The organism is Nocardia shimofusensis NBRC 100134 (genome assembly GCF_001613125.1).
Taxonomy (GTDB): Bacteria; Actinomycetota; Actinomycetes; order Mycobacteriales; family Mycobacteriaceae; genus Nocardia; species Nocardia shimofusensis.
The window spans coordinates 170,987-225,613 of sequence record NZ_BDBT01000002.1 but is presented as its reverse complement, the minus strand read 5'-3'; the positions used below and the strand labels follow the sequence as shown (position 1 = coordinate 225,613).

Here is a 54,627-nt window from a genome sequence, read left to right as displayed (position 1 = left end):
GCGGCGGAGGCGGTGGGGTGAACTGCTGCTGCTGTTGCGGGGCGGCGGCCGGAGCGGGCTCGTCGACCGAGATGCCGAAATCGGTGGCCAGGCCGGCCAATCCGGAGTCGTAGCCCTGGCCCACGGCGCGGAACTTCCAGGCGCCCTGGCGGCGGTAGAGCTCACCGAGCACGAACGCCGTCTCGCTGGTCGCGCCGGTGCTGTCGAAGCGGGCCACCTCGGCGCCGCTCGCCGCGTCGAGCACGCGCACGTAGAGCCCCTGGAACTGACCGAAGGTGCCGCCGTCGGTGGACGCCGCGATCACGATCGTCTCGACCTGCGGTTCGACGGTGGACAACTGCACCGAGAGCACGTCCAGGACCGTCGGCCCCTGCTGCTTGCCCTCGTGCTTCACCGCCCCGGAGGGATGCGTGGGCTGGTTGTAGAACACGAAGTCGTTGTCGGAGCGGACCTTACCGCTCACCAGCAACAACGCGGACGCGTCGGCGTCCGGCACACCCGGACCCGATTGCCACCCCAGCTCGATGCGGACCGCGGACATCGGCACCGCCACATTGGCGCCCTTCATCATCGACACGCGAACCAACGTATACGAGTCGGCACCGGCCCGTCACGCGGAACGCCGCGCGCGGTGGCCGGTGCCCGCGCGCCCGCCGCACCGTCTCAGCGTGTCGGCGGCGCGATCTTCCAGTGTTCGCTCAGGGCCCCCGCGATCTCCGGCAACACCGTCACCGCAATCCGTTTGCGCCGCAAGAATTCTCGGATCTCGTTCACCTGCTCACGCTTGCGCAGGTCGTAGGCGCCCGAGACCGGCTGCCGAACCGGCGGAATCGACAACAGCACCAGCTCCCCGTGCTCCTCGTCGCCACCGGTGAGATCCAGCGCCAGCGACCACCGGGCCTGCTCGTCGAGTGCGAACCTGGCACCGACCACCCGATCCCACGGCACAACCTCATGCGTCAAAGGCGTGCGCAACTCGATGGCGTCCTCGGTCAGCACCACCGCGTCGCGCTTGTACAACGCCACCAGCGCCGCCACCCCCGCGACGAGCCCGGCCGACAAGCCGGTGAACACCCGGCCCCACCCGAACCCGGCCACCACCGCCAGCGTCACCCCGACCACCAGCGCGAACGCGATCCCGCCGTAGATCGCCGTGCGCCGTCCCGGCACCACACCGGCCCGAACCATCGCCATCCGAATCAGCCTCCCGCGTTCTCCGAGCGCCACGCTACCGCGCACCGGAATCGAGTCATATGCTAGCATTGCTGTCACCGACAGCAATGGGGGTATCCATGGCCACATTGACCATCCGCGGATTCGATGACGAGCTGCATCTGCGGCTGCGGTTGCAGGCGGCTCGGCACGGGCGTTCGATGGAAGCCGAGGTGCGGGCGATTCTGGCCGATCAGCTCGAGTCCTCGCCTCCTGCCCGGCTGGGTAGCCGCATTCGCGCGCGGTTTGCCCAGCTGGGTGGCGCGGAGCTCGATCTGCCCGCACGTGATCAGGCACCGCGCCCTGCGGAGTTCGAGTGATCATCCTCGATACGAACGTGCTCTCCGAGGTCGTGAAGCAGGCGCCTGAGCAGCGGGTGATCGACTGGCTGGATGCACAGCCTGCCGTAGGGATCGCAACTACCGCCGTCACGGCCGCCGAGCTCTGGTATGGCGTTCGTCGGCTACCCGATGGGCGCCGTAAGGCAGGGCTGGTCGCGGGCATCGACGCCGTGCTCTACGAAGATCTGCAGGGTCGAATCGAGAGGTTCGACACCGCTGCAGCGAGTAGATACGCCGATCTCGTGATAGCGAGAGAGTGTGTGGGACAGCCCATCTCGATGGCCGATGCCCAAATCGCGGCGATCTGCGTGAGCCGGGGAGCGGTGTTGGCCACTCGCAACGTCCGGGACTTCGCGGGCACCGGTATCGAGATCGTCGACCCGTGGGCGTACTGACCTGCCGTCGCGCTCAGCGGCGCAGGGCGACGGCGGCTTCGGCGGTGTAGACGCGGAACTGCAGGGTCTGCTGGAAGTAGAGCTCGACGGTGTCGGCGTCGTGGGAGAGGTAGCCGATGGACAGATCCTGGCCGAGGGTGAGTTCGAAGTCGCCGCCGCGGGTGGTGACGACGAAGGCGCCCTCGATGGCGGGGGCCCAGATGATCTCGCCGTCGGGGAACATGCGCTCGATGTGGACGCGGATGGGGTAGCCGTGGTCGGAGGTCTCGCTGACCTCGGTGTAGAGCTCCGCGCTGAGCAGCACCGAGTACGGGCCGTCGACGCCTGCCAGGCGCAGTTCGGTCAGTGCCTGGGCGATGGCCTCGGGAACCATGCGTGACTCGGTGGGCAGGGTGAGGGGTGCGTTGGAGGCGGCGGCCCGGATGCCGGTGATGCCCGCGGCGGCGTAGCCCTCGAAGATCGCGCGGTCCTCGGCGAAGGCGATGCGGCGGGCCGCCTCCTTCACCGGGTCCAGGTCGGCGTCTTCGGCGCCGCGCTCGACATTGTCGAGTTCCTCGCGCGAGAGCGTGAACGGCACCCGCAGTTCGACCAGCGGGGCGACCAGGCGCTGACGGGCCTGCACGCCTTCGTCGGGCGCATCGATGGAGGTGGTGCGGCCCAGGCCGACCGCGGAGTAGTCCACGCCGTGCGGACCGGACACGTCGACCACGCGGCGGCCGGCGATGTGGCGCTTGAAGGTGCGGGTCGCCTCTTCCTCGACGGCCGCCCACGCCGCGCCGGTGATCGGCGCGAGTTCGCGATGCAGGTTGTTCACGGGGTGCTCCTTTGCAGTGTGCCGATACCGAGTGAGCCGTCGGAGTTGGCGCCGAGCGGTCGCGCCTGCGTATCGGCCGGCTCGGTCGCGGCGGCGCCGGGCGGGTCGGGCAGGTTGTCGAAGAAGTCCAGCGGCGGGGTGAAGAACAGGGTGCCGGTGATCGCGGTGGAGAAATCGAGGATGCGGTCGTAGGGGGCGTCCTCGGTGCCCTCGAACATGCGCGACAGCATGGTCTCGGTGACCGTCGGGGTGGCGGCGTAGGCGATGTAGTAGGTGCCGAACTCGCCCTCGCGCACGCTGCCGAAGGGCATGTTGGCGCGGGTGATCTTGCGTTCGGCGCCGTTCTCGTCGACCACGGTGTTCACCGCCACGTGCGAATCGGCCGGTTTCACCTCGTCGGGCAGTTCGAAATCATCGAGCTTGGTGCGCCCGATGACCCGTTCCTGCTCTTCGACGGACAGCGCCCGCCACTCGCGCATCGGGTGCAGGTATTTCTGCACGATCACATAGCTGCCGCCGGCGAAATCGGGATCGTCGGCTTCGGTGATCAGCGTGTGCTCGACGGCTTCGCGCCCTTCGGGGTTCTCGGTGCCGTCGACGAAGCCGAGCAGGTCGCGCTGTTCGAAGTACCGGAAGCCGACGGTCTCGTCGACGATGGTCGCCGCGCCCGCCAGCCGGTCGGCGATGGTCATCGCCAGCTCGAAGCAGGCGTCCTGGACCTCGGCGCGGATGTGGAAGAGCAGATCACCCGGGGTGGAGGGCGCGCGATGGACCTTGCCGGCGAATTCGCGCAGCACGTGCAACTCGGCCGGGCGGGGACCGGCGAACAGCCGGTCCCAGGCCCGCGAGCCGATCGAGGCGACACAGCTGAGATTCGCCCCGGGCAACCGGAACCCGACCGAGCGGCGTAGGCCCGGCAGATCCTCGAGCAGGTCGCGCGCGGTCGCCTCGCCGCCTTCGTCGATGGTGGCGACGAGGAAGATGGCGGCGGGCGTGAGCGGTTCGAGGATCGGCTGCGGCTCACCCATGCCCGACAGCCTAGGGCTAGATCGCCACCGTCAGCAGGAACGCGACGTCGTCGTCGGCCTTCACGCTGTGCCTGGCCTTGGGCACCACGATCAGGTCACCCGCCGAGCCTTTCCATTCGTCGACGCCGCTGATCAGCGTCAACGTGCCGGTCAGGACGTGGATGGTGGCGTCGCCGCCGTTGTCGTGCTCGGCCAGGCTCTGCCCCGCTGTGAGGGCGACCACAGTCTGGCGCAGCGAGTGGGTGTGCCCGCCGTAGACGGTCTGCGAACTGCGTCCGCTCGACGCGGTGGCGGCCAGCTTGAGCTGCTGGCGAGCCAGGGCGGTCAGCGACTTCTTGTCCATGGGAATGCCTTTCGCGAGATGCGTTCGCGTCGAGATCGGCCGACGACGGGGCGCTCGCCGCCGGTGTCCTTGGAGTATGCCGGACCGCTCGGGCGGGCGTGTCCGCTTTGCCGACCCGCCCGCGGTCGCTCGTGCGTCGGCCCCGCTCAGGTGCGGGTTCGACGCACGTAACGATCGATACGAAAGCGCAGGCCGGTGGCGGAGACGCGCTCGGGCTCGGATTCCAGCAGCCGCCATTCCGGGCCGATGTCCGGTGCGTGCGCGTCGCCCTGCACACTGACCTGCACCTCGGTGACCAGCAGTTCGGTCGCGAAATCCATTGCCGTGGCATAGATTTCCGCACCACCGGCCACCCACACCGATTCCGGTTCGGTCATCGCCAGCGCCTCGGTCAGCGAGCTCGCGCGCTCGGCGCCCGGGGCGGACCAGTTCGGCTGCCGGGTGAGCACGATATTGCGGCGTCCGGCCAGCGGGCGGAACTTCGGCGGCAGCGAATCCCAGGTCTTGCGGCCCATGATCACCGGGTGCCCCCAGGTGACGGTGCGGAAGTTGGCCATGTCCTCGGGCACGCGCCAGGGGATGGTGTTCTCGAACCCGACGACGCCCTCGGGGCTCTGCGCCCAGATCAGGCCGATGGTGCGGGTGGACACGATGGTGCTCACACCGCCACCGGAGCCTTGATCGGCGGGTGATGCCGGTAGCCGGTCACGGAGATGTCCTCGTAGGCGTAGTCGAACAGCGAGGGCGCCGGGCGCAGCTCCAGCCGCGGGAACGGATAGGGCTCGCGGGAGATCTGCTCGGTGACCTGGTCGATGTGGTTGTCGTAGATATGACAGTCGCCGCCGGTCCAGATGAACTCGCCGGGCTCGAGCTCGACCTGCTGAGCGACCAGGTGGGTGAGCAGCGCGTAGCCGGCGATGTTGAACGGCACGCCGAGGAACAGGTCGGCGCTGCGCTGGTAGAGCTGGCAGGACAGCTTGCCGTCGGCGACGTGGAACTGGAACAGCGCATGGCAGGGCGCCAGCGCCATCTTGTCCAGTTCGGCGACATTCCAGGCCGAGACGATCATGCGCCGGGAGTCGGGATCGGTGCGCAAGGTGTGCAGCACCTGGGAGATCTGGTCGATGTGATTGCCGTCGGGGGTCGGCCAGGACCGCCACTGCACGCCGTAGACCGGGCCGAGCTCACCGTCGGGCGCGGCCCATTCGTCCCAGATCGTCACCCCGTGCTCGCGCAGCCAGCTCACGTTGGAGTCGCCGCGCAGGAACCACAGCAACTCGTAGACGATCGACTTCAGGTGCACCTTCTTGGTGGTGACCAGCGGAAAGCCGGCCGACAGGTCATAGCGCAGCTGATGGCCGAACACGCTGCGGGTGCCGGTGCCGGTGCGGTCGCCCTTCGGTGTGCCGGTCTCGAGCACGAGCCGCAGGAGGTCCTCGTACTGGCGATCCGGTGGAACTTCCGTGTCCGTCTCCACGCCGGAAAGCTTAGTCGGGCTCCTCACGGTGACGGACGGTCGGGCTCGAGGCCGGCAGGCCCGATCGGGCCGGGCCGGGCATGCACCGGCGATCCTGGCATGCTCGGCGGATGCGCAAGCTCTACGTGATCGGTATCGGCGCGGGCGACCCGCGGCAGGTGACGATGCAGGCCGTCGAGGCCATCCGGCAGGTCGAGGTGTTCTTCGTGATCGGCAAAGGCGAGGCCAAACGCGAGCTGGTCGAGGTGCGCACCGAGATCCTGCGCGCCCACCTGGACTCCGCACCCCGGATCGTGGAGATCGCCGACCCGCCGCGCGAGCGCACCCCCGGCAGCGCCCCCGCCTACCGGGGCGTGGTCGAAGACTGGCACGAGCGCCGCGCGGAACTGCTGGAACAGTCCTTCGCCGAGGTCGACGGGGTCGGCGGCATCCTGGTCTGGGGCGATCCCTCGCTCTACGACAGCACCCTGCGGATGATCGAGCGGGTGCTGCGCCGCGGCACGCTCGACTTCGACTACGAGGTGATCCCCGGCGTGACGAGCGCCCAGGCCTTGGCCGCGCGCCATCGCATCGTGCTGCACGAGATCGGCGAACCCGTGCACATCACCACCGGGCGCAGGGTGCGCGACGAGGGGCTGGGACCGGGCTCGACGCTGGTCATGCTCGACGGCGACTGCGCCTTCACCGAGGTCCCCGGCGACGTGCACATCTGGTGGGGCGCCTATCTGGGCATGCCCGACGAGACCCTGATCGCCGGGCAACTGCGCGACGTGCGCGAGCGCATCGTCGAGGTGCGCTCCCGGCTGCGCGCCGAAAAAGGCTGGATCATGGACATCTACCTGCTGCGTCGCGCGCCGGGAAGTGTCGGGGCCGCCGGGTAGCCTCGGGCGTGAACCCGAAACCAGCTGAACCGAACCAGCTGAACCGAACCAGCGGAGGTACTCCGTGCCCGAACTGCCGGAAGTGGAGGCGCTGGCGCAGTTCCTGCGGGAACACGCGGTCGGCGCGGTGGTCGGCCGGGTCGATGTCGCCGCGCTGAGCGCGGTCAAGACTTTCGACCCGCCGGTGACGTCGCTGTCCGGTCGCGATGTGACCGGTGCGGCGCGCTGGGGCAAATTCCTGGGCCTGGACTGCTCGGGGCGCTGGCTGATCACCCATCTGTCGCGAGCGGGCTGGCTGCGCTGGGTCGACGAACCCAGCCCGAATCCGCCCAGGCCCGGCGGTAAGAGCCCGCTGGCGCTGCGCGTGCACTTCTTCACCCCCGAGGGCGCGACCCCGGCGATCGACCTCACCGAGGCCGGGACGAAGAAACGGCTCGCGGTCTACGTCGTCGACGATCCGGCGCAGGTGCCCGGCATCGCGCGGCTCGGGCCGGACGCGCTGGCGGTGAGCGAGCCGCAGTTCGACGAGATCCTGCGCGGGGCCTCGGGCCGGGTGAAGACGGTGCTGGTGGACCAGACCCTGCTCGCGGGCATCGGCAACGCCTACTCCGACGAGATCCTGCACACCGCCATGCTCTCGCCCTTCGCGAACACCAAGACGCTGCCCGCGCAGAAGGTCGCCGAGTTGTACGCGGCGATGCGCACGGTGCTCACCGACGCGGTCGCCCGGTCTGTGGGGCAGGACGCCGCCCGGCTCAAGGGCGAGAAACGCTCCGGGCTGCGGGTGCACGCCAGGACGGGGCAACCGTGCCCGGTCTGCGGGGACACCGTGCGAGAGGTCTCCTACGCCGAACGGTCCTTCCAGTACTGCGCCACCTGCCAGACCGGCGGAAAGGTGCTCGCCGACCGCAGGATGTCGCGGCTGCTCAAGTGAGAGGCGGTCGTCCAGGTAGGTGGTGCCCGGCCGTGACAGCGCCTGCGGGGAGCACCCACGTCTCTGCGGCAGCCTGGTCACACGCCGACCCCTGGTGCTCCCTGGCATACAGGGGCCCTCGCGCACTGAGGCGGAGGCCGCCCACGCCGCCCCCGCAGGACACGCTCAGGTCAGGCTCGGCGCCCGCACGCCGGCCCACGCCAGCCGTCGCTGCCGGTCCGGGTCCGGCAGTACGCGGACCGGGTCGTCGATGATGAGGGTGAGCCGGTCGGTCTCGGTGTAGGCCGGCCACGACGGCAGCGGCGCACCGGTGCGCGCGAACGCCAGCCAGTTGTCCTGGAACTGTCTGGTCACGACCTGCATGCTGCGCGCGCCGCCCGCCGCCGTCAGCGCCCGCCCGATCGGGCCGTCGCCCACGCCGAAGACCGGGAACAGGTCGGTGGCGTGGGTGGCTCCGATGCCCGCCAGCTTCAGCGCGCGCGGGGCGTAGTCGAAGCGGTAGGCATAGGTGGGGGCGTGCCTGCTGTGGCCCTCCATCACCGCCACGGACGGACGCCAGAAGACATAGTCGCCGCCCATCCGCACCGCTGTCCGCGTCTCCGGGTACCGCGGGTAGGCCGCGCGCACGCGCTTCTCGACCTCCGGACCGGCGGCGCTCAGCAGGATTCGCAGCCGTTCGGGATTCGTGGGCAGGTAGTCGGCGAACCGGGCGAACAATTCGCCTTCGTCGCGGCAGGTGCCGATGATCAACGGCACGTCGGCCGCGTTGCCGTCGCGGATCGCGTCGACCGGGGCCTGCGGCAGATACTCGCCGTCGGCGACCGGGCAGATCGGGAAGAAACCGGGGCGCAGACGCCCGGTGGCGGCAATCGTGCGGTCGGCCGCCTTCCGGATGTCGTTGGCGGGCAGCTCCTGCAGTGCCTTCGCGGCGTCGGCGGGATCGACGCCGAGCTTGCCGACCAGCAAGCGGGCGAACTCGGCGGCATCCTCGGCCGACAGACCCCAGTCGGCGGGTGGGCTCTGGGCGATCGCGCGGTGGAACAGTCCGTGCGCGGCCGGGACCGCCATCAGCGACAGCACGGCGTGCGCGCCCGCGGATTCACCGAAGATGGTGACATTGCCCGGGTCGCCGCCGAACGCGGCGATATTGCGCTGCACCCACTCCAGCGCGGCGACCTGGTCGCGCAGGCCGAGGTTGTGGTCGAACGGCCGGGAGGGGGTGGCGAACTGACTGAAATCGACGTAACCGAACGCGCCGAGGCGGTAGTTCAGCGTGACCACGACCGCGCCGCGCTGCGCCAGCCGCGCCCCCGAGTACAGGTTCAGCGCCGAGGTGCCCATCACGTAACCGCCGCCGTGGATGAACACCATCACCGGGCGCGGGGTGATCGACGGTGTGACGGGGACGGTGACATTCAGTGTCAGCGAGTCCTCGCTGGTCGGCTGGTAGACCCGCGCGCCGATCCTGGCGCCGCCGCGATGCTGGAAGGAGGCCGCGGCGAACTCGGTCGCGTCGCGCACACCCGACCACGGCTGCACCGGCTGCGGCGCGCGGAATCGCAGCTCACCGATCGGGGGCGCGGCGTAGGGAAGGCCGCGCCAGCGCAGCACCCGCTTGCCCCGTCGACCCCGGACTACACCGTCGTCGGTCGTGATGTCGATCGTTGCCACCATCGAACGATCGTAACCAGCGGCGCCGGTCCGGCGCGAGGGTCACGGAGGCGGCTTCGAGCGCGTGCCCGGCGCCTCGGCACGCGGTGCCATTCCCGCTACTGCAGGTAGCCCTCGACCTGGCGTGGGGAGTTGAGCTGCGCCTCCTCCGGCGACCCGCCCGAATCCTGCCTGGCCCGCCGCTGACGCAGCAGATCCCAGCACTGATCGAGCATCACCTCGATCTCGGCCAGGCGTTTGCGCTCGTCGACCGGATCGACCTCACCCGCAACCGCTTTCGCGCGCAGCCGGTGTTCGTCGTCGACGAGCTTCTTGATGCGTGCCAGGAGATCCTGATCGCTCATGCCCCCATGCTACGGACCCGGCCGGGTGGCAGCGGGTGTTCGTCGCGGGCGCGTGCGAGGCAGTCCGCTGCCAGCTTCGCCGCGATTCGCAGCTGTGGCAGGCCTGGCGCGGTATAGCCGAGCGGGATGCCGTAGCTGCGCGGGGCAGTCTCGGGATGCGGGAAGGGCTCGGGATGCTGGAAGGGCTCGATGTGCGGTTCACCGCGAGGATGGCGGTTGCGGAGCGAATCGAGTCCACGGTCGCGGCGCTCGCGGTGCGGATCAGCCTCCGGACGCGGATCAGCCCGCCGGTGCCGATCGCGCTGTCGGACGTGCTCATGGTGCCGCACGGGCCCGCCGAGCGCGGTGGTGGCGAGGTGGTGGCGGCCCAGCGAGTCGAGGTCGAGGCCGGCGGCTCGGCCCAGTCGCACCGCCGCCCGCTCGGCTGCCTCGCCGGGCAGCGGGACCACGACGTGGGAGCCCGCGTCGTCGCCGAGCACTTCGAGCCCGCGCTCGCGCAGCGCGGTGACCATGAGTTCGCGCCGGGGCGCCACGATGCGGCGCAAGCGGCGCAGGTGCCGGGCCAGGTCGCCGTGCCTGGCGAGCTCGGCGAGCACCATTTGCCCGGCCGGGGCCGGTGCCGTACCGGTGTACTCGCGGTGGGCGAGCACCGCGTCCGTGATCTCCGGCGTCGCGACCAGCCAGCCGACGCCCAGCGCGGGGGACAGGATCTTGCTCGTCGTGCCCAGGTGCACCACCACGTCGGGGGCGAGCGCGGCCAGCAGCGGCAGCGGTGCGGTGTCGTAGCGCAGCTCGCCGTCGTAGTCGTCCTCGATGACGAGCAGGCCGTGTCGCCTGGCGTGTTCGATCAGTTGCACCCGGCGTGTGGCGGGCATGCGAGCGCCCAGCGGAAACTGGTGCGCCGGTGTGCAATACACCGCGCGCACGTCCGGTGGGATCAGATCCACCCGCAGCCCGGCGGCGTCCACCGGCACCGGCCGCACCAGGATTCCCGCGGCCAGGAACGCGCCCACCGCCCGCTGGTAGCCGGGGTTCTCGACGGCCACCGCGTCACCGGGGTGCAGCAGTGCGGCCGCGAGTTCACCGACCGCGGCGCTGGTTCCCGAGGTCGCCAGGACGATCGTGTCGCCACCCGCACGCAGGCCGCGATGGCGCAGCAGATGCTCGGCGACCGCCGCCACATACGTGGGGTCCCCGCCGCGATCCTTGCGCACGATCGGTGGACGGTCCGCCGCCGCGCGCCATGCTCGTCGCCACGCCGCCCGGTCGATGGCCTCCACGCACGGCGCTCCGGGGCCGAGATCGTGTAGTGCCGAATGCGCGCCGTCGCCGGTCCCGGCGGGATGGTGTTCGGGTGCGGTGGCGGGGGCCGCCGTCAGGTAGGTGCCCGAGCCGCGCCTGCCCGCGATCCAGCCCTCGGCGTGCAATTGGTCGTACGCGGCCGCGATCACGCTGCGGCTCACCCCGAGCCGTTCGGCCAGCGCCCTGGTGGAGGGCAGCCGGTCGCCGCCGCGCAGCACCCCGCCGGCGGCGGCGTTGCGCAGAGCCTCGGCCACCTGCACCGCGAGCGGCTCCGCGGCGGTGCGGTCGAGGACGACCGGCAATTCGTCGAGCACGATCTCTCCCGAAGTGGACTGTCGAATCCTTATAGAATTGGACCTTCGATCATGCCACTGCTGGACCGCATGCTGAATCCATGCCAGCAGATCTCACCGCTCCCACCCGACCGCCGCTGTCCCCGACCCCGCGCAGCACGCCGACTCGAGAGAGGGACCGGGCCCGCACGGATCGCGCCGAGCTCGACGCGGTGCTCGCCGCCGGGCTCGTCTGCCACCTCGGCGTGCAGCTCGACGGCAGCCCCGTCGTGCTGCCCACCGCCTACGGTCACGACGGCCGATTCCTCTACCTGCACGGCTCGACCGGCGCGGGCAATATGCGCGCCGCGCTCGGCGCGGAGATCTCGGTGGCCGTCACCCATGTCGACGGCGTCGTCTACGCCCGTTCGGCCATGCACTTCTCGATGAACTACCGCTCGGCCGTCATCCGCGGTCGCGCGGTGGAGATCACCGATTCCGGCGAGCGGATGGAGGCCCTGCGCATCATCGTCGAACACGCGGCCCCCGGCGCGTGGGAGCGGGTGCGCCCGCCGAACCGCAAGGAGATGGCGGCGACCCTGGTCCTGGCGGTCGATCTCACCGAGGCCTCGGTCAAGGTGCGCACCGGCGACCCCCGCGACGATCCCGAGGACATCGCGGCGGGCGGCGTCTGGGCGGGCGTGCTGCCGATGCGCCAGGTCTTCGACCCACCCGTCGACTCCGCCGACCTGGAACCCGCTGTGGCGGTGCCCGATTCGGTCCTCACCCGCGTGACTCAGGGCGAGCTCGTCTGACACCCCGCTCGCCCGCCGCGTTCGCGCACGCCCGCCGCCCACGTAGTCGCCGCTGCGGGCGGAGTGTGCCGCAGGCGGCGCCGATCCGGCCGATCTCCGATGCGTGATCTACGCGACCGCGGCGCCGTCTCACCAGAACGACAGCGAGAGCCCGAGTGTGGAGGCGACCCGGGCGGCCGCCTCGGCCAGCGCATCCGGTGAGTCGATGCCGGGCGGGTCGAGGGCCACCAGGCACAGCGTGTAGTCCGCGCCGATGCGGCAGAGGTAGCCCGAGAGCCGGGTCCTCGGCCGGGTGCCGACGGTCAGCCCGGGGTGGATCGCCCTGGCCGCCACGCCGAGGCATCGATGCGGGCCGAAGCTGCTCAGCTGCTCGGGCAGGTCGCCGATGTTCGAGCACAGGATGTCGCGTTCACCCGCGCCCGCGGCCATCCGATGCGCGAGCCGGTCTCCGACGACTTGGAGGATCTCCTCCGGCACGCCGGCCGGACCGGACATCCGGTGTTCGTAGGCGGCGCGTGCCTTCGCCCGCAGAGTGGCCGGAGTATCGAGGGGATCGACGACCACCGAGGTCACCGCGATGTCGTTGGACACCCGTGGTTCGTCACGGGTGTCCACCGGCAGACTTGCCTCGATCCCGGCCCATGTGAAGCCGTGCGCGGCGCCGGCTGTCCGCAGTGTCTCGGCGACCAGCTGGATGAACAGGCTGTTGGCGGTGCCGTCGTGCTCGGCCGCGACCCGGTCCCAGATAGCCGCCTCGCACTGGGCTGCCACGCTGTGCACCGGCAGCGGATCGTCGGCGCCTGCCGCACGCGCGTGCCCATCGCGATCCGGTGCCGCGTCACGAACCGCTCGCACCGGATGAGCGCCCAGACCGCGCACCGCGCGCAGCGTCCCGCCGACCACGATCGACCACTGCCGCACCGCGTCCCGCCATTCCGACTCGGCACGGGCTGGAGTCGAAGGACTGTCACCGGGGGCGTTCGTACCATCCGCCTCGAGCCGAGCCAGCGCACGGCTCGCCGCGAGGACAAGTCCGCGAGCGTCGGCGATGACGTGCGAACAGGTCAGGGCGATGATGGTGCCCCCGTCGTCCAGTGGCGTGGCCGACAACCGCCAGCCGGGCCCGAACTCGGGATCGAGGTCGGCGCCCTGACCATCGGCCCAGGTCAGCGCCTGTGCGACGGTCAGCGGTGCGCTCGCCAGCACGAGCGGATGGGCGCGCTGGTTCGGACGCCACGCGGGCCGGGCTCCGGGGACGCGCGAGCGGACCACCCGCCTGCCCAGATCGCCGGTGCGCAGGACCGCGTGCAGCCTGCGCAGCAGATCCGGCTCGACGCGATCGGCGGTGCGCCAGAGACCTTGCAGGACATTCGGAGTGCCGAGCCCCTTGTGCCCGCGCAGGAAGATCTCGTCGACGACGCCGAGCCGAGGCGTCCGCACCCCACCCGTCACGCTCACTCGGCCGCGCCGTGCCTACCCGCGCCTGCCGCGAACCGTTGCGCCCCGTCGAGCGCTCCGGCGCTCAGCGAGGCGAATCCGTGCCGGAACTCGTTGGCCAGCGCGGTCGGCTCGTCCATGCCCTCCTGCTCGAGCAGCGACATGCGGTCCGAGCGCAGGCACGCCTGGGGGAGCCCGGCGAGTTGGGCCGCGAGTTCCTCGGCGGCGGCCCGCGCCTGCCCGGCGGGCACCACACGATCCACCAGCCCGATCCGCAGCGCCTCCTGCGCGTCCACCGGACGCCCGGTGAGCACCAGATCCATCGCCCGCCCCGCCCCGATCAACCGGGGCAGGCGCACCGTGCCGCCGTCGATGAGCGGCACACCCCAGCGCCGGCAGAAGACACCGAGCGTGGCGTCCTCCTCGGCGACACGCAGATCGCACCACAGCGCCAGCTCCAGTCCGCCCGCGACGGCGTACCCGCTGATCGCCGCGATCACCGGCTTGCTCAGCACCATCCGGCTCGGCCCCATCGGCCCGTCGCCGTCGGGCTCCACGCGATTGCTCCGCTCGGTGCCCAGTCCCTTGAGATCTGCTCCCGCGCAGAAGGTTCCGCCGTCTCCCCAGAACACCGCGACCGAGGCGTCCGGGTCGGCGTCGAACTCGCGGAAGGCGTCGGCCAGGGCCGCGGCGGTCGGTCCATCGACGGCATTTCGGGCCTGGGGACGATGCAGGATCACTGTCGTGACCGGACCGTCGCGTTCGACCCGCACGGCGGGGCCGGTGGCCTCCGAGGCGCTGAGACTCATTGCTCGAACATAGACCCGTAAGCGCTGGTGGGCGACCCTTGTGCAAAGAAGTGAATACGTGGTTCACTTTTTGCATGGTGTATCGCCGAAGCCCCGCCATGCAGGCCAGGCTGGACGCGCAGGCGCGACTGATCGTGCAGGCCGCGACGACGGTGTTGTCCCAGCAGGGCTTCGCCGGGCTGTCGATGGCCTCGGTCGCGGCGACCGCGGGCGTGGCCACCGGCACCGTCTACAAGCACTTCGAGAGCAAGGCCGAACTGGTGACCGCCGTGTTCCGCGCGGTGGTCGGCCGGGAGGTCGACGCCGTCGCGGCGGCCGGGTCGTCGTCGGGCAGCGCCACCGAGCGGGTGGTCGCCGCCGTGCAGACCTTCGCCGGCCGCGCGCTACGCAACCCGAAACTCGCCTACGTGCTGCTGGTCGAACCGGTGGACGCCGTCGTCGACATCGAACGCCTGCGCTTCCGCCGCGCCTTCACCGACACCTTCGTCGCGGCCGTCGCCGAGGGCGTGGCGACCGGCGAACTGCCCGCCCAGAATCCCTACACGACCGGCGCGGCCCTGGTCGGCGCGATCGGCGAGGTACTCGTCGGGCCGCTGGCCACCAATCCGCACAACGCCACCGTTGTCCCCGACCTCGTCGCCTTCGCCCTGCGAGCGCTCGGCGCCCGCATCGGCGAGGCCACCACCACACCTATACCGGGAGCGCCCGATGCCCACTCATGAGGTCTTCAACCAGGCCCCTGACATCACCCCCTTCGACTTCTCGCGCAATCCGGCGCTCCTGGAAGGCCTGCACCGCGAGGGCGCGGGCTGGGCAGAAGCCGAAGTGCGCGAACTCGGCGTGCTCGCGGGCAGCTCGCGCGCCCAGGAATGGGGCAGGCTCGCCAACGAGTGCCCGCCCGTCCTGCGCACCCACGACCGCTACGGCCACCGCGTCGACGAAGTCGAATTCCACCCGTACTGGCACGAACTCATGACCGTCGCCGTCGAGCACGGCCTGCACGGCGCGCCCTGGCTCGACGACCGCCCCGGCGTCCACGTCGCCCGCGCCGCCAAGTTCTCCACCTGGGGCTTCGCCGACGCCGGACACATGTGCCCGATCTCCATGACCTACGCCGTGGTCCCCGCCCTGCGCCACAACGCCGAACTCGCCGCCGCCTACGAGCCGCTGCTCGGCTCCCGCAGCTACGATTTCGGCCTGCGCGAGCCGTCGACCAAGTCCGGGCTCATCGCGGGCATGTCCATGACCGAGAAGCAGGGCGGCTCCGACGTCCGGGCCAACACCACCACCGCCACCCCGCAACCGGACGGCAGCTACCGCATCATCGGCCACAAGTGGTTCACCTCCGCGCCGATGTCGGACATGTTCCTCACCCTGGCCCAGGCCCCCGGCGGCCTGTCCTGCTTCCTGCTGCCCAGGGTGCTGCCCGACGGCTCCCGCAACCCGATCCGCATCCAGCGGCTCAAGGACAAGCTGGGCAACAAGTCCAACGCGTCCTCGGAGATCGAGTACGAGAACGCCACCGGTTGGCTGGTCGGCGGCGAGGGACAGGGCGTCAAGACCATCATCGAGATGGTCAACATGACCCGTTTGGACTGCGTGATCGGCTCGGCCACGAACATGCGCGCGGCCACCGTGCTCGCCGTCCATCATGCCCGCCACCGGGAAGCCTTCGGCGCCAGACTGATCGACCAGCCCGCTATGCGCAATGTGCTCGCCGACCTGGTCATCGAGTCCGACGCCGCCACCACGGTGATGATGCGGCTGGCGGGCGCCACCGACCGCGCGGGCAGCGACCCCGCTGAAGCCGCCCTGCGCCGCATCGCCCTCGCGATCACCAAGTACTGGGTGTGCAAGCGCGCCCCCATGCACACCGCCGAGGCCCTGGAATGCCTGGGCGGCAACGGGTATGCCGAGGAATCCGGTATGCCCCGGCTCTACCGCGAGTCGCCGCTCATGTCGATCTGGGAGGGCTCGGGCAATGTGGCGGCGTTGGACGCCTTGCGCGCGATGGGCCGTCAGCCCGAGACCGTGCAGGCCTACGTCGACGAGGTGAACAAGTCGCGCGGCGCGAACCCGCGCCTGGACGACGCCATCGACCGCGTCGGCAAGGAACTGTCCGACCTGTCCGACATCGAGTACCGCGCCCGGCGGGTGGTCGAGCTCATGGCGCTGGTTCTGCAAGGCGCGCAGTTGGTCCGGCACGGCCACCCCGCCATCGCCGACGCCTTCTGCGCCACCCGGCTCGGTGACGACTGGGGCATCGCCTTCGGCACGCTCCCGGTCGGGGTGAGTACCGAGGCGATCATCGAGCGGGCGTTCGTGGACTGACCCGTCCGGGGCCGCCGTCGGCCTCGAAAATATTTTCGCCGGATGTGTCGATCTCGGCCCGTGTGGTTCGACGCCATGATGAGAGGGTCGAATCACGGCCCCCGGACCGAAGGAGCAGACCGATGAAGTACATGCTGATCATGCGCGCCACCGACGAGGCGATCGAGGCGTCCAAGGAGATCCCGTTCGAGAAGATCATCGAGGACATGGGCCGCTTCAACGAGTCCCTCATGAAGGCGGGCGTCCTGCTCGGCGGCGAGGGTCTGCGCGGCCCCGAGGAAGGGTTCGTCGTCGATTTCTCCTCGACGCCGCCGCTGGTCACCGACGGCCCCTACGGCGAGACCAAGGAACTGTTCGGCGGTTTCTGGCTCATCGACGTCGCGAGCACCGAGGAAGCGATCGAATGGGCCAAGCGGGTGCCGCTGGGGCCGGGCTCCAAGATCGAACTGCGGCGGGTCACCGAAGCCGAGGACTTCCCGCAGGACAACGAGTGGATGCAGAAGGAAGCGGGCTGGCGCGAGGAACTGGAGTCGCGCCAGGGCTGAGCCGCGAGGCTCGAGTTCGAAACGGATGACCCGATGAACGAATTCGGCCGCGCGGACGGCATCGAGTCCGCGCGGCGCTCGGTCGCTGCGGTGTGGCGGATCGAGGCGGCGCGCATCGTCGCCGCCTTGACCCGCGTCGTCGGCGACTTCTCGCTCGCGGAGGACCTGGCCCAGGAAGCGCTGGCCGACGCGCTGGCGCAATGGCCGGAAACCGGCGTGCCCGCCAACCCCGGGGCATGGCTGACCACGGTCGCCAAACGCAAGGCGATCGACGGCTGGCGCCGACAGCAACGCTACGACGACCGTCTGGCCGCGCTCGCGCGGGAGGTGGCCGCCGAGGAAGCCGAAGCGGTCGGCGCGGGCACGGCGCTACCCTTCGACCCCGACCACATCGACGACGACATGCTCCGCCTGTTGTTCATCTCCTGCCACCCGGTGCTCGCCCGAGAGGCGCAGGTGGCGTTGACATTGCGCGTGGTCGGCGGATTGACCAGCGAGGAGATCGCCCGCGCCTTCCTGCAGCCGACCGCCACCGTGCAGCAGCGCATCGTGCGCGCGAAGAAGACCCTGGCGGCGGCGAAAGTGCCGTTCGCGGTGCCCGCCCGCGCGGAGTTCGGCGACCGGCTGGCCGGCGTGCTCGGCGTGCTGTACCTGGTGTTCAACGAGGGACATGCCGCCGGCGCGGGCCCGGATTGGATGCGCCCCGACCTCGCCAGGGAGGCTCTGCGCCTGGGGCGCGTCCTGGCGAGCACAGTGCCCGGCGAACCGGAGGTGCACGGCCTGGTCGCGCTGATGGAATTGACCGCCGCGCGTTTCCCGGCCCGCCTCGACGCCGACGGACAGCCGGTCCTGCTCGCCGGCCAGGACCGATCGCGCTGGGATCGCGGCCGCATCCTGCGCGGTAGAGCGGCCTTGGCCCGCGCCGACGCACTCGGCCGTGGCCGCGGCGCCTACGGACTGCAGGCCGCCATCGCCGAGACGCACGCGCTGGCCGCCTCCGTCGAGGACACCGACTGGGAACGCATCGCGGTGCTCTACGAGGCGCTGGGCCGGCTCGCGCCATCCCCGGTAGTCGAACTCAACCGAGCCGTGGCGGTGTCCAAGGCCAACGGCCCGGCCGCCGCGTTGCGGATCGTGGACGATCTGGTCGAGCAGGGGAAACTCGCTCGCTATCACTACCTGCCCGCCGCCAGGGCCGAACTGCTCGCCCAGCTCGGCCGTCTCGGGGAGGCTCGTGCCGAATACGACAACGCGATCACATTGGCGGCCAACGAGGGTGAACGCGCGCTGCTGCGCCGCAAACGCGACGCGGCAGTCGACCGGCGGTGACGCGAGCCGGCTGGGTAGGGGCCGCGACGCAATCCCGGTCGGCTCACCCATCGCGCGTCACGATCTAACGCTGGAAGTTGCTCAACGACAGCAACGTGGGTGCTAGCGAAGGGCGCCGCATCCGCTCTGCTTCTCGCGTGAGGAATCCATACATGACAAAGCTATTGTCTCGCAACTTCGTTCGCGCCTCCCTCCGCGCCGTCGCGGTCGGTGTGGCCCTGGTGGCCGGCGGTGCAGGCGCTTCGGCGGCTCCGCCGACCCTCGACTTCGCGCCTGCCCCCGCCGCAACCGCACCGATCGCCACCGAAGGTACCGGCTCGGCCGACGCCCTCATGGGGCCCGGGACGGTTCTCTGCTGGTTGCTGAACCCGAGCACCACCTGCCAGATCTGATCTGCTGCACAAGATCTCACAGATACGAAAGCGGCCTTCTGACTCGGTGACCGAGGCCTGGCACTGTTTGCCCGGTACGCCTCGGTCGCATAAGCTCTGCGTAGGGTGTTTTGAGGGGGCACATGACCAGATTTGGTGCGTTGCTGGCTGAAGGTTTGGCACGTCGTGAGCTGATTGTGGGGGCAGTTCTTCTGTCGACGTTCACGATCGTGGTCGCGTTGAACTCGGCGGAAGCCGGGTGGAAATTTGGTTACTGTATAGCGGGAGCTCTGGGTATCGTCGGGACATTTGTTGTCATGCGTAGCAATTGGCGACTCCAATGGCTGGGGTCAGTCGGAATCATCCTCGCCAACGTGGTCCTATTGATTGTTCACGGAAGAATTTCCGGCTGATTTCAAATCGCTTTCTTTAGGGGGATAGGTGTCTGAGTTCACCGTCGAGATCGCCGACCTTCGTGGCTGGGCCGCGCAAGCCGGACGATCCGGCACGCATCTCTTCGAGGCACACAACTTCGCGGTCAGAAATATAAACGACGCGGACTTCGGGCGCATCATGAATCTCCTCAAGGGTGACTACGAAAAGATCGTGCCCGCACTCCATGTCGTATTGCTGGCGAGCAACGAGAACATGGACAAGGCCAAGAGGGCCTTGGAGATATCGGCTGAAGAGTACATCAACGCAGACATAAACTTCGCGAGATCATTTGCCGATCTCGACGCCGGAATATCTGTGACCGTCGCTGACGACAGCGTAGCGGACGGATTCGACGATTTATCGGGGCCCACGGCTCACTTGAAAGATCCGAGTAGTCGCGCAAAGGGAATTCCGACGGTTTCCTTCGGCATCCTGTGGGACCGAGTATGTGATCTTATCGTGCTCCTGGGTGCGTCCGATCCGCGTGAAGAAGTCGCGAAACTCCTTGCCGGAGATACTGTGAAGGCCTCGCGGCAAGCCGACGCCTGGCGCATGCTCGCCGAGTTGATCGATGACGTGAACGCGAATCTGGCCAGTGGTCAGACTTCGATCTCGAAAACATGGAAAGGCAACGCGGCGACTTCTGCCGAAGCTCATTTCGGTGCATGGAAGACGAAATTCGAGAACCTCGAGTCGGTCATGCGGAAAGTGGCTCAGGCTCTCGACGATGCCGCTGAGCAGGCGGTGAATCTGGCGCAGAACATTACCGACGCTTTCGTGTTGATTGTCAGTGTCATCGCCGCCGCATTCACGAAGGCTTCGATCCCGCTCTATGGTCAGGCGTATCTGGCCCAAAAAGGATGGGAAGCCATCAAACTGTACAAGGGCGTGATAACAGCGGTGAATGTGTTCTTCACCCTGCTGCGCTCGATCGTCAACCTTTTCATCTCGGGAGTTTCGGAGTTCAGTCGAGAGTCGTTGCCGACACCGCCGCAGGTTTAGCTGGTTCGAGTAGTAAGGTTCAACCATGGCAGCAGTTGACAGAAGTGGTCAGTACGAGTCCATTCTCGCGGACCTCAAATCGGAGATCGGCAAGTTGCGTGAGGAAACGCAACGGGTTGCCCAGGCAAACGTGACATCGGCCGAAGAGGCCCAGCAGCTGAGCCAGCTGGCAGCATCTGGCGAGCTGGGCGCAGAGATGCAACAGGCCGCGAGCCTGGTGGCTGGTGGCAGCGAAACGTGGGATTCCCTGTTCTCCGGAAAAACCGCCAACTCTGCTTTTCTCGAACCGATTATGCAGGCCAACATGGAAGAGTACGGTGGGGAACTGTCCGCCAAGATCAAGGCCGATCCTGTGCCTGGCGTCGTCGAATAGCCGGGTGCGAAAACTCCGGGCGATATCCTCCGGCCATTCGATACGGAGAGCGAATGATTCCGGGGCGACGGCACGCGCAGTGATCTCCCGAACTTCGTTGTGACGAGGGATCGGCACCTCATTCCGTCGAGGATCACGATGCTGTGATAGGCGCATTCATGGTTGGGGGTGGTCGGCTCAGCGGCCTCGGGGGTACATGGTGACGATGGAACCGTCGAGGTTCGCGGCGAGATAGGCACCGCCGTAGTCGTCGGTGAGGTACACCAGCAAGGTCGGTTTGCCGTCGTTGAAGGTCCAGGCGGGTTCGACGATCAGGTAGCGCAGCGTCGGATTCGGCACGCCGAGTTCAGCGTTCGCGGTGGCGAACAGGGCGGGCAGGACGTTCCAATCGATGCTGTCGAGGCGGATGGTCACATCGTCGTCGTCGAGTTCACCGCCCGCGCCCTCACGGGTCGCGACTCCGTTGCGATAGCTGTACTCGTCGTACAGGCCGGGCTGCGTCGCCAGCGGCGCACTGGCGTTGGCGTAGTTCGGGTAGACGGTGAACTCGGTGAACTCGGTCCCGCCCGCCAGTTGTCCCAGTGCCGCCACGGCGGCGCGCACCCCGTCGGGGGTGAGCAGATCGGCGGTGGTCGAGTCGGCGGCGGTGATCTGCGCGCCCTTGGTGGGGCTCGTCCCCGTCGTCCCGGGACCACTCGGCACGGTCGTCGCCCCGGTGGTCGTGGCCGTCCCGGTGGCCGAGGTCTGCCCTGTGCCGGGACGCAGCACAACCACCGCGGTGACGATGGCGGCGACGGTGAGCGCCGCCGCGGCGGCCAGCCCTACTCGGGCAACGGGCGTCAGGGCGCTACGCCGCGAGGGGCCTGGATAGGGTGCGGGCGCGGCATATCCGGGTGGCCCGGACGGATGCCCTCCCGCAGGTGCGGCGTATCCGGGCGAGGCGTATCCGGAGACGGCCGGATAGGGAGTCGACTCCGGCCAGGTCGATTGCGGACGCGGGCCCGACTCCGCGGAGTACGGCCCCGGCACGACGGGATACGGCCCGGACCGCGGCGGGCCGGAATCAGTCGTGTGCGCGCCGGGTACGGCCGGATTCGGCCCCGACACCGCGGGAGACGGCCACGATCCCCCCGGGGCGGTGATCACCTGGGTCAGCATCAGGTCCAGTTCCTCGGTCGAGGGCCTGCGCTCCGGCTGCGGCACCAGCACCGCCCCCAACACCGGGGCCAAGGGCCCGGCCCGCCGCGGGGCGGGAACAGTGCCCTGCAGAACCGCCGCCAGGGTGGCGACCGTGGTGTCGCGACGCATCGGGTGATAGCCCTCGACCGCGACGAACAGCAGCAGCCCCAGCGACCACAGATCGGAGGCCGGGTTGCCCTCCTGCCCGGCCAGCCGCTCCGGGGCGATGTAGTCGAGCGAACCCACCAGGTTCCCGGTGCCGGTGAGGCCGGTGGCGTCGTGCAGCGCGGCGATACCGAAATCGGTGAGCACGGGCGAACCATCCTCGCGCAGCAGCGCATTGGCGGGTTTGATGTCGCGATGCAGCACCCCGACCTGATGGGCGGCGCGCAGGCCCGCCAGAATGCCGCGCCCGATCAGTGCCGCCTCCTCGGGCGAGATCGGTCCGTCGGCGAGTCGATCCGACAGCGAACGCCCGCGCACCAGTTCCATGACGATCCACGGATGCCCCGGCGGCGGTGATTCGACGATGTGATGCACCGCCACCACATTCGGGTGACCGATCCGCGCCAGCGCGCGCGCCTCGCGCAGCACCCGTTCCCGCTGCACGCCGGGCGCTCCTGCGGAACTCTCCGGATCGGCGGGCCGCACCTCCTTCAGCGCGACCTCGCGATGCAGTGCCACGTCGTAGGCCCGCCACACCGTGCCCATGCCGCCGCTGCCGAGCGGTTCGAGCAACTCGAAACGTCCGTCTACCACCACCCGCTCGGAAACCACGGCGCAAGCCTATGGGGCGGGGAATTCGGATGCGAGGGCATGCCGGGTTCGCGGTCCGGATTCGTCGGTGCAAGAGCACGCAGTCCTGCACCTCGAGGCCTACTCCGCTGTCATCGTTCCCGTCGTCCGGTTGTATCGGATAACCGTCGCCGGTAGTAGGAAATCACGTTTGCCGAACCTCAGACTCGGCTCCCTGTCCCTCCACCAGACAGCCTGAACCGGCTTGCCCGCCGCCATGAAGACCGTCGTGTGCGGACTGGGCTGGTCGGGATCGGGACTCTTCGGTGGCCGATTCGTGAAGCATGCCAGATGAAGGTCCGGGGACACCTTCCGCTTCAGTGCCTCGTCGGTGGTCAGCGCGCCGATGTAGATCACCTGATCCCATTCCTCTGACCAGCCCGCGCTACGAGTCATATCCAACATCGTGGTCGTTTCGATCTGATGCGCGGCGGCGGCGTCGAACGCATCGATCAGTGAATCGGAAGATCCCAGCGGTTCTGCACGATTCCCGAGATCGAAGATCTCCGATGGGCACGGTGCGGTCTTCGGCTCGACAGTGGTGGTACTGCATGCCGCAGTGCAGAACAGCGTCGACGCTGCTATCGCGGCTGCAAGGACGACGCGCATATCAGTTTCCCTTCGGCATCGGAATGTCGGCCGCGGGCAGGATGGTGTTTCCTCCCGATTTGCTGCGTGCGATCTGACCACCGTCGGGAGTGAGTGGAGGCGGCGGAGGACGATCGCCAGTTCTGTCGGGGTGGCGGGCGATGATCGGGGGTGAAGCGCCACCAAGTGACCGGTCTGTGGTCGATGACGATCGGTTGATCCAGCTCCGCGGCTTCGACAGTGGGATGCCGAACCGGGTGAGCCATGCGGATACCCTCAATTCACGTTCGGCGACCAGTCGGCCGATACGAGCCACGATTCCGTCGGCCAGCTGAAATGTCGCATGGGTGCCGACCCGAAGCGGAATACTGTCTGTCGCGTCGATGTGAACAGCGGCTGCGGCTCGAGCAACGATTTCTGTCGTCGCCGGATTCATGTGCGGATCTCGGTCTGTCGTCACCGACTATGGAGGGGCGGAATGCATCGCCGGTCGTGGGGCCCGGCGCGGCATGAACCGAAGTCCCACCGGGCTGTGCGGCCATACCTCCCGACGTGGTTCGCGTCGCTTCTATTCGGCCTCCATGACACGACGATTCGGGTTGTAGCGGAATACCGTTTCCGGGGTCAGGAAGCTTTGCCCGCCGAAGTCCAGGCTGGGATTCTGTCCCGACCACCAGACGGCCTGCACAGGCTTGCCATCAGACAGGAACACGGTGGCGTGTGGGCTGACAAGATCGGAGTTGCTGCTTCGCCCCGGCAGTCCATCGAAGCATGCCAATGTGAGGTCCGTCCCGGACTCTCTCTTCAGGTGTGCATCCGTCATGGCGGAGGCTATGAAGATTACTCGGTCCCAGTTGGATGACCATCCGGCGCTGCTCGTCATCTCGGCCAGGGTCGTAACCGGGACTTGCTGGTCCACGGCTTGGTTGAAGACTCTGATCAACTCCTTGGGAGGTCCGAGTGGTGTTTCGGTGCTCTGGAGGTCGAAAACCTGTGATGGGCAGGTGGCAGCGCTGGGTTCGGAATCGTTTGCCCGGCATCCTGTGAGGGCCAGGGTCATCGACATCGCTACTGCTCCGAGCAGGGCAATGGGAAGTCGCACCTCAATTTCCTTTCGGTTGGTCGGAATCGTCCCGTGGGAGAGGGGTGTGAGGACGCCACCGTTCTGCAGATTGATGCGGCGCAGGCGAACGGGATCGTCGTCATCCACGAAGCCTGTGAGCCGCCGTGCCCGCGAAAGCGAACGGCGCTCGAGTTTCTCCGTCGCGCCCAGGACCGATCATGACAACGATTGAGGAGAACCATGCTGCCGCAGCGCATACCGAGATCAGCTCGGCCGAAGCCGGTTCCTCGGGTGTCGCCCGCAGTCCTCGTGCGGGTGGCCGAGGCTCTCCGGCGATGGCGGCCGGCGGACAGTGGAGACCGCGTTTCCGATGACTACTCGACCAGGTGGAAGGATGAATCTTGAGGTTTATGCTGATCAGGTTGGTTCTCGCCGCCTTGGGCGCACTCGTCGCGATCACCGCTTCGGCTGGTCGCGCCGGCGCGGTGACCGAGTCCCAGTGCACCCATGAGGGCGGTGGTGTCATCATCGCCGAAATGGATGGCACACGAACATGCTTCGGCGGCTTCTACACAGGCTTGCCCGACTATTCCACGCCCCGGACTTCTGCACGGCAAATGTCCGGTTCTCCGACCAGCGTTCCCGTATGCAGCTGCGACGTTACGATCGAGTCGGGAGTGGCGTAATTCCCGTAATTCACAGTGGGATCGAAGCTGTGTCCGGCTCGCATGTAGTTCGTGAATGCGTACACGACACGACCTTCGCGCACGAAGATTTCGGTCTTCACATGCTCGTCATCGGTGTAACCATCCCAGGTGGCATCGTCAACCCCAAGCGTAGCATTGGCTTTCTCCTCGGAGAAAGGGCCGGAGAAGCTGTACCAGCGGTCCCAATCGCCAATAGCGACACCAGAGTTCGCGATCACATCACCTAATTGCGTCACCCCGGAGCCATCGCACAGTCGGTCGAACGCTGCCGCGAAGGCCGGCGGCTCATCGACGATCGTTATCCGGTCACCACCGAAGGGAAGGCCGCACGCTGCAGAAGCTGCGACAAGCGCAATCCAGGCCGCCGTGCCGACCAAGCGGCCTACAATATTTCCGATCATGACTTGCGCGGATCCTCTCGTCCCTCGTCGTGGGGACTCATTTGGGCGATGGCCGGTTATCCGATGTCGGCGCACCGGGAAGGTACAGCTTTTCCCGGTTGTCGTCATACGCATCCGAATTCACATCTTGGTCGGGCGTCACTTGGTTTGTCCAGTTCAGCTTCTGGCTCTCGTCGATGATCACTGTATCGCCGTTGTCGACAGCATCTTTGACAAGGTCCTGTAGTTCCTCTGGGCTCGCGTCGGGATTGGCTGTGGCGATCTTGCGGCCGAGTTCGTTATTGTAGAGGTCCATTGCCTCGCGAACAGCGGCATTGTCGGCTCTGCCTTCGTGTTTCGAGGCATATTCTGTGGTCCACTCTTCGCCGAATTCCTGAGTCATACGGGCGTTCCAGTAGGCATGGCGGAAGGCGTCGGCATGGTTGTCCTGAGTGTCCTTCACCTCATCCCCGTCCCGGTTGATGTAGGTATCGGGATAGAGTTCCTCGCAAGCAGCCTTGGCGTCTTTTTGAATCATGAAGAACTTTGCCTGGTCGAGTAGGCTCAAGCGATCGAGCATGGCGGCTTCGCTCACAGTCACCTTCTCCTGCGGAATATTCTCGCCGAGCCAAGGGATCTTTCGTAGCTGTTCCAGCAGATCGCCGTCCGGCCAATCGACCAGCCCTTCCGGATCGGGCTCGACCTGGTAGTTGTTGATGATCGCATCGAGTTCCGCATCGGGAGGTATGGGGACATCTGCGAATATTCGACCGATAGCCTCACGCGCAGACGCCGTGGCATCACCGGCTTCTCGCAGGGCCTTGACGATCGCCTCCTGATGTAGTCGTGCGCCCTGTTTCAGAATTGCCTGAGCTACGTGCATTGCGAGGCCTTTTTCCTCGATCATCCAAGCCAGCACGGACACGTCATAGGTGACGAAACCGGTTTCATCGACGGTGTACCGCTCGTCCTCGGCCGCTTGGATAGTGTTTACTGCAGCCGATTTGGCATAGCCCAAAGCGTGGACGGCCTGGGATGTTGCTGGTCCCGCATTTTCGAGCGCCTCGACCACCTTCGACAACGACGACTTGGCCTCTTCGCTCTTCACGCGCATCGCATCGCCTGCGGAGCCCCGCCAAAAACCGGGCGAGTCGGCCAACTGCCTGCTGATGACGGCGTGTTGATCGGCTACGGTCTGCGCCGCTCGGCTCCATTCGCTGCCTTGCTCGATCAGAGAATCGAAATTCCATTGGCGGACCTGAGATTTTGTCGGAGGCATCCAACTCATCTCTGTCCGGCCTCTCTCATCACTTCCGTGTCCGCAAGGTCTTCGGTGCTCGTCGCCTGCCGCTGTTGCTGCTCTTTGTATTCGTTCAAGCTGGCCACGGCTGCATTGTTGATCTCCTCGAGTTGGCCACCCACCCCGCGTGCGCTCGCTCCGGCGCGCCAGCCGGCCTTCATGTAGGAGTGACCCAAGCCAGAGCCGGGCAAGGCTGTTTCAATGGCACGGAAGAAGCTCTGTGTCGGGATGGTGTCGAGCGTCTGCTGCGAGGTCGTGAGAACCCCGATCATTCCTTCGATGGCAGCTTGGTCGACGTACAGTTCGTCGCTCATCGTTCCCCTCCCCGGCGTACTTGCGGATAGGCTAACACCCGATCTGTACAGAGATGGGGGCCAACAGATGCAGTCGGAGCGCAGTGGCGTGGATCCGATCACGAGCCGTATGGGACAGGCTCGAAAGGCACTGCTGAGCGATAAGGCAACAGTCGCCCGGTACGGCGTCGCTGTCGACGTTGTTGCTGATGGGACGTTGAAGGCTGTGCGAATCGACGACACGGTCACTCCGTATGGGGCCGAACTCGGTGACCTGATTACGAGGCTGGCGGGTGAAGCTCTCGAAGTCGCGCGGGCAAACGTCCGTGATCGGATTGCCGAGATCAGTGCCGATCCGCGCATTGCTGCGATCATCGACTCTATCGATGATGCCTCCGAACGACCTCATCAGCAGTCGCTGAAGCCACGGATGGCGCGGGAGGAGGAGCTCACCGAGGAGGAGTTGATCGAGCTCAACACACGGCGAAACCAGTCGTGGTTCCGATGACTTGATGGAGGCTGAGCTGAGCGCCGAAGCCGAGCATGTGGCGAAGTGGAAACAGCGGGTGCGCATCTTCGGCATCCTGGTGACTGCGGTCCCATCCGTCGTGGTCGCGGTCGAATCGGCTCTCCGGGAAATCAACTATCGTTGAGCTCGCCCTGGATCAAATGACAGACACGTGCAGAATCGGTGAGGTCGGAAACGACGGCCCCCGCGCCGGCAGCGCGCAGCTCCGCGACGCTGCTTTTGCCGCTCGCCACCGCGACCACTCGCACCCCGGCCGTCTGTGCCGCCGCGACATCGTTCGGGGTGTCTCCGACAAGGACGATATCCCCAACTCCGAAGGTAGATTCATACCGTGCCGATGCGCGTTCCTGTGCAATGGTCACCAGTCGGGATCGTTCGCGATGGTCGTCCCCGTAGGCACTTGCCCCCAGGTCGAGATGGGTGTGCAGGTCGAAGACCTCGAGCTTGATGCGCGCCACTTGTCGCAGGTTCCCGGTCAGCACCGCTTGGTGGACGCCGGCCCGAGAGGCAAGCATTTCGACGGATTCCCTCGCTCCAGGTAGCGGCCGGCCTGTGCTCGCCAGCTCCGCGCGAGCCTTCTCGTATCCATCGATCAGCTCCGTGGCCAGAACTTTCAGAGCGGTGACGTCGGGTCGTATCCCGTTGATGCGCAACGTTTCAGCCATGATGTCGAGCTCTGTCCGTCCGGCCACCTCCGCCAGCTCGCCGAGAGGTTTTCCGAACGCGCTCAGGAACGCACGCCGGTAGATCGCGAGGCCGACGCCGCGGGACTCGATGAGCGTGTGGTCTATATCCCAGAGCACGAGAAGGGGTCGTATGATGCGACCGGCGTCGACGGGGGGCATGGTCGACAGTGTGCCAGCGAGTCGGCCGGTGGAGGGCGAGTCGACGGTTCTTCCGACAGGTCATGGATGACGATCGGGATCGAGGGGCAACACATGAGTGACAGCTTGGCGCGGCAGATCGGGGAACGAGTCCAGTTCTACCGCCAAGCATCCCGGCGAACGAAAGCGGTTGTGGCGGGCCTCGCCGGAATCACGCCAGACTACCTGTACCAGATCGAGCGTGGCCAGAAGGTTCCTACGATCGCGGTGCTGACCCTGTTGGCCGAGGTGCTGAGAGTTCCGGTCGGTCAGCTGATCGGCAAGGAGGCGGAGCCTGATGTCCGACCGAGCAGGACAGCGGCGGGTGAGGTGCTGTGCCGTGCGCTCACGAGCCCGATCGAGCGCAGCGCGAGGCCGGTGGATCCGGCGGAGTTGCGCCGACGGGTCGAGGATGCCTGGCGCACGTGGCAGATGTCGCCGCACCGCTACAGCCATCTGACGGCATGCCTGCCTGCACTGATCGTCGACGTGGAGACGACGATGCGAGCAGTGCGGGCGCATCCTGACAGTCCGGTGCAGTTGTGCGCATCCGATCTCTACTGCCTGCTGCGGACCGTAGCCAAACGCGTTGGTCGCCTCGATCTTTCCTTGCTAGCTGCTGACCGCGCGCTCAGATATGCCGAAGAGAGCGCGGACGCGCTGCGGACAGCCGCCGCGCAGTGGAATATGGCTCAGGTCCTCCTCGCCGGCGAAACCCCCGAAGCGGCACAGGACTTGGCTGCCGAAGCCGCCGCTGGTCTTCAGCCGCTCCAGCACGGAGGAGATGCCAGAGCAAACGCCCTCTGCGGAGCTCTGATGCTTGTCGAAGCTATAGCAGCCGCGCGAAACAACGACCCTTGGACTGCGCGGGAACGGATCCGTCAGGCCGCCCCGCTGGCAGCGAGTACCGGTGAATGCAACGCATTATGGACCGCATTCGGCCCGACCAATGTCGCGATGTACGCGGTTGGAGTCGAGATCGAGGCCGGTGAAGCGGTCGAGGGGTTGCGTATTGCCGAAGGGGTGGACCTCGGCCGATCGCCGTCGATCGAGAGGAGGGTCGCCTTCCTGATCGACCAAGCCAAAGGCTACGAACAGCGGCGCGACCTTCCCCGGGCCCTTGCTTTGATCGCCGCCGTTGAACGGCAAGCGCCGGAGGATCTTCGGTACCGAAGCAGTGCGCACACAGTCCTGCGATCGGTGGTGCAGCGCGGTCGTGGGTCCGTTGCAACACAGGCGTCGCAGCTCGCCCTGCGCATCGGTCTACCGGTCTGACTTGATCGCCGGAACCGACCCGAACTGCCAGTTCCGATTACCCGCCGGTAACGCTCGTACCGTCCTGTCCGTGCAACTTCGTGCTCAACCTCTCTATACCGTCAGTGAAATCGACCATGGGTCGAACGACGCTGCGCGGGAGGCGCTGCCCCGACGCCGACCGTTCCCCCGTGCACGCGCCCCATACAACGCCGTGCCTCGCCTGGTCCTCGAGCGCTACGCCGCGGCGCTACGCGACTGGGCGGACTCACCCGAACGTCCCGGGGGCGGGGTGCCGACCGAACCCCCGCCCCCGGTGACTCTCACCGAAGCACTTGCCATGACCGGATTGCCCTGCATCGGCGAATCCTGGGTGCAATCGACGAGGCAGCCGTGACTGTCCGCGAGTACTACGTGAAAGTCCACTGCTGTGGTTCGGGCTGGCTTATCCATGTGCCTGCGGTGGATCGTTGGACGGTTACCGGCGAAAAGACGGCCATCCGGTCTACTGCCCGACAGATGATCGCGGCGGTGACCGGTCAGTCGGACGATGCGTTCGACCTGGACTTGGTCGCAGGCAGGGCGGTGGGCGATGTGGAGGAGTTCGGCGCGGGGTGCCGGGCACTGACACGCTGGCACCTGCCCATATGTTGAGCGGCGGCTGGTCGGGTGCGGCGCTCGGGCGAACGGAGGTGAATGCGTGAAGAACGCGCTTGCTCAGTTGATTTCGTCACCCTGGTCGGTCAGCTTGCGGCTGGACTCCTCGTCGACGGCCTGGAGCTGTCCGATGGCGGCTTGGTAGGCGTCGCGCATGGTGGTGACGATTTCGATGTGCTGGTCGATGCGGGCGAGGGCGTTGTCGTTGGGGTCGTGTAGGCCTCCGCCGGTCGCCTTCTGTTCGAATTTCACTCTCAGGTCGATGGCGGAGGGGAGGCCACCGTAGCCGGCTAGGTAGCGCAATCGCTCGGCGTTGCTTCTCATACGCAACAGTTGCTTACGGAGTTCTTCGCAACGGTTGTACAAGGCTTGGCCGATCTCGGTGTCCATTCTGAACTCGCCGTTAATGGCCTGTTCTTTGAAGTTCTGCCAGGTCTTGAGGTGTGATTCTGTGTCGGCCATGTCGTCCCCCCAGGAAGTGTTCGTCTATTTCGGTAGGTGCGGTTCGAGGGTGGTGGCATGCTCGATCGTGAGGTCGCAGGCTTCCTCGATGGGCCTGTTGTCGAACCAGCTGACGGCGATTGCGAACATGCCCTGCTCGGCGGGCAGATTGACATAGCACGATCGACCGTCTTCGACCTTGCTTCTGTTCAGGAGTCCTTGCCGGGTTCCTACGGTGATCTCGCGCAGTATCTCGATGTCGGGATTCTTGCGGGTTTCGTCGATGGTGTGGCTGCTGGACAGCAGATCCATGCGGTAGCTGAAGACCGAAGGCTCCCATCCGCAGATCCGCCACGACGAGATCTTGTCCGGGTTGACGATGTTCTGCTCGGTGGACGGGTCGAGCCCGAGTTCGATGAGCCATTCGTCAGGGATGTCGGTGCAGGGGTCGAGCAGGTCGTCCATCACGGGTGTTGCGGCGGTGGGCGTGCCGGGCTCGGTACTGCTGAGGCCGAGATCCCCGCACGCGGTGACCAGGCCGAGAATCGCGGCGGCGGCGATGGCGGTGCGTGCGGCGGTGGCGGTGGTGTGCATGTCCCCTCCCTGGATTCGACAGCACAGTCAACATATAGGACGCGGTAGGGCACCTGGCGGTTCCCCGGGCTGATCGAATCGGCATCCGACTTTGCCCTGTTCCCTTGTGACGCCGCGAATCCAGCGAGATCGCGAGCGTCGATCGTGGAGCCGCGACGGGCGGCGTCCGCTCCGGTTCGCATGCTTGGCATACTCGACTCGCCCGATCGGGGGCACAACAGCCGGCCTGGCCCGGCGATCTGCACGGGAAGTCGAGGGGGATCGATCAATCATGTCTGTGGCAGCGCGTCTCGTGCTGGTCTTGGCGGTGTCGTTCACGGCAGTGGGATGCTCGGCTGCCGAATCCGAGCCCTGGACACCGCCGAAAGCTCCTGAGGCAGAGACGGTCACCACTTTCGGGCGACCGGTGCCGACTGCGGATTATGCGAAGTTGGAGGTGGCCGCGCAGGTGCGTTCGGTGGACCCGTGCGCATTGCTCGATCCAGGGCAGTTCGCCCGGTTCGGCACGCTCCGGTCGGCCGGGCCCTACGACAAGCTGTCCGACTGCGTGGTCAGAATCGATGTTCCGGGCAGCCCAGCGGGTGCTGACGTCCAGCTGGACCTGGTCAGTTACGAGCCGAACCCGGATGAGGAAACGGTGACCATCGCTGGACAGACCGTGGTCAGGACTTCCCATTACGGGTGCGGCTACAAGGTGCCGATGGAATTCGGCGCCACGGAGCCGTCGAGCGAGCCGACCGCCGTGCCTGACATCGTCGAAGTGCCACCGACGCCGTACCTGTCGATCTCCGCCAGTGGTTTCCCCGCCTCCACGGGTGGCAATTGCGGGGTTCTACGGGAGACGATCGCCCGCATCCTGACGGCCTTCGTCGAAGACCGAGTGCCGCGACGAAGTCAATCGCCGACGCAGCTCGCTCTGGCCGACCGGAGTCCCTGTGAGCTTCTCGAGCATTTGCCCGCCGATGTTCCTGCCGAACGCTTCGACGTCACCACCGATCCCTACGACTGTGAATTCTGGAGTGGGAAGAACATCATCCACATGAAGTTCTACCTCACCTCTCCTCGTGCCGCGAGGGCGCCCTTTGACTTTGAGCAGGCCGAGACCATCGCGGGTTACCTGGTGCTGGTCCAGGAAGACACGAAAATGCCTACTGACCCCAGGTGTACTTTCCGATTCTCGGTCGGGTCGGCGTTCGATCATGATCTGCCCGAACAGAAACACGTCCAGCCGGTAGGGCAGTTGTCGGGAAGCTGCGAGATAACCCGCGCGATGATTCCCACCGCACTCGAAGTGTTCGGAGCGAACCGATGATCGGCAAACGAGTCGTGGTCGCGCTTGCCGCTGTTCTGCTTACATCGGGGTGCGCGGTGGAGGGGCTCGCGATCCCCGAGGGTGCCGGGTATCGAGCGTCGTTGGGGCCTGATCGCGCCGCCGCGAACGAAGCTCTGAGAATGGTCGACCATGTGCGGCAACTCGACCCGTGCGGCATGCTCGACGAGCCCGCGATCATCGCCTCGGTCGGCGCGCCGCGTTATTTCGGAGCGGATCACGAACCCGACGAATGTGTCGTGCGGTTCGACCACACCACAACCGTCAACCGCGTAGACAGTGTCTCCGTTAAGCTGTCGTCGGCCGCGGAGGGACAGGAGATCAAGGTCGGTAACCGTACCGCGTATGTCCTCGACATGGGCGAACGGTGCTACATCACCGTGCGTTACGAGAAAAAACGTATCTTCAGTTACTCGATCAGTGGTTCACCGGACGCGGACCTGTGCACCCAGTTGCGCCAGATCGTGACAGCCTCCGAGCCGCTGCTGGCGACTCGGCCGAAGCGTTCGGAATCGACGCGTATGCCTGACACCCGGGCCTGGCAACTCGACCCGTGCGCTGCGCTGAACACCGCGTACGAGCCGGAGCAGAAGATCCGCGTCGGCGCGAGCCCGTTCAATTGCGACTACAGGCTCGGCTTCGAGCATGTTCCGACAGACATCAATCGGTTCAATATTACTTTCATGCACAAGCCGGAGGACGTGGCGAACCACGTTCAGTCGCATATGCGCCGACTGCGCATCGTGGGCGTCGACGCCACCGAGGAATCCGGCGACAAGGACTACTGCATGATCGAAATCAAGGCGGGCGCCGATCGGCCGTTCCCGGTCGTCGACCACAACGGTGAGACCGAGCAGTGGATCGAGATGATCAGGGTCACCGGCTTCGGCTGCACCGAGACCCGTCGAGTTGCCGTGATCGCGGTGAAGGAGTACCTGCGGCAGGGCTGATCCTTCGTCGGCTGAGCGCTTCTGCCTCCCGCCGGGGCCGTGAATTGCACAGAGCCAGGGCCGTCGGCATCGGTTCCGGGGAATTCGGATTGCCGACGGACATACCGTGCCGAGGGTGTTCAGTTCATGTCGGATCGTACGCGGGCACGGCTTGCTGTCCGGGTGAGTCGGCCCTCGCGCGGCCTCCGTAACGAGTGGCCGCGGCCATCATTCCGATCGCGGTGCCGGTGCCGAGGAACCTTCCTGCGGCGAGCAGGTCTGCTGTGGCACTCAACGGAATCCACAGAAGTTCGGCGGCTTCTTCCAGATCGGTGGGCGATGCGACCTGGCGTGCGTCGTGTCCCACGTAGACGAAATGGCGGGTCTGCACCATGCCCGGTACGGGTTCGATATCGGCCACCAGGTCGAGGTGTCCGGCTTCGAACCCGGTCTCCTCGAGCAGTTCTCGTCGCGCACACGTCAGGGGGTCTTCGTCGGGCTCGACGATTCCGCCCGGCGATTCCAGTCCGACCGATTCGACGACCCAGCGATGTCGCCGCATGAGCAGAGCGCGTCCGTGCTCGTCGACCGTGGTCACCGTCGCCACGGTGTTCAGGCGAACCGCATGGTGGGACCGGCGCACGCCGTCGGGAGTGGTGATCTCGTTCTCGGTGACGGTGAGCCATGGCTTTCCGTCGTAGATGGTCCGCTCGTTGTGCACCTGGGTTCGCGGCGGCTCGGTCATGATTCCCACGCTACGTCGACGGAGCAGTCTGGGCGGGACGATAGCCATGTCGAGCGCGCATCCGGAGGTGTCGTCGGTGCGGCGGAGCCGTTGGTTGCGGGTAGTCGCGCCGCTCCTGATCGCCGTCGCCGGGGCACGTCAGCAAGGCAGCTGTGAGGATAAGGACTGCTGCCTTTCAGGTGATGTCGGCGGGTACATCTCGGCTCGTGCTGTCCACGGGTGCCGGCGCGATGTCGGCGCCCTGGGCGAGCAGTGTGGATGCCGTGATGCCGAAGACGGCGCGGAAGGTGTCGCTGAAGTGGCTCGGGGAGGCGAAGCCGGCGTCGGCGGCGGCGCGGGTGAAATCGCTGCCTTCTGCCACGCATTCGCCGAAGCGCACCAGCCGCGCCCACATGCGGTAGCGGCGGAAACTCGTTCCGGTGTGCTCGGTGAACAGGTGCAGGAATCGCGATGGTGACAGGCCGACGGCGGCAGCGGCGTCGGCGGCGGAGTGAGGGGCCGCCGGGTCGGCGAAGAGGGTGCGGATGACGCTGTGGACGCGGGGATCGGGTGGGGCGGCCGGGACGCCGCCGACGATGAGGTCGCGCAGGGTCGACGGGTCCGGTGGGCCGGTCAGGTGAGTGAGCAGCGCGCGCAGTTGCGGGCGGGCCGGACTGTGCGCGGGAGCGAGGTTGTAGAAGAACAGCATTCGGCTCGTGCCTGCGTCGATATGGTGGTGGGTGCGGGCCGGGATCAGCGTGCTGCGCAGCCGCAGCCGCGATCGGCCGATCGTGAGGACGAACGGTGCGTCGATACCGAGGGCATAGCAGTCCACAGCGGTGGCGTGCGGGTCGAGAGGCAGCGCGGGCCCGACGTAGACAGCCTGCTCGGGCCACAGCCAGATCTTCGGACCCGTCGAACCGGCATCCATACCAGCCATCATTCCCGACATCGGCACGCGGCGTCGACGTCAGCGTGCGCCGCGACGCTGAGAGCGGCGGATCGACAGCCATACACCACCCAGCAGCGCCGCGGCGGCGACATCGATAGCCGCCACCCGGGTCAGCTGCGGATCGACGGACTGTGTGGCGGCGGCGAGCGCAGGGAAACTCACCAGGCTCACCGCGTTGGCCGCGATCGCAGGCTCTCGCCAGCGCGGCCGCCGGGCCCCGACGATCAGACCGATGCCGAGCACCCCGAACAACACCGCGCGGTGCCGCAGCAGCAGGCCGACGTTCTCGTCCACCGCATCGAGCCCGTAGGCCTCGCGCATCCGCTGCACCGACACCACGCCCAGGGCGGGCATCGCGTTCAGTACGCCCACCGCGATCAAGGCGGCGGCGTGTCCGTCGAAACGAAATCTCATGTCGCCATCCTCTGAGCGGCGATGGAACCGCGCTTCCGAAAACCTGCTGCGATTGTTCGGCCGGCTGCGCTCAGGTCGGTAGGTGATCGATGAGGATGCCTACGGAGACCCGACCTTTTCGCCGGGCAGTCTTCTGAACGTCGGAGATCTGTCCGGCTCCGACGGGCCGGGCGAGGTCACGTTCAATCGCGGACCAGCTCGGGGTTCATGGTGACCACCAGGCGCATTACCCGTCGATCGTCGACAGTGCGGCGCCGTTCGGCGCACAGCGCGTTCATCACCTCGACACCGACTGTCAGGCCGACATCGTGGGTGAGCAGCGAATCGACATCGGCGGCCTCGGCGGCCAGTTCGTCGGCGGCCGTGCGCAGCCGCTGTGTCGTGACACCGCGATTGCCGGTGCACACGATCTGCCGCTCGCCGCTGCTGAAACGCACCGCCGCCGGTGGCCACGGGCCGCCGGTGTTTGCCGCCCGGACGCCCGCCAGGTCGACGCCGGGGAGCGTCCGGCATACCGATCCGGCCGGGACGCCGCCGATCGGATGTACTGCGACGAGCCGCGACCCGAGTCGTTCCACGGCGCGGTCGACAGCCGACGCGGTGGCATCCCGGTGGGTGGACACCAGCAGTGCCACCGCGTCCCCGCAGTCGTTCTGCCAGGTGCTGTCGAGAGCTCGGCCGTGGACGGAGGGGGCGAAACCCGCTGTCCACGAACGCCCTTCCTCGGTGCGGTGCAGCACGACCGTTCGCGCCTCGCTGCCGAAGACCCGAGGCGCCAGATATGCGGCGAGGTTGCCGATCAGCCCGTCGCCGATCACGAGCAGGGTGTCCGGCCGGGTAGCGGCCATCGCGTGCAGCGCGTACCGCACCACCGCCCAGGGTTCGATGAGGGTCGCGCGCGCCGACGAGATCGACTCGCCGATCGGGGCGACGAGTCCGGCGCGCACTGCCGATGCCCCGATGAGTACGCGCTGTTGGAACAGCCCGTCGACATTGTGGCCGAGCAGGAAGGACGGATCGCCGGGATGGGTGGGGTTGATCACGACACGTTGACCTGGGGTCACCGAGTCGACGTCCGCGCCGACCGCGACGACGCGGGCCGCCCCTTCGTGTCCGACGATCGGCGACGGATCGTCGCGGTCACCGCGGACGATCTGGATATCGGTCCCGCACAACGACACCTTCTCCGGAGCGACGACGATCTCTCCCCGGCCCGGTCGCGGGGTGGGCCTGCGACGGAGGGACGACCAAGAGCCGTCGCGAACGATGGCATGGTGTGTGGCTGTCATCGAAAGCGTCCTTTCCGTACCGGGAGCCGGCCGATGGCCACAGCGGTGGCGCCGGCGAGCGGATCGATGTGACCGGGGCGGCACACTCGCACTCTCAGCTCGGCGGGCCCGGCATCGGCGTAGGAGCGGACCTCGGCGAGTTGCGCCGTCAGTTCCGTCTCGTAGACCTCGGCCAGCCCCTCGGCGACGCCGCCGCCGAGGACGACGAGATCGAGCAAGGGGTCGGTGGTCCGCAGCGTCCGCACCAGTTCCGCGATCGGTTCGACGATGGTGCGCAAGAGGGTGCGGGCGTCCGGATCGTCGGCGGCGACGCGCGCACTCAACTGGGCCGCCACCGCCGCCGGCTCCGGCAATCCCAACGCGGCGGCGACCCGCGGGATCGCGGGCCCCGCGCAGAGTGCGGCGATGTGACCGGTGCCGCCGCACAGGCATTCCAGTGAACGCACGGCCTCCGGCGCGCTGGTGGCCGCGCGCAGATGCCCCACCTCCCCCTGCAATCCGTAGGTGTCGACATCGATCACCGACGCCGTCAAATCGGCGGTGCGCAAGGCGATTCCGCTGCTCACCGTGAGATACGCGACGCGGCGATCCGTCGGCCTCGCCAGCTGTCGGACGGCATCGGCCAGTGCGGCGGTGACGTCGTTGACCAGATTCCAGGTCACATCGGGTCTGGCTTGTTCGAGCAGGGTCCGCAGCGGCAGCCTGGTGGGCAGCTCCCCGCCCCACAGCGGCCCCGAACCATAGGCAATGCCCAGTTCCTCGTCCAGCGCGGCCCCACAGGAGACATCGACGGTGGAATCCGGCGGCGCGTGTTCGGCGAGCGTGGTCACCAGCGAGGCCACCAACTCGTCCGGCTCGCGGTGCGGGTGATGAATCCGGCTGGGCGCCGGGTGGCGCAGTACCGCGCTGTCGCCCACACGGATCCGCAGCCAGGTACCGCCGACGTCGACGGCCGTGCGAGTGCTCATCCTGCGACCCGCAGCAGGATGCGCTCGCCGGATACGGTCGCGGTGACCGCGGTCAGATCGTCGACGCGGGCGTCGGCGGGCCCCTCCTCGGCGCCGATCGCGATGCAGAAGCTGCCCGCACGGTGGCCCGCCAGCAGGCCGGCCGTCGAGTCCTCGATCACCACGCAGCGCGTGGGCGGAACCGACAGCAGCGCCGCCGCCCGCAGATACCCGTCCGGCGCGGGCTTGCTGCCGACCGGGTCGTCGGCGGTGACCGTGTGCTCGGGTTCGGGCAGACCGGCCGCGGCCAGCCGCCTGCGCATCATCGTGGCGGAGGCGGCGGTCACCACCGCCCACCGGTTCGGGGCAAGTGCCGAGACCAGCGCCGCCGCACCGGGAATAGGACGCACCGCCGCTCGCGTGTGTTGTTCACGATGACGGATCCACCGCACTTCGACGTCCACATCGTCCTGCGACGCCGACGGCAGCACCGCGCGGACGATGGCCTGCGCGGTTCGCCCGGGCAGCGCCGCGTACACGACCGCGGGATCGAGCCGATGGCGGTACGCGAAAGCGGTCCACGTCTCCCGGATCGAGGCGTGCGAATCCACCAGCGTGCCGTCCATGTCGAACAGAACGGCGTCCACCTCGACGGTGCGCGAACGGTGTGCGGTGAGGTCACCGCTGTGGGTGGTCACAGCGCCGACGGGGACGAGGCGAAGGTGGCCCCCGCCAGACGGATCAGGGCCAAGTCGTCATCCAGCGGCCTGCGCAACGCCTGGTTGCCCGGGTCGGTGTCGAGAACGACGGTGTCGGCCCCGAGGCCGGTCAGGAACGTCAGGTCGTCGGCGATCTGATCGAGACTGCCGTAGCCGAGCGGACGTCCCGGCGCGGTGACACGGGCCGGTGTCGGCAGGAAGAAGACCCGTGGCACGAAGAGTTTTCCCTCGTTCAGCTGTGCGACGCCCGCCCTGCACCGCTCGCGGGAGGGATGCAGCGGGTGCCATGCCGTGCCGAAACGGTTGGTGCGGCGCAGCGCCGGCGCGCCGTTGCCGCCGATCCACAGAGGCGGGTGCGGCCGTTGCAGCGGACGTGGGCGGGTGTGCACGCGATGCTCGGCGTGGTCGCCGCGCAGGGTGATCACGTCCGCGGTCCATGCCTGACGCAGTGTGGCGAGGACGGCGTCGGTGCGGGCTCCTCGTGTGCCGAACGGAACGCCGAGGACGTCGAACGCCTCGGCGGCCCAGCCCACGCCGACGCCGACCACCAGACGGCCCCCGCTGAGCTGATCGATCGTGGCGGTGGCACGGGCGAGGTGCACAGGATGACGATGCGAGCCGATCAGCACGCCGGCGCCGAGGCGGACGGAGGTGGTGCGGCCGGCCAGCCAGGCGAGCGTCGACAGGCACTCGTAGAACGGTGCGGGCGAGCGACGGTTCGCGTCATCGGTGAGAGCGAGGTGGTCGGACAACAGGACGGCATCGAAGCCCGACTCTTCGGCGGTGCGAGCCCACCGCTCGATCCCGTCGTGATCGATCTGGGGGCCGAAGTTGGGCAGATTCACGGCGAGTTTCACGGGCGCCGGCTTTCGGTGGCGGCGTCGACGATCAGGTGGGCGATATCGGCGTCGGTCCGGCCGCGCAGAGCCAGGTGGTGGCCGCCGAACTGGGTGCGGCGGCGCGGTGGCGGGGTCGGGCCCACGTGGTGCTCGAAGAGCTCGATGTTCAGTCCCGCCACCACGAGCATCGCCATCCGGGAGCTGCCCTCGACGTCGATGCCGAACTGAGCCCGCATGAAGTCGCGGCCCGCGCTGATGTCGGTCTGCAGGGCGATGCGGGCGCCGTGCCGGTCGACGAGATATCGCAGCGTGGAGTCGAGGTCGCGCACGCTGTAGCCGGTGTGGTCCACACCGGCGTATCCGGGCAGCGCCGCACTGTCGACCCGGTGCCGGGTGTGATCGAGTCGCACGTCGGTCAGCCGGGTGTAGGGCGGAGTGTCGGGCCACTGCTGCAGTTCGAACAGCGTGCCCCAGGAGGTGCGGTAGTAGACCCACCGGTTGCCCGCGATCGGCCCGTCGGGGATCTCGATGATGTCGCCGAGCACGGTCGTGCCGGGCAAGTCCGCGATGTAGGTGGCGGCGGCCTCGATATCGGTGACCCGCCAGCACAGGTGATGGGCGCCGATATCCACCATCCGCGGCGCGTCCGTCTCGCCGGTGCCGTCGGCGTCGAGCAGTTCGATGCCGACAATCGGGTCGGCGTGGACAAGCGTGGCGGTATCCGCGGACGCACAGCTGCGGATGTCGGGTCGCACCGCGCCTGCCCCGACCACCGCCGCCAGGTGATCGGCGGCGAGTGCCCGGTCCGGGACACGGATTCCGACGCGGTGGGCATCGAGGGGCGGCATCACGTCGCCGCCGGATGTGGAGGACGCGGTCACGGGATCACCAGCACCTTTCCGCGGATGCCGCCCCCGGCGACATCGGTGTGCGCCCGGGCGACATCGGCGAGGGCATAGGAGCGGGCGACCGGCACCCGCAACTGCCCGGCGTCGATCATCGCGACGAGTTCGGCCAGGGCGGAGCCGTTCTCGTCGACATAGCTCTTGTGCGGGGTGATGCCCCGTTGCGGACGGGGTTGTTCGTTGTCGTCGATCGAGACGAACGCACCGTCGTCGCGAACAGCCGCGATCGAGGAGGCGAGGCCCGCCGTGTCGACGACGGCGTCCCAGCCGCGCTCCTCGACCCGGTCCACGGCGCCGGTCCAGACGACGCCGAGATCGCACAGGTCGTCCGCGTCGCCGGCGCGGGCTACCGCGCCGACGCTGTGCCCCCTGTGCCGCAGTAGTTGCACGGCGATCCGGCCGACCGCACCCGCACCGCCGGTGACCAGGACACGCGCGTCCGGCGCCAACGACAGCGTCCCGAGGGTCTGCCGGGCAGTCAGCGCCGCGAGCGGGATCGCGGCGGCCTCGGTCAACGGCACCGTCGACGGCGCGGGGGCGAACAGTTCCTGATCGGCGACCACCCGCTCGGCGTAGGTGCCGTACCGGTGCGCGGGCTGGGCGATCATGCCGATGACGCGGTCGCCCGGCGCGAACCGGCGCACCTGCTCGCCGACGGCGGTGACCACCCCGGCGACGTCCCACCCCAGAACGGCGGGGAACTGTAGATCGAGCTTCAGGAATCCCGACCTGGTCTTGAGGTCGACGGGGTTGACGGCGGCCGCGGCGACGGACACCGCGATGTCGGTCGGTCCGACCGGCAGATCCGGGACCTCACCGAGGAGCAGGAGGTCGGGGGCACCGATTGTGGGCAGTATCGCGGCCTTCATGGACGCGGCTCCTTCCTGGTGTGCGAACGAGTTGCGGCTCGGGCGTTTTCTTCGGCGGCGGTGAGGACCAGGCCGCCGTCCACCGTCAGCGAGGCTCCGGTGAGGTAACTGGAGTCGGGACCGGCGAGAAAGGCGGCGACAGCGGCGATCTCGCCGGGATGCCCCGGCCGTCCCAGGGGAATGGCCGGGCGATGCGCGGCGTGGACGTCGGCGCCCTCGGGCATGCCGTTCATCGGAGTCGCGGTCTCCCCGGGAGCGACAGCGTTGACCCGGATTCCGTAGGCCGCGAATTCGAGGGCCATCACTTTGGTCGCCATGCCCAGCGCGGCCTTGGCCGAGCAGTACAGGACGCCGCCGGTGATCGGGATCGTCTCGTGCACCGAGGTGATGTTGACGATGGTTCCCGGCAGGCGCTGTTCGACGAGGCGACGGGCGAAAGCGGAGGCGAGCGCGATCGGCGACAACGCGTCGACCGCGAAAACTTGCGCCGCACGGTCGAACTCGATCTGGTGAGCGGGAGTGCGGTCGTTGATCCCGGCATTGTTGATCAGGCACCGCACCGGCCCCGTGGACGCGTCGGCGAGCGCGAGAGCGGCGTCCAGCGACGCGACGGCCGCGGCCGGTTCGTCCAGTGCGATCGCCACCGGCCGGGCGCGCACCCCGAACTCGCGCTCGAGCGAGCACGCGACCGCTTCGGCGCGGTCGCGTCCGGAACGGAATCCGACCAGGACGTGCCACCCTCGTCGCGCCATCTCCGTGGCCGTCGCCCGGCCGATGCCACTGCTCGCGCCGGTGACGAGCACGGCGGCGGGTCCGGTCTGCTCGGCGGATTCACGCAAGTGAGATCACCACCTTGGGCCGGGTCCGCGTGTGTTCGAGGATCGCGAAGGCCGCGTCGGCGCTGTCGAGCGGCACGACCCCCTCGATCAGCGCCTCGAACGTCGCCGTCGGCGCGCCGAACATCGCGACCGCGCGCCCGTAGTGATCGACGCCGTGGCGGACGCCGGTGATGCGGATTCCCGACAGCGCGATGGTGGCCGGATCGATGGTCTCCGGCGCGGTCGCGACCCCCACGAGCAGACAGGTGCCGCCGGGCCGCAGTGCGGTGACCGCCCCGCCGAGCGCCCCCGGCGCGCCGGATGCCTCCACGACGAGGTCGTATGTCCCGGTCACCGACGGAAAGGCGCTGTGCCGCTGCCGGTAACAGCCCGGATCGAGGTGGGTGAGCGGCTTCGGATCGACGATGTCTACGGTCGCGTTGCTGCCTGCGAGCACCGCCACCGCCAGGCTGCCGATCGTCCCCGCGCCGACCACGAGGACCCGGTCACCGGGCCGGACGGGCGCCGCGTCGAACGCTTCGAGGACGGTGACCATCGGCTCGACGAGGACGTGCGCCGGGGTAGGAGTGCAGCGTCCGAACGATGCCACCGCGCGCCGCGGCACGGCGAGCAGTTCGGCCGCGGCGCCGGGATGTCCGTACAACCCGACCTCGCGCAGCCGCCCGCACAGGTTGCGCCTGCCCGCGCGGCACTGCTCGCAATGCTGGCAGTACAGCATCGTGCTGCCGGTGACGACTTCGCCCACAGCGATGTCGTCGACTTCCGATCCCACCGTCTCGACGAGGCCGACCCACTCGTGACCGAACGAGTGCGGATAGCGCGCCCGCCCGTCGAGCAGATACGGCGAGGTGCCGTGCAGCAATTCGAGATCCGTTCCACACAATCCGACGTAGGCGACGCGGACGAGCACCGAATCGCCGGTGACCTCGGGCTCCGGGACGTCGATGATCTTCACCGAGCCGGGAGCGGCGATGACCGCTGCGCGCATGTCAGCCGACCTCGACTGCCGACGTCGGACCGGGGGCGGGTTGGGCGGCGCGACGGGCGAGCGCCAGCAGCAGCACGGCCGCCGCCGCGAGCGCCGTGCCGACCAACGGGAGAACACCCAGCCCGCCGCCTGCGCCGAGGGTGACCGAGCCGATCCAGGCGCCTGCCGCGTTGGCCAGCTGGAATCCCGCGATGTTCACCGTCGCGGCCAGGTGGGGAGCTTCGGCGGCGGCGCCGATCAACTTCGACGCCAGCGGGGGAATGATCGAGAAGCCGGCCGCCCCGAGCACGAACATCCACCCGATGGCGAACCAGCGGAACTCGCCTGCGAAGAACAGCACTGCCAAAGCCACCGTCAAGGCGCTCAGTGCGACGTACAGGGTGCGGTCGAGCGAACGGTCCGCGAAGTATCCGCCGAGCTGGTTGCCGAGGACGGAACCGAGCCCGAACAGGAACAGCACCACGGTGATGTGCTCGGTGGCCACACCCGCGACCTCGGTCAGATAGGGGGCGATATAGGTGAAAACCACGAACAGCGCGGCCTGGCTCAACGCGGTCAGCCCGATCGCCCACAGCACCGGTCCCCGGGAGAACACGGTGATCTCGGAGGTGATGTTGCCCGCGCGGTGCTCGGGTGCGTGGCGCGTGGAGGCCAGCAGCGCGACGGTGACCACGGCTTGGAAGACGGCGATGATCAGGAACGAGGCACGCCAGCCGATCTGCTGGCCGATCAACGTGCCGAGCGGAACGCCGAGCACAGTGGCCAGATTCAGTCCGAGCGTGATCCGCGCGATGACACGTCCCTGGTACTCCGGTTCCACGAGCGAAGTGGCCAGCACCAGGCACACAGCGAAGAACGTGGCGTGAGGCAGCGCCGTGATCACGCGCGCGATGACGAGCACGGCGAAATTCGGGGCGAACGCGGTGAGGACATTGCCCGCGATGAACAACGCCATCGACCCCACGATCAGGGGCGTGCGGCGTATCGAGGACGTCGCCACGGTCATCAGCGGACCGCCGATCATCACGGTGACCGCGTACACGGTCACCAGCAGTCCCGCTGTGCCTTCGCTGACGCCGACGTCGCCCGAGATCTCGGGGAGCACCCCGGCGACGAGATATTCGACGGTGCCGACGCCGAACACCGCCAGCAGCATGCAGATGATGGCGCGATCGACGGGAACGGTCGGTGCGGCGTGCGCGGTCTGACCGCGAGATGGGGTGGACATGCCTGCCCTTCCGGTGAGTAGGGATATCGGTCGGCCGAGGGCGTTCAGCCCGTCGCGAGAGCGGTGACCAGGTCGGTGGCCTCGACGACAGCGCAGCCCCAGGTGAATCCGACGCCGATCCCGGTGAGCACGATCAGATCCGAGGGGCGTAGATCGTCCGTGGCGGCGAGCAGGTCGAGGCCGAGCAACGGGTCCGCCGCGCCGGTGTGCCCGATGTCGTGGCCGAGTTCGACGAGCGTCTGCTGCGGCCGGATCTTCAGCGGCTCGAAGCACTGTTTGCGCAGCAGGACATCACCGAAGTTGGGCACGATCCAGGTACGCACGTCGTCGTGGTGGACTCCGGCGTCGGCGAGAGCGGTTTCCGCGCATCGCGACAGCGCCGCGGCGTTGCGGGTCCAGAACTCGTCGATCGAGCGGTGCTCGGTGAATCCGGCGACGCGGGTGCGCAGATCCAGCGGCAGCGCACTGCGATACGCGGGCATGTCCATGACGTCGTTGCCGCGGTGCATCCGCTCGAGGGCCGGATCGCTGACCACCGAGGTCGACAGCACTCGGAACGGACCGCGGTCGGGGCCGACGACGGCGGCCCCGGCCCCGTCCCCGTAGACCAGTCCGCTGTCGGAGGACCAGCGGTCGAACAGCGGCAGCGCCCACACGTCCGATGCGGTGACCAGACCGCGTCCGGCGCCGCCGAACCATCGCCCGATCATCTCGATGCCGACGATCGCCCCGGCGCAGGCGGTACGGATCTCGAGGGGCAGGCAGTTGTCGATGGCGAGGCGATCCTGGATGTAGGCACCGCAGTTCCACGCCTCCAGGCCGTTGTGCAGCACCACCGCGTGTACGAGCAGATCGATGTCGGCGGGGGTGACCCCACTGGCCGTGATCGCGCGTGCGCCCGCGGCGACCGCCATCTCCGGAGCGGTCTCGCCCAGTTCCGGCGCGCTCACGGCGGCCGCCCGCTGGCCGGTCTTCTGGCGCTCGATCTCGTCGAAGCGGCCCGCGGCGATGGCGTGCGCGGCGGTCTCCCTGGCCTCGGGAAGGTAGGAGCCGATACCGGTGAGATAGAGCTCTTCCCACCTCATTTCGCGACTCCCGCTCCGATCGGGACACCGGTGTCGGCACCTGCCGCCATGGCGAGATGGCGTAGCGCCCTGGCGATCTCGTCTGCGGTGACATCATCGACGAACCGATGTCCGCCGATGCCCACCGGCAGTGGCAGTCGTTGTCTGCCGTCGCGATGCCGGATGGTGTCTTCGAGTGCGCTGTCCAGCAGTCCCGGACGGGCGAGCACCTCGGTCCAGATGGGCAGGTCCAGCCGACGCATCACCGACAGGATCCGGTCCCGTTCGGCAGGGGTGATGTCGCCGCGCAGATGTCCGATCACCGTGGTCAGCGCCATGTCGATGCCCACGGCCTCGCCGTGCAGCAGGGTGGGCAGTGCCTCCATCTCCAGGGTCGGGGAGAAGGTGTGCCCGTAGTCGACGCAGCGCTCCAGACAGGTTTCCCACAGGTTGGGCTGCAGTTCCTCCAGCATCAGGTGGATCGCCTCGGCCATCACCAGCCTGGCGGCGTTGTCCAGTTCGGGTGTCGAGCCTTGGAACCGGTCCGCGATCAACGCCGGGCCGTAGCTGTCGAGCAGGTCGAACAGTTCGCTGGAGCGCACCAGTGCCATCTTGAGCACTTCGGCCATGCCGTTGGACAGATGCCGGGCCGGGACCGTGGCGAGAAAACGACGGTCCAGGAAGGTGGCGACGGCCGGCGCGTAGGTGCCGAGGCGGTTCTTTCCCTTCCCGTAGTTGACCCCCGTCTTCACCCCGACCCCGGCATCGACGAGCCCGACCAGCGTGGTGGGTACCCGGACGTAAGGCGTCCCGCGACGGTAGAGGCTGGCCGCGAGCCCGACCACGTCGAGCAGCACGCCGCCGCCGATGGCCACGACCGGCTCCCGCCGCCGGTCGATGCCGAAGGCGTTCATCGCGTCGACGACGGTTTCGACCGACGCCCATTCCTTGACCGATTCGTCGGCGCGCATCGACAGAATGTCGACCCGAATGCCGTTGCGGGCGAACCATTGCCGGATTCTGTCGCCGTGCAATCGGTCCACGCCTGCGTCGATCACGACGAGGCGGCGTTCGCCGGGCCGGATGGGCGCGTCCGGGCATCCGTCGAGGAGTTGTGTGTTGTCCGGCTCGAACAGGTCGCGGGCCACGATCACGTGATAGGCGACCTGCTTGACTGCTTCGACAGTCCATTCGGAATCGTGTGCGGTGACGTGCGTGAGGCCGAGTCTGAATCGAGTGCCGCTGCGCATGTCGAAGTCCTTCCGATCGTCCACGCACGCCGCGGCATCCGCGGTGATCGTGCGTGTGATTGACCGCCCCCTGAGGCGTTTCGACGGCCGAGATGTCGGGCTCCGCATTGAGCTGTAGGGCCGTGGCCTTAGGCTATTCGTTTATCGATCGCTACAAGAATAAAATGTAGCGTAGATCACTCCGGTGATCGAGGGAAGGAGTACGCAGTGGCTGGTGTCCGTGGACAGGGACGCAAGTTCGACCTGGACCATGCGCTCGATATCGCCATGGAGCAGTTCTGGCGATACGGCTACGAGGGCACCTCCGTGGCGGGGTTGACCAAGGCGATCGGCATCGCCACGCCCAGCCTCTACGCGGCTTTCGGCGACAAGCGGCAGCTGTTCGACTCGGTGGTGGAGCACTACCTGCGCGGCCCCGGCGGATGGATGGAACGTGCCTTCGCCGAGGAGACCTCCGCTACCCGCCTGGCGCGCCGTCTTCTGCGCGAGGCGGCCAGTCACTATGCCGACCCCGACCACCCCGGCGGTTGCCTGCTCGTCATCGCGGGCGCTTGCGTGGCCGACTCCAACGACGCTGTGGCGCGCCAACTCCGCGACCATCGCAATCGCAACATGGCATTGCTCGCCGAACGACTTGCCGAGGGGGTGCGAACCGGAGAGCTGCCTCCGCACTTCGACCCGGAGGCGGCCGCCGAGTTCCTCGGAGTGGTCATCCAGGGCATGTCGGCCCGCGCTCGCGACGGAGCGACCGTCGCCGACTTGGAGAGCGCGGCGGAGTTCGCGTTCCGATCACTGGGTATCGGAACGGGTGCGAACGGGGCGTAATTGCTCGCAGTTGCTCGTAGTTGCTCCGCCTCCTTCGAATGCGCCGCGGTTGCCGGAGTGCAGCCGTCGCCCCGACAGGTGCCGGTGCGGCCGCGTAGCACTTACGGTGAGCTGGTGACGGGCACAGTGCGGGAGACCTCGATAGCGGCCCAGGCCGCCGCCCTGGCGGGGCGGGCGTCCGCCACGGATCGCCGTTATCTGGTGGGCATCGCCGGTCCGCCCGGCGCGGGCAAGTCCACGCTGTCGGCCGGCCTGTGCGCGGCGCTGAATGCCCGCGCGGGCCGACGGATCGCCGAGATCGCGCCGATGGACGGCTATCACCTGTCCAACGCCCGCCTCGACGAGATGGGCAGGCGGGCGGCCAAGGGGGAGCCGGACACCTTCGACAGTGGGGGCTATGTCGAGAACTTGGCGAGGCTGCGCGGCACGCCGCTCGGTGAGCCCGTCGCCTGGCCCACCTTCGATCGGGGGCTCGACGAACCGACTCCGGCGGGCGTGGTGTTCACCGGCGAGCGAATCATCGTCACCGAGGGCAATTATCTGCTCGTCGACGATCCCGCTCTCGGAGCCTGGCACAAGGTGAGCGCGCTGTTGGACGAGTGCTGGTACCTGGATGCGGCGCGAGAGGTGCTGACCGCGCGCCTGCTGCGCCGTCATCTCGACGGCGGGCGGACGCACGAGGCCGCGCGGGACAAGGTCGAGGGCAGTGACCTGCGCAATGCCGAGCTCGTCGCGGCCACCCGCGCTCGCGCCGACCTGGTCCTGCGGGCCCACGGCGACCGCTACTCGGTGCTCGATCCGGGGCTCGCGGTGGAGTGAGGCCGCCCGCCACGGCACCTCGTCGATCTGCTTCGATCCACGTGTTCGCCTGCTCGCCCGGCGCGTATACCACCGACACCGACCATCCGGGCGGACCATGAACCCTATGGCCGAGTCCCGACCCCCATCAGGTCGCATCCGTCTGCTGCGCAACGGCGCGGCGGTGATGTGCGCACTGCTGCTCTTCTACGGCGTGCCGGTGGAGCGCAGACCGGACGGGGCGCTGATGGGCGGTGTGTCGGCCACGGTGGCCTTCCTGGTCGGAGTGGTCGGGCTGCTGTGGCTGGTCACTCGTCAGATCCGGCGCTATCTCGCCGCGCCGGAGGGCGCGGGCCAGCAGGTCGACGGCATCCTGCTGCTGCTCATGGTGGTGATCGTGTTCTTCGCGCAGTTCTACTTCCGGCTCGAGATTCACGATCCGAGCCAGTTCGACGGACTGCGCACCCGCACCGACGCGCTGTACTACACGATCGTCACGCTGGGCACGGTCGGCTACGGCGACGTCCACGCCGTCGGGCAGGGCGCGCGCATCGCCGTCATGATCCAGATCGTGTTCGATCTGATCGTGATCGGCACGCTGCTCGCGGTCATGACGTCGAGCATCGTGCGCGCCCGGGGGGAGATCCGTCACCGTGGGGAAACCCGTCACGAAGACGCGAGCGGAGGCGAACCCACGTGACGCGAACTAGCGGTGATCGCGGTACCAGCGGATCAGCGCGTCGGTGGAGGAGTCGTCCTGCGGTTCGGGGTCCTCGGCGGCGCCGAGCAGGGGAGCCAGCGCAAGAGCCTGCTGTTTGCCGAGTTCCACGCCCCACTGGTCGAAGCTGTCGATGCCCCAGATGGTTCCTTCCACGAACACCTGGTGCTCGTAGAGGGCGATGAGCTGCCCGACGACCGAGGGCGTCAGTTGCGGGGCGAGGATGGTGGTGCTGGGCCGGTTGCCCGGCATGACCTTGTGCGGAACCACCTTAGGGTCGGCGCCCTCGGCGGCGATCTCCTCGGCGGTCTTGCCGAAGGCGAGCACCTTGGTCTGGGCGAACAGGTTGCTCATCAGGATGTCGTGCATGCTGCCGGTGCCGTCGGCGGTCGGCAGATCGTCGGTGGGGCGGGCGAATCCGATGAAGTCGGCCGGGATCAGCCGGGTGCCCTGGTGGAGCAGCTGGTAGAAGGCGTGCTGGCCGTTGGTGCCCGGCTCGCCCCAGAAGATCTCGCCGGTGGAGGTGGTGACGGGGGTGCCGTCGGCGCGTACCGACTTGCCGTTGGATTCCATGGTCAGCTGTTGCAGGTAGGCGGGGAAGCGGCCGAGGTCGTTCGAATACGGCAGCACCGCGCGCGATTCCGCGCCGAAGAAGTTCGAGTACCAGACGCCGAGCAGGCCGAGCAGGACCGGGGCGTTGGCCTCCAGCGGTGCGGTGGCGAAATGGGTGTCCACGACGTGCATTCCCGCCAGGAACTCCGCGAAGTGCTCCTTGCCGATGGTGGCCATCACCGACAGGCCGATGGCCGAATCCACCGAATAGCGGCCGCCGACCCAGTCCCAGAAGCCGAACATGTGCTCGGTGTCGATGCCGAAGGCCGCGACCCGCTCGGCATGGGTGGAGACCGCGACGAAATGCTTGGCGACCGCGTCCTCGCCGAGCGCTGCCACCAACCAGCGGCGGGCGGCCGTCGCGTTGGTGAGGGTCTCGAGCGTCGAAAAGGTCTTGGACGCCACGATGAACAGCGTGGTCGCCGGGTCGAGACCGTCGAGTTCGGCGACGAGATCGGCGGGGTCCACATTGGAGACGAAGCGCGCGGCGATGCCCGCGTCGGCGTAGTGGCGCAGCGCCTGGTGCACCATGACCGGCCCCAGGTCGGAGCCGCCGATGCCGATGTTCACCACGGTGCGGATGCGCTCGCCGGTCGCGCCGCGCCACTGCCCCGAACGCAGGGCATCGGTGAATTCGCCCATGCGGCGCAGTACTTCGTGCACCTGCGCGCCCGCGTCCGCGCCGTCGATGCGCAGTGACTCGCCCTCGGGCAGGCGCAGCGCGACATGGCCGACGGCGCGGTTCTCCGAGGTGTTGATGTGCGCGCCGTTCAGCATGGCGTCGCGGTGTTCGGGCACGCCCGCCTCGTGCGCCAATTCCACCAGCAACTGCAGGGTTTCGCGGGTGATCCGGTGCTTGCTGTAGTCGATGTGCAGGTCGCCGACCCGCACGGTCAGCTCGCGGCCGCGTCCGGGGTCCTCGGCGAACAGCTCCCTGAGGTGCCGTTGCGCGAGAACGCCGTGGTGATCGTGCAGTTTCCGCCAGACCGCCGATGCGGTGATGTCGCTGCTCACGCCGCCGAGGTTACCCACCGCCGCGCGGGCGCGCACAGGCAACGGGGGCTGCCGGGGACAACGGTGCGGGACAACGCGGATTCCGCGCGCGAAGGCACCGCCGTGGCGAGTCCGCGCTGTCTAGGCTGGCGGCATGGTGTCCGAACGCGAACTACTCGAATCCGTCCCGACGCGACTGTGGATCGGCGGACCCGTCGACGCCACCGGCGGCGGCACCTTCCCGGTGCACAATCCCGCCACCGGGCAGGTGCTCACCGAGGTCGCCGATGCCACCCCGGACGACGCCCTGCGCGCCCTCGACGCCGCCTCGGCGGTGCAGCAGGAGTGGGCGGCCACCCCGGCCCGCGAACGCGGTGAGATCCTGCGCGCGGTGTTCGACGCGATCACCGCGCGAGCCGAGGAATTCGCCCTGCTGATGACCCTGGAGATGGGCAAGGCGCTGCCCGAGAGCCGTAACGAGGTGCGGTACGGCGCGGAGTTCTTCCGCTGGTTCAGCGAGGAAGCGGTGCGGGTGCACGGCCGCTACCAGCACGCGCCCTCGGGCGCCGGCCGCATCGTCGTGCACAAGCAGCCGGTGGGGCCCGCGCTGGCCATCACGCCGTGGAACTTCCCGCTGGCGATGGGCACCCGCAAGATCGGCCCCGCCTTGGCCGCGGGCTGCACCATGATCGTCAAGCCCGCTTCCGAGACGCCGCTGACCATGCTGCTGCTCGCCCAGCTGTGTTCGCAGGCGGGCCTGCCGGACGGCGTGCTCTCGGTGATCACCACCAAGCGCTCCGGCGCGGTCACCGGCGCGCTGCTCGACGATCCGCGACTGCGCAAGCTCACCTTCACCGGCTCCACCGAGGTCGGCAAGAAGCTGGTCGAGCAGTCGGCGGGCAAACTGCTGCGCACCTCGATGGAACTCGGCGGCAACGCGCCGTTCGTGGTGTTCGACGACGCCGACGTCGACGCCGCGGTGCAGGGCGCGATGCTGGCCAAGCTGCGCAACGGCGGCGAGGCGTGCACGGCGGCCAACCGGTTCCACGTGCACAGCGCGGTGGCCGAGGAGTTCACCGAGAAGTTCGTGGCGGCCGTGCGGGACTCGGTGCGGATGGGCCCCGGCGTCGATCCGGAGACCACGCTCGGGCCGCTGATCAACGCCGAACAGCTGGCCACCGTCACCGACCTGGTCGAGGACGCGGTGGCGCTCGGCGCGCGGGTCCGCCACGGCGGTTCCGCGCCGGGTGGGGTGGGGTGGTTCTACCCGGCCACGATCCTGGACCGGGTGCCGGAGAAGGCGCGCATCCTGAGCGAGGAGGTCTTCGGTCCGGTGGCGCCCATCGTCACCTTCGACACCGAGGAACAGGGCCTGGCGGCCGCCAACGACACCCGCTACGGCCTGGTGGCCTACGTGTTCACCCGAGACCTGGACCGCGCGCTGCGGATCGCCGAGGGACTGGAAACGGGCATGGTGGGCGTGAACCGGGGCGTCATCTCCGACCCGGCCGCGCCGTTCGGCGGTGTGAAGGAATCCGGCTTCGGCCGGGAGGGCGGCTTCGAGGGCATCGAGGAATATCTGTCCACGAAGTACATCGCGCTCTGAGACGTCCCGTGCACGAAACGAGGGTCGCGGTCCACTGCGGACCGCGACCCTCGTGAGTGAGTTCTCCGGTGGCTACCTGCCGAGTCGGCCGCGCCCCAGACGCAGCAACAGCATGGCGAGGGTGTGGCCTTCCTGGCCCAGTTCGCTGAAGCGCTCCAGCACCTTCATCTCGCGGCTGTGCACCAGACGCGGGCCGCCGGAAGCCATCCGGGTACGGCCGATCAGCCGGGAGATCTCGGTGCGACGCTTGATGGCGGCGAGGATCTCCGCGTCGAGCTGGTCGATCTCCTTACGGAGCTTGTCGATCTCCGCCTCCGACTGCGGCAGCGCCGAGTCCGACCCGGCGGGCTGCGCTGCATCCGACCCGGTGGTCGTGGCAGGGGTGCTCATATTCATCTCCTCGTGTCAGAACCTGGATCGGCGCGCGCGCTTCGCGCGTTACCAACCCGTTCTTTCACCGTGAAACAGACCTGGTGGGTTCCATACTCCCCCCAGCAGTACGCGCTCAGCTACCGGATTCGCGATCTCGGTCGCCGACGAACCGTCAACACGGACGCATCGTGGCCGGCCGACGCGCGTCGGCCAGTCTGCCACGGGTTCCGAACAATGCAAAACATGTCATTTTTCAACTACGCGGCGCTTCGGCCGTCGAGGGGGCGGGGCGTCGCGCCTGTCGGTGTCCGCCGGTAGCGTGGACGGGCAATGGACATGACGGCGGCTCCCCAGACGACAGCTCCCCCCTCGGGTGCTCCCCAACCGAACTCTACCGGTCGATCGCTGGCCGAACGAGCGCAACAGCGGGCCGATGAGCTGGCCCGCAGGCACGCCGAGGAGCGGGGGCAACGGCCGGGCGGCGAGCGCGCGTCGCAGCCCGACGAGGAGCAGGCCCGGCGTCGCGCCGAACGGGAACAGCAGCGCGTCGAGCAGGTGGAACGCCTGCTCGACGGACTCAATCCCCAGCAGCGGGCGGCGGTCGTGCACGCGGGAGCGCCGCTGTTGATCGTGGCGGGCGCCGGATCGGGGAAGACCGCCGTGCTCACCCGGCGCATCGCCTACCTGCTGGCCGCCCGCGATGTCACTCCCGGCCAGATCCTGGCGATCACCTTCACCAACAAGGCCGCCGCCGAGATGCGCGAGCGTGTCGCCGGGCTGGTCGGCCCGCGCGCGGCCACCATGTGGGTCTCGACCTTCCACTCCAGCTGCGTGCGCATCCTGCGCAGCCAGGCGGCGCTGCTGCCCGGTCTGAACTCCAACTTCTCCATCTACGACGCCGACGATTCGCGCCGCCTGCTGACCATGATCAGCCGCGACCTCGAGATCGACGCCAAGAAGTACTCCGCGCGCCTGCTCGCCACCGCCATCTCCAACCTCAAGAACGAGCTGATCGATCCGGACCGGGCCGCCGCCGAGGCCGCCGGGTCCGCCGATTCCGAGCTGCCCGTGCTGGTCGCCCGCGTCTACGCCGAGTACCAGGCCAGGCTGCGTTCGGCCAACGCGATGGATTTCGACGACCTCATCGGCGAGACCGTCGCGCTGTTGCAGCGCCATCCGCAGGTCGCCGAGTACTACCGCCGCCGCTTCCGGCACGTGCTCGTCGACGAGTACCAGGACACCAACCACGCGCAGTACGTGCTGATCAGGGAGCTGGTCGGGCTCGCGCCGAAGACCGGGGACGGCACGGCCGACGAGCACGCCGTGCCGCCGAGCGAACTGTGCGTGGTGGGCGACGCCGACCAGTCGATCTACGCCTTCCGCGGCGCCACCATCCGCAATATCGAGGAGTTCGAGCGCGACTTCCCGGACGCCGAGACGATCCTGCTGGAACAGAACTACCGGTCCACGCAGAACATCCTGTCCGCCGCCAACGCGGTCATCACCCGCAACCAGGGCAGGCGCGAGAAGCGACTGTGGACCGACTCGGGCGAGGGCGAACCGATCGTCGGATACGTTGCCGACAACGAGCACGACGAGGCCGCGTTCGTCGCCCGCGAGATCGATCGCCTGGTCGACGCGGGCGAAGCGAACTACAACGATGTCGCGGTGTTCTACCGCACCAACAACAACTCCCGGGCGTTGGAGGAGACCTTCATCCGACTGGGGTTGCCGTACAAGCTGGTCGGCGGCGTGCGGTTCTACGAGCGCAAGGAGGTCCGCGACATCGTGGCCTATCTGCGCGTGCTGGAGAACCCCGAGGACGCGGTGAGTATGCGCCGCATCCTCAATACCCCGCGCCGCGGCATCGGCGACCGCGCGGAGGCGTGCGTGGCCGTACACGCCGAACAGCGGGGCCTCGGTTTCGTCGCGGCGCTGCGCGATGCCGCCGAGGGCAAGGTGGCACTGTTGAACACCCGCGCTCAGCGCGCCATCGCCGGCTTCCTCGAACTGCTCGAGGAGATCAGGGCGGCGGGCGAACAGCCGGGCGCGGACTTCCCGGATGTGGGCGCGGTCGTGGAAGCGGTTCTCGACCGCACCGGCTATCGCGCCGAACTGGAAGCCTCCGACGACCCGCAGGACGGCGCGCGGCTGGACAACCTGAACGAACTGGTCAGCGTGGCACGGGAATTCAGCGCGGGCGCTTACGACGCCGCGGTGGCGGCGCGCGAGGAGGGGCTGCTGCCCGAACAGGGGGAGGGCGAGCCCGAGCCCGGTTCGCTGGCGGCGTTTCTGGAGCGGGTATCGCTGGTC

62 protein-coding genes (2 of these 62 only partly in view) are annotated in these 54,627 nt (G+C 68.1%); 24 read left to right on the top strand and 38 right to left on the bottom strand.

Annotated elements, in window-relative coordinates:
• Positions 1–571, bottom strand: the 5' portion of a protein-coding gene (locus NS3_RS03335) for a TerD family protein (RefSeq protein ID WP_169811586.1). It extends 884 nt beyond the left edge of the window; the window shows 571 of its 1,455 coding nt (coding positions 1–571); the start codon lies at positions 569–571; its stop codon lies off the left edge, out of view.
• Between the two features lie 92 nt (positions 572–663).
• Positions 664–1,194, bottom strand: coding sequence for a PH domain-containing protein (locus tag NS3_RS03330; RefSeq protein WP_067853282.1), 531 nt, complete (start codon positions 1,192–1,194; stop codon positions 664–666).
• A 98-nt stretch (positions 1,195–1,292) separates the two neighbouring features.
• On the opposite strand from NS3_RS03330, the gene NS3_RS03325 reads away from it, so the two are divergent.
• Both NS3_RS03325 and NS3_RS03320 read left to right on the top strand, forming a co-directional pair.
• Positions 1,293–1,532, top strand: coding sequence for a FitA-like ribbon-helix-helix domain-containing protein (locus NS3_RS03325; protein WP_067853279.1), 240 nt, complete (start codon positions 1,293–1,295; stop codon positions 1,530–1,532).
• Positions 1,529–1,948 carry a type II toxin-antitoxin system VapC family toxin gene (locus NS3_RS03320; protein ID WP_067853277.1) on the top strand — a complete coding sequence of 140 codons (420 nt, stop codon included), beginning with the start codon at positions 1,529–1,531 and terminating at the stop codon, positions 1,946–1,948. Before NS3_RS03325 ends, NS3_RS03320 begins: the two co-directional genes overlap by 4 nt.
• Positions 1,949–1,961: 13 nt before the next feature.
• Here the strand turns inward: NS3_RS03320 and NS3_RS03315 are convergent, their stop codons facing one another.
• The 5 genes from NS3_RS03315 to NS3_RS03295 all read right to left on the bottom strand — a co-directional run bounded on the left by NS3_RS03315 (position 1,962) and on the right by NS3_RS03295 (position 5,610).
• On the bottom strand, positions 1,962–2,762 hold the full coding sequence (locus tag NS3_RS03315) for a family 1 encapsulin nanocompartment shell protein (RefSeq protein ID WP_067853274.1): 801 nt from the start codon (positions 2,760–2,762) through the stop codon (positions 1,962–1,964).
• Positions 2,759–3,790: a Dyp-type peroxidase gene (locus tag NS3_RS03310; protein WP_067853271.1), complete on the bottom strand. Its 1,032-nt coding sequence runs from the start codon at positions 3,788–3,790 to the stop codon at positions 2,759–2,761. Before NS3_RS03310 ends, NS3_RS03315 begins: the two co-directional genes overlap by 4 nt.
• 16 nt (positions 3,791–3,806) lie before the next feature.
• The gene (locus tag NS3_RS03305) at positions 3,807–4,133 is read right to left on the bottom strand and encodes a cupin domain-containing protein (protein ID WP_067853267.1); all 327 of its coding nucleotides are present in this window, start codon (positions 4,131–4,133) and stop codon (positions 3,807–3,809) included.
• A gap of 146 nt (positions 4,134–4,279) precedes the next feature.
• Entirely contained in the window at positions 4,280–4,783 is a 504-nt protein-coding gene (locus NS3_RS03300) for a dihydrofolate reductase (protein WP_067853589.1), read from the bottom strand.
• A gap of 8 nt (positions 4,784–4,791) precedes the next feature.
• On the bottom strand, positions 4,792–5,610 hold the full coding sequence (locus NS3_RS03295) for a thymidylate synthase (RefSeq protein ID WP_067853264.1): 819 nt from the start codon (positions 5,608–5,610) through the stop codon (positions 4,792–4,794).
• A 110-nt stretch (positions 5,611–5,720) separates the two neighbouring features.
• Here NS3_RS03295 and cobF point away from each other — a divergent pair, with 110 nt between their 5' ends.
• Both cobF and NS3_RS03285 read left to right on the top strand, forming a co-directional pair.
• Positions 5,721–6,491 (top strand): precorrin-6A synthase (deacetylating), encoded by a 771-nt coding sequence (gene cobF / locus NS3_RS03290; protein WP_067853263.1) that lies wholly within the window; start codon positions 5,721–5,723, stop codon positions 6,489–6,491.
• 64 nt (positions 6,492–6,555) lie between these two features.
• Positions 6,556–7,425 carry an Fpg/Nei family DNA glycosylase gene (locus NS3_RS03285; protein ID WP_067853260.1) on the top strand — a complete coding sequence of 290 codons (870 nt, stop codon included), beginning with the start codon at positions 6,556–6,558 and terminating at the stop codon, positions 7,423–7,425.
• 165 nt (positions 7,426–7,590) lie between these two features.
• Here the strand turns inward: NS3_RS03285 and NS3_RS03280 are convergent, their stop codons facing one another.
• The 3 genes from NS3_RS03280 to NS3_RS03270 form a co-directional block, all read right to left on the bottom strand.
• Positions 7,591–9,099 carry a carboxylesterase/lipase family protein gene (locus NS3_RS03280; RefSeq protein ID WP_067853257.1) on the bottom strand — a complete coding sequence of 503 codons (1,509 nt, stop codon included), beginning with the start codon at positions 9,097–9,099 and terminating at the stop codon, positions 7,591–7,593.
• A 95-nt stretch (positions 9,100–9,194) separates the two neighbouring features.
• Positions 9,195–9,440 carry a DUF2630 family protein gene (locus NS3_RS03275; RefSeq protein WP_067853254.1) on the bottom strand — a complete coding sequence of 82 codons (246 nt, stop codon included), beginning with the start codon at positions 9,438–9,440 and terminating at the stop codon, positions 9,195–9,197.
• Positions 9,437–11,056 (bottom strand): aminotransferase-like domain-containing protein, encoded by a 1,620-nt coding sequence (locus NS3_RS03270; RefSeq protein WP_067853251.1) that lies wholly within the window; start codon positions 11,054–11,056, stop codon positions 9,437–9,439. The genes NS3_RS03275 and NS3_RS03270 overlap by 4 nt, the downstream gene beginning before the upstream one ends.
• A gap of 80 nt (positions 11,057–11,136) precedes the next feature.
• Here NS3_RS03270 and NS3_RS03265 point away from each other — a divergent pair, with 80 nt between their 5' ends.
• Positions 11,137–11,829 (top strand): pyridoxamine 5'-phosphate oxidase family protein, encoded by a 693-nt coding sequence (locus NS3_RS03265; protein ID WP_067853249.1) that lies wholly within the window; start codon positions 11,137–11,139, stop codon positions 11,827–11,829.
• Between the two features lie 129 nt (positions 11,830–11,958).
• On the opposite strand, the gene NS3_RS03260 is transcribed toward NS3_RS03265, so the two are convergent.
• Positions 11,959–13,287: a hypothetical protein gene (locus NS3_RS03260; RefSeq protein WP_245649447.1), complete on the bottom strand. Its 1,329-nt coding sequence runs from the start codon at positions 13,285–13,287 to the stop codon at positions 11,959–11,961.
• On the bottom strand, positions 13,284–14,075 hold the full coding sequence (locus NS3_RS03255) for a crotonase/enoyl-CoA hydratase family protein (protein WP_067853243.1): 792 nt from the start codon (positions 14,073–14,075) through the stop codon (positions 13,284–13,286). The genes NS3_RS03260 and NS3_RS03255 overlap by 4 nt, the downstream gene beginning before the upstream one ends.
• A 74-nt stretch (positions 14,076–14,149) precedes the next feature.
• Here NS3_RS03255 and NS3_RS03250 point away from each other — a divergent pair, with 74 nt between their 5' ends.
• From NS3_RS03250 to NS3_RS03220, 8 genes are all read left to right on the top strand, one after another.
• Positions 14,150–14,797 (top strand): TetR/AcrR family transcriptional regulator, encoded by a 648-nt coding sequence (locus NS3_RS03250; protein WP_067853240.1) that lies wholly within the window; start codon positions 14,150–14,152, stop codon positions 14,795–14,797.
• A complete protein-coding gene (locus tag NS3_RS03245) occupies positions 14,784–16,406 on the top strand; it encodes an acyl-CoA dehydrogenase family protein (protein ID WP_067853237.1) in 1,623 nt (540 codons plus the stop codon). Before NS3_RS03250 ends, NS3_RS03245 begins: the two co-directional genes overlap by 14 nt.
• Positions 16,407–16,528: 122 nt before the next feature.
• Entirely contained in the window at positions 16,529–16,951 is a 423-nt protein-coding gene (locus NS3_RS03240) for a YciI family protein (RefSeq protein WP_067853234.1), read from the top strand.
• A 33-nt stretch (positions 16,952–16,984) separates the two neighbouring features.
• A complete protein-coding gene (locus NS3_RS03235; RefSeq protein ID WP_067853231.1) occupies positions 16,985–18,280 on the top strand; it encodes an RNA polymerase sigma factor in 1,296 nt (431 codons plus the stop codon).
• A 152-nt stretch (positions 18,281–18,432) separates the two neighbouring features.
• Positions 18,433–18,672 carry a hypothetical protein gene (locus tag NS3_RS03230; RefSeq protein ID WP_157101148.1) on the top strand — a complete coding sequence of 80 codons (240 nt, stop codon included), beginning with the start codon at positions 18,433–18,435 and terminating at the stop codon, positions 18,670–18,672.
• A gap of 122 nt (positions 18,673–18,794) precedes the next feature.
• Positions 18,795–19,064 (top strand): hypothetical protein, encoded by a 270-nt coding sequence (locus NS3_RS28855; RefSeq protein ID WP_157101147.1) that lies wholly within the window; start codon positions 18,795–18,797, stop codon positions 19,062–19,064.
• Between the two features lie 28 nt (positions 19,065–19,092).
• Complete coding sequence (locus NS3_RS03225; RefSeq protein WP_067853224.1) at positions 19,093–20,088, top strand: WXG100 family type VII secretion target; 996 nt, start codon at positions 19,093–19,095, stop codon at positions 20,086–20,088.
• 25 nt (positions 20,089–20,113) lie between these two features.
• Positions 20,114–20,461, top strand: a complete 348-nt coding sequence (locus NS3_RS03220; protein ID WP_067853221.1) for a hypothetical protein — start codon at positions 20,114–20,116, stop codon at positions 20,459–20,461.
• Positions 20,462–20,638: 177 nt separating this feature from the next.
• Here NS3_RS03220 and NS3_RS03215 read toward each other — a convergent pair whose 3' ends face one another.
• The 7 genes from NS3_RS03215 to NS3_RS03190 form a co-directional block, all read right to left on the bottom strand.
• Positions 20,639–22,417, bottom strand: a complete 1,779-nt coding sequence (locus NS3_RS03215; RefSeq protein ID WP_067853218.1) for a serine/threonine-protein kinase — start codon at positions 22,415–22,417, stop codon at positions 20,639–20,641.
• A 99-nt stretch (positions 22,418–22,516) separates the two neighbouring features.
• A complete protein-coding gene (locus NS3_RS03210; RefSeq protein WP_067853215.1) occupies positions 22,517–23,044 on the bottom strand; it encodes a hypothetical protein in 528 nt (175 codons plus the stop codon).
• Between the two features lies 1 nt (position 23,045).
• Positions 23,046–23,459, bottom strand: coding sequence for a hypothetical protein (locus tag NS3_RS28850; RefSeq protein WP_157101146.1), 414 nt, complete (start codon positions 23,457–23,459; stop codon positions 23,046–23,048).
• A 132-nt stretch (positions 23,460–23,591) separates the two neighbouring features.
• Positions 23,592–24,233 (bottom strand): hypothetical protein, encoded by a 642-nt coding sequence (locus NS3_RS28845; RefSeq protein ID WP_157101145.1) that lies wholly within the window; start codon positions 24,231–24,233, stop codon positions 23,592–23,594.
• Between the two features lie 439 nt (positions 24,234–24,672).
• Complete coding sequence (locus tag NS3_RS28840; RefSeq protein ID WP_157101144.1) at positions 24,673–25,194, bottom strand: hypothetical protein; 522 nt, start codon at positions 25,192–25,194, stop codon at positions 24,673–24,675.
• A gap of 37 nt (positions 25,195–25,231) precedes the next feature.
• Positions 25,232–26,461, bottom strand: coding sequence for a WXG100 family type VII secretion target (locus tag NS3_RS03195; RefSeq protein WP_157101143.1), 1,230 nt, complete (start codon positions 26,459–26,461; stop codon positions 25,232–25,234).
• Entirely contained in the window at positions 26,458–26,787 is a 330-nt protein-coding gene (locus NS3_RS03190) for a hypothetical protein (protein ID WP_157101142.1), read from the bottom strand. The genes NS3_RS03195 and NS3_RS03190 overlap by 4 nt, the downstream gene beginning before the upstream one ends.
• Before the next feature lie 88 nt (positions 26,788–26,875).
• Between NS3_RS03190 and NS3_RS03185 the strand changes: the two genes are divergently transcribed.
• Positions 26,876–27,274 carry a globin family protein gene (locus NS3_RS03185; RefSeq protein ID WP_157101141.1) on the top strand — a complete coding sequence of 133 codons (399 nt, stop codon included), beginning with the start codon at positions 26,876–26,878 and terminating at the stop codon, positions 27,272–27,274.
• Between the two features lie 4 nt (positions 27,275–27,278).
• On the top strand, positions 27,279–27,419 hold the full coding sequence (locus tag NS3_RS28835) for a hypothetical protein (RefSeq protein WP_157101140.1): 141 nt from the start codon (positions 27,279–27,281) through the stop codon (positions 27,417–27,419).
• On the opposite strand, the gene NS3_RS03180 is transcribed toward NS3_RS28835, so the two are convergent.
• Entirely contained in the window at positions 27,406–28,140 is a 735-nt protein-coding gene (locus NS3_RS03180) for an HAD family hydrolase (RefSeq protein ID WP_067853194.1), read from the bottom strand. The genes NS3_RS28835 and NS3_RS03180 overlap by 14 nt on opposite strands.
• A 93-nt stretch (positions 28,141–28,233) precedes the next feature.
• Between NS3_RS03180 and NS3_RS03175 the strand changes: the two genes are divergently transcribed.
• Complete coding sequence (locus NS3_RS03175; RefSeq protein WP_067853585.1) at positions 28,234–29,433, top strand: helix-turn-helix domain-containing protein; 1,200 nt, start codon at positions 28,234–28,236, stop codon at positions 29,431–29,433.
• A gap of 372 nt (positions 29,434–29,805) precedes the next feature.
• Entirely contained in the window at positions 29,806–30,066 is a 261-nt protein-coding gene (locus tag NS3_RS03170) for a hypothetical protein (RefSeq protein ID WP_067853192.1), read from the top strand.
• A gap of 63 nt (positions 30,067–30,129) precedes the next feature.
• On the opposite strand, the gene NS3_RS03165 is transcribed toward NS3_RS03170, so the two are convergent.
• The gene (locus tag NS3_RS03165; RefSeq protein ID WP_067853190.1) at positions 30,130–30,531 is read right to left on the bottom strand and encodes a hypothetical protein; all 402 of its coding nucleotides are present in this window, start codon (positions 30,529–30,531) and stop codon (positions 30,130–30,132) included.
• A 24-nt stretch (positions 30,532–30,555) separates the two neighbouring features.
• The gene (locus NS3_RS03160; RefSeq protein WP_067853187.1) at positions 30,556–31,104 is read right to left on the bottom strand and encodes a DUF3558 domain-containing protein; all 549 of its coding nucleotides are present in this window, start codon (positions 31,102–31,104) and stop codon (positions 30,556–30,558) included.
• Between the two features lie 271 nt (positions 31,105–31,375).
• On the opposite strand from NS3_RS03160, the gene NS3_RS03155 reads away from it, so the two are divergent.
• Positions 31,376–32,416, top strand: a complete 1,041-nt coding sequence (locus NS3_RS03155) for a hypothetical protein (RefSeq protein ID WP_157101139.1) — start codon at positions 31,376–31,378, stop codon at positions 32,414–32,416.
• On the top strand, positions 32,413–33,384 hold the full coding sequence (locus tag NS3_RS03150) for a hypothetical protein (protein ID WP_157101138.1): 972 nt from the start codon (positions 32,413–32,415) through the stop codon (positions 33,382–33,384). Before NS3_RS03155 ends, NS3_RS03150 begins: the two co-directional genes overlap by 4 nt.
• A 124-nt stretch (positions 33,385–33,508) precedes the next feature.
• On the opposite strand, the gene NS3_RS03145 is transcribed toward NS3_RS03150, so the two are convergent.
• The 14 genes from NS3_RS03145 to NS3_RS03080 form a co-directional block, all read right to left on the bottom strand.
• Positions 33,509–34,108 carry an NUDIX hydrolase gene (locus NS3_RS03145; protein ID WP_067853177.1) on the bottom strand — a complete coding sequence of 200 codons (600 nt, stop codon included), beginning with the start codon at positions 34,106–34,108 and terminating at the stop codon, positions 33,509–33,511.
• Positions 34,109–34,283: 175 nt separating this feature from the next.
• Positions 34,284–35,018 (bottom strand): helix-turn-helix domain-containing protein, encoded by a 735-nt coding sequence (locus tag NS3_RS03140; RefSeq protein ID WP_067853174.1) that lies wholly within the window; start codon positions 35,016–35,018, stop codon positions 34,284–34,286.
• Positions 35,019–35,057: 39 nt separating this feature from the next.
• A complete protein-coding gene (locus NS3_RS03135; RefSeq protein ID WP_067853171.1) occupies positions 35,058–35,453 on the bottom strand; it encodes a hypothetical protein in 396 nt (131 codons plus the stop codon).
• A gap of 182 nt (positions 35,454–35,635) precedes the next feature.
• Positions 35,636–36,742, bottom strand: a complete 1,107-nt coding sequence (locus NS3_RS03130; RefSeq protein WP_067853168.1) for an MDR/zinc-dependent alcohol dehydrogenase-like family protein — start codon at positions 36,740–36,742, stop codon at positions 35,636–35,638.
• Positions 36,739–37,710 carry an ROK family protein gene (locus tag NS3_RS03125; protein WP_067853165.1) on the bottom strand — a complete coding sequence of 324 codons (972 nt, stop codon included), beginning with the start codon at positions 37,708–37,710 and terminating at the stop codon, positions 36,739–36,741. Before NS3_RS03125 ends, NS3_RS03130 begins: the two co-directional genes overlap by 4 nt.
• Positions 37,707–38,387, bottom strand: a complete 681-nt coding sequence (locus NS3_RS03120; RefSeq protein WP_067853162.1) for an HAD family hydrolase — start codon at positions 38,385–38,387, stop codon at positions 37,707–37,709. Before NS3_RS03120 ends, NS3_RS03125 begins: the two co-directional genes overlap by 4 nt.
• A complete protein-coding gene (locus tag NS3_RS03115) occupies positions 38,384–39,265 on the bottom strand; it encodes a TIGR03619 family F420-dependent LLM class oxidoreductase (RefSeq protein ID WP_067853159.1) in 882 nt (293 codons plus the stop codon). Before NS3_RS03115 ends, NS3_RS03120 begins: the two co-directional genes overlap by 4 nt.
• Positions 39,262–40,128: a VOC family protein gene (locus tag NS3_RS03110; protein WP_067853156.1), complete on the bottom strand. Its 867-nt coding sequence runs from the start codon at positions 40,126–40,128 to the stop codon at positions 39,262–39,264. The genes NS3_RS03115 and NS3_RS03110 overlap by 4 nt, the downstream gene beginning before the upstream one ends.
• Positions 40,125–41,021: an NADP-dependent oxidoreductase gene (locus NS3_RS03105; RefSeq protein WP_067853154.1), complete on the bottom strand. Its 897-nt coding sequence runs from the start codon at positions 41,019–41,021 to the stop codon at positions 40,125–40,127. Before NS3_RS03105 ends, NS3_RS03110 begins: the two co-directional genes overlap by 4 nt.
• Positions 41,018–41,860, bottom strand: coding sequence for an SDR family oxidoreductase (locus NS3_RS03100; RefSeq protein WP_174550429.1), 843 nt, complete (start codon positions 41,858–41,860; stop codon positions 41,018–41,020). The genes NS3_RS03105 and NS3_RS03100 overlap by 4 nt, the downstream gene beginning before the upstream one ends.
• A complete protein-coding gene (locus NS3_RS03095) occupies positions 41,853–42,848 on the bottom strand; it encodes a zinc-dependent alcohol dehydrogenase (RefSeq protein WP_067853151.1) in 996 nt (331 codons plus the stop codon). Before NS3_RS03095 ends, NS3_RS03100 begins: the two co-directional genes overlap by 8 nt.
• A gap of 1 nt (position 42,849) precedes the next feature.
• Entirely contained in the window at positions 42,850–44,076 is a 1,227-nt protein-coding gene (locus NS3_RS03090; RefSeq protein WP_067853148.1) for an MFS transporter, read from the bottom strand.
• 44 nt (positions 44,077–44,120) lie between these two features.
• On the bottom strand, positions 44,121–45,161 hold the full coding sequence (locus NS3_RS03085) for a 3-oxoacyl-ACP synthase III family protein (RefSeq protein WP_067853145.1): 1,041 nt from the start codon (positions 45,159–45,161) through the stop codon (positions 44,121–44,123).
• Positions 45,158–46,390 carry a sedoheptulose 7-phosphate cyclase gene (locus tag NS3_RS03080; protein ID WP_067853578.1) on the bottom strand — a complete coding sequence of 411 codons (1,233 nt, stop codon included), beginning with the start codon at positions 46,388–46,390 and terminating at the stop codon, positions 45,158–45,160. Before NS3_RS03080 ends, NS3_RS03085 begins: the two co-directional genes overlap by 4 nt.
• 207 nt (positions 46,391–46,597) lie before the next feature.
• On the opposite strand from NS3_RS03080, the gene NS3_RS03075 reads away from it, so the two are divergent.
• The 3 genes from NS3_RS03075 (at position 46,598) to NS3_RS03065 (ending at position 48,713) form a co-directional block, all read left to right on the top strand.
• Entirely contained in the window at positions 46,598–47,215 is a 618-nt protein-coding gene (locus NS3_RS03075; RefSeq protein WP_067853143.1) for a TetR/AcrR family transcriptional regulator, read from the top strand.
• A 114-nt stretch (positions 47,216–47,329) separates the two neighbouring features.
• Positions 47,330–48,034 carry a nucleoside/nucleotide kinase family protein gene (locus tag NS3_RS03070; RefSeq protein WP_245649446.1) on the top strand — a complete coding sequence of 235 codons (705 nt, stop codon included), beginning with the start codon at positions 47,330–47,332 and terminating at the stop codon, positions 48,032–48,034.
• A 106-nt stretch (positions 48,035–48,140) separates the two neighbouring features.
• On the top strand, positions 48,141–48,713 hold the full coding sequence (locus tag NS3_RS03065) for a potassium channel family protein (RefSeq protein ID WP_067853141.1): 573 nt from the start codon (positions 48,141–48,143) through the stop codon (positions 48,711–48,713).
• A gap of 6 nt (positions 48,714–48,719) precedes the next feature.
• Here the strand turns inward: NS3_RS03065 and pgi are convergent, their stop codons facing one another.
• The gene (gene pgi / locus NS3_RS03060) at positions 48,720–50,357 is read right to left on the bottom strand and encodes a glucose-6-phosphate isomerase (protein ID WP_067853572.1); all 1,638 of its coding nucleotides are present in this window, start codon (positions 50,355–50,357) and stop codon (positions 48,720–48,722) included.
• A gap of 133 nt (positions 50,358–50,490) precedes the next feature.
• Between pgi and NS3_RS03055 the strand changes: the two genes are divergently transcribed.
• Entirely contained in the window at positions 50,491–51,942 is a 1,452-nt protein-coding gene (locus NS3_RS03055; protein WP_067853138.1) for an NAD-dependent succinate-semialdehyde dehydrogenase, read from the top strand.
• 72 nt (positions 51,943–52,014) lie between these two features.
• On the opposite strand, the gene NS3_RS03050 is transcribed toward NS3_RS03055, so the two are convergent.
• A complete protein-coding gene (locus tag NS3_RS03050) occupies positions 52,015–52,332 on the bottom strand; it encodes a chorismate mutase (RefSeq protein WP_067853569.1) in 318 nt (105 codons plus the stop codon).
• Positions 52,333–52,644: 312 nt separating this feature from the next.
• On the opposite strand from NS3_RS03050, the gene NS3_RS03045 reads away from it, so the two are divergent.
• Positions 52,645–54,627, top strand: partial view of a UvrD-helicase domain-containing protein gene (locus NS3_RS03045; protein WP_067853135.1) — the 5' portion only. 645 nt of this gene lie beyond the right edge of the window; only the first 1,983 of its 2,628 coding nucleotides appear in the window; the start codon lies at positions 52,645–52,647; the stop codon falls past the right edge of the window.

What these genes read in the sequence shown, in the direction of transcription:
- NS3_RS03310 (WP_067853271.1), bottom strand. Translation starts at nt 3,790, where the DNA reads ATGGGTGAGCCGCAGCCGATCCTCGAACCGCTCACGCCCGCCGCCATC.
- NS3_RS03305 (WP_067853267.1), bottom strand. Translation starts at nt 4,133, where the DNA reads ATGGACAAGAAGTCGCTGACCGCCCTGGCTCGCCAGCAGCTCAAGCTG.
- NS3_RS03275 (WP_067853254.1), bottom strand. Translation starts at nt 9,440, where the DNA reads ATGAGCGATCAGGATCTCCTGGCACGCATCAAGAAGCTCGTCGACGAC.
- NS3_RS03280 (WP_067853257.1), bottom strand. Translation starts at nt 9,099, where the DNA reads ATGGTGGCAACGATCGACATCACGACCGACGACGGTGTAGTCCGGGGT.
- NS3_RS03095 (WP_067853151.1), bottom strand. Translation starts at nt 42,848, where the DNA reads ATGCGCGCAGCGGTCATCGCCGCTCCCGGCTCGGTGAAGATCATCGAC.
- NS3_RS03250 (WP_067853240.1), top strand. Translation starts at nt 14,150, where the DNA reads ATGGTGTATCGCCGAAGCCCCGCCATGCAGGCCAGGCTGGACGCGCAG.
- NS3_RS03210 (WP_067853215.1), bottom strand. Translation starts at nt 23,044, where the DNA reads ATGCGCGTCGTCCTTGCAGCCGCGATAGCAGCGTCGACGCTGTTCTGC.
- NS3_RS28855 (WP_157101147.1), top strand. Translation starts at nt 18,795, where the DNA reads ATGACCAGATTTGGTGCGTTGCTGGCTGAAGGTTTGGCACGTCGTGAG.
- NS3_RS03190 (WP_157101142.1), bottom strand. Translation starts at nt 26,787, where the DNA reads ATGAGCGACGAACTGTACGTCGACCAAGCTGCCATCGAAGGAATGATC.
- NS3_RS03155 (WP_157101139.1), top strand. Translation starts at nt 31,376, where the DNA reads ATGTCTGTGGCAGCGCGTCTCGTGCTGGTCTTGGCGGTGTCGTTCACG.
- NS3_RS03125 (WP_067853165.1), bottom strand. Translation starts at nt 37,710, where the DNA reads ATGAGCACTCGCACGGCCGTCGACGTCGGCGGTACCTGGCTGCGGATC.
- NS3_RS03180 (WP_067853194.1), bottom strand. Translation starts at nt 28,140, where the DNA reads ATGCCCCCCGTCGACGCCGGTCGCATCATACGACCCCTTCTCGTGCTC.
- NS3_RS03330 (WP_067853282.1), bottom strand. Translation starts at nt 1,194, where the DNA reads ATGGCGATGGTTCGGGCCGGTGTGGTGCCGGGACGGCGCACGGCGATC.
- NS3_RS03160 (WP_067853187.1), bottom strand. Translation starts at nt 31,104, where the DNA reads ATGCACACCACCGCCACCGCCGCACGCACCGCCATCGCCGCCGCCGCG.
- NS3_RS03150 (WP_157101138.1), top strand. Translation starts at nt 32,413, where the DNA reads ATGATCGGCAAACGAGTCGTGGTCGCGCTTGCCGCTGTTCTGCTTACA.
- NS3_RS03265 (WP_067853249.1), top strand. Translation starts at nt 11,137, where the DNA reads ATGCCAGCAGATCTCACCGCTCCCACCCGACCGCCGCTGTCCCCGACC.
- NS3_RS03240 (WP_067853234.1), top strand. Translation starts at nt 16,529, where the DNA reads ATGAAGTACATGCTGATCATGCGCGCCACCGACGAGGCGATCGAGGCG.
- NS3_RS03220 (WP_067853221.1), top strand. Translation starts at nt 20,114, where the DNA reads ATGGCAGCAGTTGACAGAAGTGGTCAGTACGAGTCCATTCTCGCGGAC.
- NS3_RS03065 (WP_067853141.1), top strand. Translation starts at nt 48,141, where the DNA reads ATGGCCGAGTCCCGACCCCCATCAGGTCGCATCCGTCTGCTGCGCAAC.
- NS3_RS28835 (WP_157101140.1), top strand. Translation starts at nt 27,279, where the DNA reads ATGGAGGCTGAGCTGAGCGCCGAAGCCGAGCATGTGGCGAAGTGGAAA.
- cobF (WP_067853263.1), top strand. Translation starts at nt 5,721, where the DNA reads ATGCGCAAGCTCTACGTGATCGGTATCGGCGCGGGCGACCCGCGGCAG.
- NS3_RS03245 (WP_067853237.1), top strand. Translation starts at nt 14,784, where the DNA reads ATGCCCACTCATGAGGTCTTCAACCAGGCCCCTGACATCACCCCCTTC.
- NS3_RS03325 (WP_067853279.1), top strand. Translation starts at nt 1,293, where the DNA reads ATGGCCACATTGACCATCCGCGGATTCGATGACGAGCTGCATCTGCGG.
- NS3_RS28850 (WP_157101146.1), bottom strand. Translation starts at nt 23,459, where the DNA reads ATGAATCCGGCGACGACAGAAATCGTTGCTCGAGCCGCAGCCGCTGTT.
- NS3_RS03230 (WP_157101148.1), top strand. Translation starts at nt 18,433, where the DNA reads ATGACAAAGCTATTGTCTCGCAACTTCGTTCGCGCCTCCCTCCGCGCC.
- NS3_RS03175 (WP_067853585.1), top strand. Translation starts at nt 28,234, where the DNA reads ATGAGTGACAGCTTGGCGCGGCAGATCGGGGAACGAGTCCAGTTCTAC.
- NS3_RS03145 (WP_067853177.1), bottom strand. Translation starts at nt 34,108, where the DNA reads ATGACCGAGCCGCCGCGAACCCAGGTGCACAACGAGCGGACCATCTAC.
- NS3_RS03105 (WP_067853154.1), bottom strand. Translation starts at nt 41,021, where the DNA reads ATGAAGGCCGCGATACTGCCCACAATCGGTGCCCCCGACCTCCTGCTC.
- NS3_RS03165 (WP_067853190.1), bottom strand. Translation starts at nt 30,531, where the DNA reads ATGGCCGACACAGAATCACACCTCAAGACCTGGCAGAACTTCAAAGAA.
- NS3_RS03130 (WP_067853168.1), bottom strand. Translation starts at nt 36,742, where the DNA reads ATGACAGCCACACACCATGCCATCGTTCGCGACGGCTCTTGGTCGTCC.
- NS3_RS28840 (WP_157101144.1), bottom strand. Translation starts at nt 25,194, where the DNA reads ATGATCGGAAATATTGTAGGCCGCTTGGTCGGCACGGCGGCCTGGATT.
- NS3_RS03080 (WP_067853578.1), bottom strand. Translation starts at nt 46,390, where the DNA reads ATGCGCAGCGGCACTCGATTCAGACTCGGCCTCACGCACGTCACCGCA.
- NS3_RS03055 (WP_067853138.1), top strand. Translation starts at nt 50,491, where the DNA reads ATGGTGTCCGAACGCGAACTACTCGAATCCGTCCCGACGCGACTGTGG.
- NS3_RS03140 (WP_067853174.1), bottom strand. Translation starts at nt 35,018, where the DNA reads ATGGATGCCGGTTCGACGGGTCCGAAGATCTGGCTGTGGCCCGAGCAG.
- NS3_RS03050 (WP_067853569.1), bottom strand. Translation starts at nt 52,332, where the DNA reads ATGAGCACCCCTGCCACGACCACCGGGTCGGATGCAGCGCAGCCCGCC.
- NS3_RS03085 (WP_067853145.1), bottom strand. Translation starts at nt 45,161, where the DNA reads ATGAGGTGGGAAGAGCTCTATCTCACCGGTATCGGCTCCTACCTTCCC.
- NS3_RS03255 (WP_067853243.1), bottom strand. Translation starts at nt 14,075, where the DNA reads ATGAGTCTCAGCGCCTCGGAGGCCACCGGCCCCGCCGTGCGGGTCGAA.
- NS3_RS03195 (WP_157101143.1), bottom strand. Translation starts at nt 26,461, where the DNA reads ATGAGTTGGATGCCTCCGACAAAATCTCAGGTCCGCCAATGGAATTTC.
- NS3_RS03235 (WP_067853231.1), top strand. Translation starts at nt 16,985, where the DNA reads ATGAACGAATTCGGCCGCGCGGACGGCATCGAGTCCGCGCGGCGCTCG.
- NS3_RS03135 (WP_067853171.1), bottom strand. Translation starts at nt 35,453, where the DNA reads ATGAGATTTCGTTTCGACGGACACGCCGCCGCCTTGATCGCGGTGGGC.
- NS3_RS03090 (WP_067853148.1), bottom strand. Translation starts at nt 44,076, where the DNA reads ATGTCCACCCCATCTCGCGGTCAGACCGCGCACGCCGCACCGACCGTT.